The following is a 57,671-nucleotide window of genomic DNA, read 5'->3' on the forward strand; positions in this document are numbered from 1 at the left end:
CGAGGGCCGGTTGGATAGAAACTTTCTCCGAGGTGTGCGCGGTGACCAGTTGAATGCCCTAATTTCAGGGATTGGCTATAACCTCCGCCTCATTTTGAAGAAGCTGAGGCTTCTTTGGCTGCTTTTCTGGATACAGACCTTCATGTCATCCCAGGAATCAACCTTGGAACCCGCCAATCAAACAGGTTTCTGAACGATCGACTCTTTAATGTTATTTGCCCAGCTTAGGCAACGAATACCACAATGACAGAATGAACAGTCACTGCGTAAGAACAGGCTTTTAGGGCAAAGAATTAAAGTTACAGAATAGATATATCTCAATGTTGCAAAACCGGCCAATACAAAGGGCTGTACAAGGGCCTGGTGGAATTTCCTCATCTTCGTTAACTGCTCACATTTGCAGTCAAAATGACATGGGAGTGGACGAGCAGTGTTTGATTTGGCAGAATCATAGTGGGGGCTTGGGCCTGGGATATTCCGGTTAAACGGACGGATAGCTGACTCACATAGGGTGATCCTACCCCTGTTTAGACATAACTTTACAGTCACCGCACCAAGTTCATCATGGTGTGTGGTAGACATAACCGGGGTCACTTCATGAAGACATGGACACACACCACAATCCTTACTTTTTTAGCCCTTCTCACACTATGGGTTATGCCTGTTGAAGCTGGTGAGACACACACAGGTCGGCAGATCATGGACCTGAAAGCCCAACTCAACGACAAGGATGTAGAGTTCTCCGTCACCACCATGACCTTGATTGATCGTTCAGGTAAAGAGAAAGCCAGAACCATGCATCGGTTTGCCCGTAAATTTGAGGATGGGCTATCCAAATATCTGCTGGTTTTTAAGGCCCCCAAAGGGGTTAAGGGCGTTGCATCGCTTAGTTGGGAAAAACAGAGTGGGGAAGATGATCAATGGACCTTTCTACCAGCCCTAGGCAAGCTCAAAAGGGTAGTGGGGGGGGGCAAACGCAGTTACTTTATGGGTACCGATTTTGCCAATGAAGATCTGGTTTCAGAAAACCGTAACAACTTCCGCTATGAACGCCAACCCGATACACCATTCAATGGGCGAGATAGCTATGTGGTAGATGCCTATCCGGCAGCCAAAAATACCAAAAAGAGCACAGGCTATAGCTACCGCAGGCTGACCATTGATAAAGAGACCTTGCTGGAAATGCAGGTCCAGTTTTTTGCCCGGCGCAGTAAAAAATTGGTTAAAACCCTGACTGTGCAAGAAGCAATAAATGTTGAAGGGGTTTGGCGCCCTAAACTCTCCTTAATGGATAATCTCAAGGAGCAACATCAAACCCGCTCTTTGGTTGAAAGTTGGTCCTTTAGCGGTGATGCGGTGGATCCCAAGATATTCAACCACCGTTATCTCAAGCGTAAGAAGCACATGCGTTAAACGTTCTCCCCCTACCCAACCCTTTTAGGGCACTTTTATTAACCTGGGGAGCAGGCCCATGTTGCAGACGCTTTTTCTGTTCAGTCTTCGTCATCGTTTGGCAACGTTGATCATTATCTCCATCCTTACCGCAGTGGCGCTGTCTGGTATTGGCAAGTTACGGGTGGATGCCAGCCAATCCTCACTGTTTGACCCCAACGATCCAGCCAAGAGCTACTATGATCAGGTGGTGGATACCTTTGGCTCGGATCTGGCCACCCAGGTCTATATTAAGGATGCCAAACTCTTTACTCCTGAAAAGTTGATTCTGCTTGAAGAACTTCATGTCGCTTTAGAACAGTTGCCCTTTGTGGAAAAGGTCGAGAGCCTGCTCACAGTGGCCAATGTCCGCAATGTGGATGGAGATCTGGATACGACCCCTCTAATGGACTATGTGCCGGAGAACGCTGAAGAGATTGAACGTATTCAGCGTTATGCCCGTGACAATCCATTTGTAATGAAAAACTTGCTGGCTGAGGATATGCGCACCACTGTGATTTCGGTGCGTATTCGAAACAGTTTTGATGACGACACCCTGGTGGACCGGGCTTATGATCAAGTAGAAGCCATTGTAGAACCGGTTCGGGATAAATTTGATACGATTTTCCAAATTGGCACCCCCCGCATCAATGCAGGAACCAAACGGGGTATTCGCCATGACATGCATCTGCTGACCCCCATTTCTGGGCTGATTATCATTATTGGCATCTCACTGTTTTTAGGCTCTATCCGAGTAGCGGTGTTACCCCTGATCACAGCAGGGTTCAGCATTGTTTGGTGCATGGGGTTCCTCGGTTTGATGGATGTACCCTTGAACCTGATCAGTAGTGGTTTGCCCTTATTGCTTATCGCCGTAGGATCCACCGAAGATACCCATATGGTCGGGGCCTACTACCATGGTTTGCATCAGACGGACTTAACCGGCAAAAAGCCACATGAGATTCGTGCCTTTGGTGTTCAAAGCATGATGAAAAAAATCGGTATTGCCACCCTGGTAACGGCTGGCACTACAGCCATCGGTTTTGGTTCGAGCATTTTTAGCAACATCAAAATTTTGCAGGATTTTGGCATCGCTACCTCGTTGGGCATGATCTGTAACCTGTTTGCCACCATGCTGGTGGTCCCCCTCTACCTACGCCATTTTGGACCGTTGGAGAAAAAGGATAATAAAGAGGAGAAAAAACAGTCCAGGCTGTTTAGGCATGTTCTGGTTATGGCCACCCGTCTTTCGGAGCATCACGCCAAATCTGTGCTGTCGGTCGCGGCGCTGGTGGCCATTATTGGTATCGGTATGGGATCAACCTTGCAGGGTAATAATGATCCATTAAGCTATCTTAAGAGTGATGACCCGGTGGTGGTTGATGCCCAGCGCATGCATCAAGATATCGCAGGCATCCAGATGTTCTACCTAACCTTGGATGGCAAGCAGAGCGGTGCTTTTCTGAAACCAGAAAACATGCAGTTGATTCAGTCCATTCAAAACATGCTCAAAGCGAGTGGCTATTTTGATAATGTGTTGTCCATTGCCGACCATATATCCTATGTCAATCGTGAAATAACCAGTGGAAAAAGCATTGACTACTCCATCCCGAATGATGCGGCGCTCATTGAGCAGTACATGCTTTTTTTCCAGCGTGGGGATATGTCCCAGTTTATCGATAGTGAGATGCAGCAAGCGGCCCTGGTGGTACGCCATAACATCTCTAACTCCATTATCCTTGAGGAGGTTATTAGCGATATAAGTGCGAAAATCGAAACGCTCTCTCAGGGGCGGTTTGCTTTCCGTATCATCAGTGAAAACATCCTTGTTAACCGTACCAGTGATGCCTTGGTTACCGAGCAGATCAAATCATTTATGATCGTGGTGTTGGTCATCTTTGTGCTGATCTCTTTCATGTACTCCTCGGTGGCGTTAGGGGCGGTCTCACTGATTCCTAATGTACTGCCCGCTTTTGTGATTTTTGGGGTGATGGCTATTTTTGATATCTCCCTTAATCCCGGTACAGTACTGGTCACTGTAGTGGCCTTGGGTATCGCTGTGGATGACACCATCCACCTGTTAACGGGATACTCTTTGGCATCCAAAGGGGAACCCAGCCCCAGTCATGCGGTGCGAACCGCTCTGACCTCCCAGGTTGTGGCGGTTCTGACCACCTCCGTTTCCCTGTGCGTGAGCTTTCTCATCTTTGGGTTCTCCAATTTCCAGGTTGTCGCCGATTTTGGCATACTCTGTGCGGTTGGTTTGGCAACAGCAGCCCTGGCGGATCTTTTTGTAACACCGATCTTCCTACGCAAGGTCCGTCTGGTGACCATTTGGGATATCATCTCCCTGAAAATTGGTTCCACCGCCCTTAAGGAAAGCCCGCTGTTCCAAGGCATGACCCGGTACCAGATTCGTAAAACGATCCTGCTCTCCCATATGCATCGGGTGAAAAAAGGGGAATACATCATTCGCCAAGGGGAGCAGGGTGAGGATATGTTTGTACTGCTTTCAGGACAGACCGATGTGATGATCATCAAAGATGGTCACGAAACACCCGTAACCGAACTCCAGCCTGGTGCGATATTTGGTGAAATGGGGTATACCGGTTTGACATTGCGAACGGCCAATATTGTCGCGCGGGAAGATTCGGTCCTTATTCAGTTTAATGCTAAGCAGATTGATCATGCCCTTAAGCTCTACCCCCATATCGCCCGTAAATTCTATCGTAATTTGGCCAATATCATGGCCTTAAGGTTCGAGGAAATGTGTGTGCGCATGGAGGGGCGGGATTTGGATATCTGATTAAACAGCTTAAAAACAGACACGCACCCTTTTAAATAGGGCGGCTTGCATGTCCCAGAGCAAAGGCAGTAGGCCTACTCTGTATAAACGCTTCAGAAAGTTTGTATTTTACCATGAGTCACCAACCGTTGCTGTTTTTTCCCTCCATATGGCTTTGGGCTTTGGCACTGCTTTTTTGCACGCTGCCCCCCTCTGCTCATGGACTGGAAGTCTCCATGGAAAACAAGCTTGAGCTGGCTGGGGACTATTTTCTGCACCCAGCAAACAATCGTTCCGACAGCGTTAATGAAGAGGATGAGCGTCTTCACCCTATGGTTCAGCTCTCAACCACTTCCATCTGGAGCCTAAGCGATAATCTGGTTTTTAATCTGGATGGATACATGCGGCTGAGGACACCAGACCCTCAACAAGGGGTGTTTAATGAACTGCATGCAGCTGCGGCTCATACGCCTTACCTGGATGTAACCCAAGCGCTTTTGACCTATGAGCAGGACGATTATGATCTGTCCTTGGGTAAAACCCGGCTGAACTGGGGCGTAGCGGATCTCTATTCCCCTATGGATCAATTTGATCAAAGCGATGCTTCCATTCCCTCACACCCCATGCAACAAGGGCGCTGGATGGTGCGCTACCGCACCTATTTGGAAGATGACACCCTCTCTTTGGTGGTGATTCCAATGGATAGCAGCTATGCGGGACTGCAGGAAGAGTCTCGCTGGATGGGTAGCGCCTCAGCAGATGGTTTTTTCTCAGGAGCGCTTCTTGGTGCAGGCAACACCACCTTAAATAGCGATATCCGCCCCATCTCTTTTGAAAATGCCACCTACGCCGTACACTACCAAGGGGTCCGTGAAGGCTATGATTTTGCCGCCTCCGCCTATTATGGATTGAGCCCCTTCCCGGTCGTCTATGCGACCAACCCCACGGGCTTGGCCCTTGAGTACCATAAAATCTTTCCCCGAGCTTTGGGGGTTATGGGCGGATTAACCTATGTGGATGAGTCGCTTAAATATTATGGTGAGCTGCAGTATCAACATATACCGGACCACAGCGATGATGATTTTCTGAAAGTGACCTTGGGTTTTGCCTATACCGAGAGTGATTGGGCCTTACGCCTGGGGGGCAATGAACTGAGTTGGACCTTGGAGTGGGCTGGTGATCTACGCACCGACCATCAATCCCGTAGCAATTATGTGCTCTCCTCCATGGATGCCCGCCCATTTCAGGATTATCTGATCAGCCGTCTGAACTTTGATATCAATGACACATGGGGGCTGACCGTAGGTGGCGCATTCGGGTTGAACGATAGCGATAGCATGGACTACATGGATGTTAACTACACCATCCGTGATGATGTGACGTTGCGGCTACGCATGCAGAGTTTCCGAGGCGTCGCGGGATCCCAATTCGGTCATCATGCGGATAATGACTACGTAAGCCTGAAACTTAGCTATTCTTTTTAGACGGTTGCACAACCACATTACCCTTCCAAAAAAGATGGCCCTCAACGCCTAAGTCACACCTGTTCGTTATGAACTCAAAAAGGGGTTTCATGGTGTTTGATCGCCGTATCACGTTACTCAACAGGCTTTTTTTGGCCACATTACAAAGGTGAAGGCATGGCCATGCAAGCCCTCCGATCCATTTTCTTCTATATCATCTCTCAACCGGTTACTGTGGGTTTATCCCTCACCGTACTGGTTCTGGCCCTGGTTCCAGGCACTCTGGCTTTACGTCGGGGGGCTATCCGTTGGTGGGGAACCTTTGTTGGGCGAGATCTGTTGGGGTGGTGTTGTGGTATGGATGAACAGGTCCAAGGTTTGCAGAGCAGGCCAACTGATCAACCTTGCGTGATCATGGCCAAACATCAATCTTCCTGGGAGACCATTCGTTTTTTTGGCCTTTTCCCCAACGCCATTTTTGTACTCAAAAAAGAGCTGTTGCGCGTACCCATCTATGGCTGGGCGCTAGCCACCAGCCAGCAGATTGCCATTGACCGTGGCCATCCCCGCCATGCCATCACCACACTACTTAAAGATGGACAGAGCGCTTTAAAACAGGGGCACTCGGTATTGGTTTTTCCGGAAGGAACCCGCGTTCCAATAGGCGAAATGGGTCGATTCAATCCCGGTGGTATCCGCTTAGCCCTAACCATGGGGGTACCCATCTTGCCCGTGGTACACAATGCAGGTTGTGTATGGCCAAAGGGAACATTTATAAAAACGCCTGGTACGGTCCGTGTAAGAGTGGGAACCCCCATTAATACCCAAGGACGTTCCAGATCTGAATGGAAAGCTGTGATGCAGGAGTTGGAGGAAGCCATGCAGGAACTAATGGATGAATTGGAGTAAGAAAAGTGTGGGGTTCTAAAAATATAGGCGACCACGCCCCATCATACTGTGAAAGCAGAGATTCAACTTTTAAATAAGTGGTGGAAATAGAAATCACACGGCTTCACGGTCATCGGGCTTGATGATTCCGTTCAGGGGGTCGTGACATTGGGTTAGCTGATCTCAGGAAAATTGAGAATAGATCGCAAGAGCATAATCTCTTACTTTTGCAGATCAATAGGGAATCGAACGCTCTCCCCAAAATTCTCAGAAGTTTTGATCTCAATGGCTTTTGCTTCACCAAGATACCTGCGGAGACCACTCATCGTGGGATTTTCGACGAAAAACCGGCCTGTGAGCCGGTTTTTTTGTGCCCAAAATTTAGCAATGGATCCAAGGGTGATAGATATACCCCGCTGGATCGGTGTCTCTCTGTCCTGAGGTCGGATCCACTTGATTTCTGCCGAATCTCTCTCAAATTGCCATTTCTCTCTAAAACGTGAGGTCGGCGGCCACCCCGACCTCGCAACAGCGCTGTTTGGTTGAGTATGGTGTCCGCGTCAGTAGAAGGCGGATTGCCAGGATCAAACGCAAGCTAGGCTTTGAATGCAAAGCCCAATGATGTTTCAAGATTATCACGACAGATTCTAATCACGCTTACCAGTGGCAACAAACCACGTGAACCGTGAATTTACTGCTGAGCGACCAGATCAGGCATATGGGGGCGATATCACCTACATCGCGACCAAGTAGGGCTGGCTCTATTTGGCTGTTTGGATAGACCCTTTATTCGCATAGCATTGTGGGATGGCCTATGGCTGACCATATGAAAGCATCACTGGTAACAGACGCCTTGAAAATGGCCTATTTCAAGCGCAGGCCACCCGTTGGCTTGATGGTCCATAGCGATAGAGGCAGCCAATACGGATCCAACCTCTTCACTGGCTTGCTCCAGGAGAAGGGATACCTCTACAGCATGAGCCGTCTTGGAGAGTGCTGGTATAATGCGCCAGCAGAAAGCTTTTTCGGCACCTTGAAAACCGAGTTAATCGGAGGCTTGGTTTTCAATTCTCGCGAGGAGGCCAAACAGAACATTTTTGAATACATCGAGGTCTCTACAACCGCCCGAGGAAGCATTCAACCATCGGATATATGACCCCTGAACAGTGCGGTCTGGCATTCTCAGTCTCTGCGTAAAAAACCGTCCAGAAAAGTGTGCCCCATCAAGCTTTTGGATAGATCATCCGCCGGAATGATCAGCGTTTCGGTAACCAGCTGATCATCCATGCAGCAAGCACAACGTTTCAGTTTCCCTTTTACCCGATACGCATTCCTAACCGTTTTGCAACTGGTTAACTTCATCTTTCAGGGCTGAGATCTCTGCCAGCAGTTCTGCTTCACGCGCTTTCCAGCGATCGAGCTGCATCAGGTGTACTCGTACCCTGGCCTTCACCAGCGTTGCATCAATGGGCTTCATGATAAAATCTACCGCACCGAGCATCAGCCCTTTGGCTTCATCCATCAAGCTGTCCTTACCACTGAGGAAAATCACCGGAATTTGCTTGGTTTCCGGGTCGGATTTAAGCCGACGGCACACCTCATACCCATCCATCTCGGGCATCATGATATCCAACAGGATCAGATCCGGCTTGGTCTCTCCCCCGGCAATCTTCAACGCCTTTTCACCATTGGTAGCGATTTTTGTCTTGTAGGACTCTTTCAAAAAACTGTTGAGGGTCTGCACGTTGGCCGGTGCATCATCCACAATCAAAATGATTCTTTTCTCTTCATTTTCCATCTGATCAACTCTCTTTTAGATTTTTTCCAGGATCTCTTTTGCCACATCATATTCAAAATCCAGGAACGCGTTGCTCAGCGCCTCCAGATCCTCCTGGGACAGTCTCCTGTTTAGCACCGGTTTGATCTCCTCAAACAGATCAACCGAGTCCATATCATCGTCTGCGACCAGCTCAATAAGCTGTGCCAGCTTGGGGGTGATATCTTCCCCCTCATCCTCCTTAGGTATGGCGGATAACAGCTCTTCCAACAGAGCCAGAGCCTCTTCAAACTCAAAATCTTGAAGATGGTCAGCCAGTTGATCCAACTGATCTGCCTCAACCAAGCCAGCTAACTGCGCTTTGTGGGCCAGGAAGGTGTCTTCAATCTCCCCATCATCATCCGCCGCCAATTGACGTAGCTGCTCCAGTATGGGCTTCACATCCGCCCAACACACTTCCCCTACTGCTGAAGCGTCCTCTTTGGCTGTCTGGGCATCTAACTGTGCAAAATAGTCCGTGATCGCCCTTAAAAGCCCGGTGAGTTTCTGCTCAAACGGTGGTAAGGCATCATTAATGGCGTTGCGATCCCTGGCTTCACACGCCTGCTCCAGTCGTGCGGCCTGCTCCTGTACCTCTGTTGCCCCCAAGCTGCCCGCCACCCCTTTGGTGGTATGGGCCAGCCGTTCGGCAGTGGGCAGATCATTCTCCGATAGAGCCGCCTGGAACTCCTCCACCGTCCCAGACTGATTTTTGACAATCCGGCGCATCAGATCCAGGTAGAGTTTTTGGCTGCCCCCCACACGGGCCAGACCCGTTTGGGTATCCACCCCCTCTAACTGGGGTAATTCGGGCATATCCGATGGCGCTTCAGCCTGCTTTTTGGACTGAAGCTGTTCCGGTGCCACGCCCAACCCCGCCCTGGGTTTGATCCACTGGGCCAGCGCTGCATACATCTCCGATGGCTCGATAGGTTTGGAGACATGATCCTGCATACCTGCATCCAGACACTTCTCCCGATCACCGGCCATGGCGTTGGCGGTCATGGCGACGATAGGCAGTTCATCAAATGTGCTCTCCGCACGGATGGTTCGGGCGGCTGTATAGCCATCCATCACCGGCATCTGCATATCCATCAAGATGATATCGAAAGATTCCGCATGAACTTTATCCACCCCGATCTGACCATTGTCGGCAATAACCACCTCCATCTGGGCCATCTCCAGTAGCTCCTTGGCCACCTGCTGGTTGATTTCATTGTCTTCCACCAGCAGAATGCGCGCCCCAGCCACCCCACTGACCGCCTCGATACCCAGGTTGGTCCCTTGGCGTGTACCTTTACTCTCTTTAGCCGCATGCCCCATGGAGACCATGGCGGCATCCATCAGGGTGGACGCGGTCACCGGTTTGGATAGGTACCCTTCCAGTTCATCCTCACCAATGTGCTGCCGCATCTCATCCCGATCATAGGCGGTCACCATCACCACACGGGGTGGATGCTGCAACGTCTTATCATTTTTGATGCGATGGTTGACCTCAACCCCATCCATGCCGGGCATGCGCCAATCCAGCAGTACCAGTTTGAACGGATAGCCCCGCTCATCATGCTGTTTGATCATCTCCAGCGCTTCTTGCCCCGTAGCCGTCATGAAGGTCTCAAAGGTTAGGCTCTGAGCCATCTGCTCCATAATCTCCCGCGCAGCAGCGCTGTCATCAACGATAAGAACCGGTATGCCGCGTAGATCCGGTTCCGGTATAGGTTGGTCTATCTCCATCTCATCTGAGAGACCAAAACAGGCGGTGAACAGGAAGGTACTACCGGTTCCAGGTATGCTCTCCACCCAGATTCTGCCCTCCATCATCTCGGTGAGCTTTTTACTGATGGTCAGCCCCAAACCGGTGCCGCCATATTTACGGGTGGTGGAGGCATCCGCCTGACTGAAGGATTGAAACAGGCGTCCTACCTGCTCTTCAGTCATACCAATACCGGTATCGCTCACGGCAAACTTCAGGGTAACCTTGCCCTCCTCAGAAGCCTCCTGGCTGATACGCACCACGATCTCCCCGTGGTCGGTAAACTTCACTGCATTGTTGGCCAAGTTGATCAGGATCTGGCCCAAGCGCAGGGGATCACCAATCAAGCCCTTGGGAACCTCCTGGTCCAACGCCAGCAGGAACTCCAGCCCCTTCTCCCGCACCTTGACGTTGACCAAGTTGGTAAGATTATCCAACACCTCATCCAAGCGGAAAGGAACCTGTTCAATATTCAGCTTGCCCGCCTCAATCTTGGAAAAGTCCAGGATGTCGTTGATGATGCCCAGCAGGGCATTGGCAGCGGTATGGATTTTATGGACATAATCCTGCTGTTTGGGGGTCAGTTGAGTCTGCAGGGCCAGATGACTCATGCCGATGATGGCATTCATGGGGGTGCGGATCTCATGGCTCATGTTGGCTAAAAAGTCGCTTTTGGCCTGGGTGGCCTCTTCCGCCACCTCTTTGGCCCGTAGGATCTGCTGGGCCATCTCCTTCTCATCATCAATATCCAGATGCACCCCGACCAGACGCGTGCCCATGCCTTTATCATCCCGCTCCGAGGCCTGCCCAATATCGAGAATCCACTTCCAGCTCCCATCTGCGGTCAACATGCGGAATTCCGCTTTGTAGATCTCTGTCTCCCCAGCGATATGGCTCTGCATTCTTATCATGGCGTCGGGTAGATCTTCAGGGTGTACGAGGCTGGACCAACGCTCCATGGTGTTGCCATAACGGGCATCCAGCTCTTGGGGGGTGTAGCCCAGCATGGTGGCCCAAATCTCTCCGGTGATCAGCTCCCCTTTGGTATCGTGCCAATCCCAAAGGCCCGCGTTGGCCCCCTTGAGGGCCATATCCAGCCGTTCTTCCTGCTGTTTGAGCATGCGTTCCGACTCTTTACGCTCGGTGATGTCATGGAACACCACCACCGCTCCCATTGGCTTTCCCTCTTGTATCAAAGGCACGCTGTTATACTGAACTGGGAAACTGGAGCCATCCTTGCGCCACAGCACTTCATCTTCAATATTGTGGTAGCTCCCCTCGGAGAAGGAATGGAACATGGGACAGGTTTCTACCGGATAGTTGCTACCATCGGCACGGGTATGGTGGATGAGTCCATGAACCTTTTGACCGATGATCTCATGGGCGGTATAGCCCAACATACGCGTGGCGGCAGGGTTGATAAAGTTGACCTTGCCATCCGCACCCACCCCAAAGATACCCTGACCCACCGACTCCAACAGTAGACGGCTGCGCTCCTCGGCAATCCTGAGCGCTTCATCACTGGCTTTACGGTCGGTCACATCCTGAACCGTGCCCACCATACGGGCAACCGCTCCATCCTCAGACCGTGCCACAGCGGCCCCTTTGGAGATTACCCAGCGCAGCTCACCGGAGGGTTTGATAATGCGGAACTCCGCTTCATACTCCTGCATCTTGCCCTGGCGATAGTTACGGCCAATGGCAAGTGTCTCTTCGCGATCATCAGGATGGATGCGATCAATCCAGTCGTCACGCCGCTCTTCCAAGCTGTCCAGCGGATAACCAAAGATCTCAGCATAGCGTTTGTTGACGATGGTCTGTCCCGTGGTGAGGTCGACATCCCAGAAGCCCAAGGCACCCCCTTTAAGGGCCAGTTCCTGCCGTTCCCGGCTACCTTCCAGTTCGCGGGTGCGTTCCAACACCTTCTCTTCCAACTCATCCTGGTTGCGGCGTAAAAGCATGGTGGCGCGCTGGCCAAAGGTGAGGGTCAGAATAATCGCAATCACAGCCAGTAGCAGGGTGCTGGTGGCGATAACAATCAAATTAACCCGCAGGGTATCGTGCCCGGACAGTACCTCATCCACGTCAATTTCCGTGGCAATACCGACTCCTAGGTGACCATCCCACATCCAAGCACCATAAACGGGTACCCCCCGATAATCCCGATAGCCTGCCACATTGACCATAATGGCGGAGTGGTCCAAAGCATCTTGAGGAAGATCCCCTGTCTCATATACTTTTTTAAGCGTCAGCACCCCCTCCAACATTTTGGTAGCCGCCTGTTCTACTATGGGTTTTCTTGCGGTATGACCCAGCATCAGATTGACACCGGGGTCGCGCACCCACAACGCCTGTTCCGGTCCATCATCCTGAGAGGTCAAACCCAGTGTTTTCAACATGCTGACAAAACGGCTTTCGGTGAGCATGCGCCCCTGTTCATCAACCATGTAGGTCTCGCCAGAGGAGCCGATGCGACCACCATGCATGATACGGGAAAGCTCCCCTTTGGGATCCACCCGCATGGTCAAGACCGCAATGACGCTGCCTTCACTATCAAAAATGGGGGCGGCAAAAAACATATTTTGAGGTTTGAGGTCGGATGGACTCTTTTCATCCAATACCACATCAGAACGGATGGGCGGAATCAGGACAGTATGGCCGGCAAAGGCTTTTTTCAGCAGCTGTGGATGGTTCTGTTCAATAAGGTTGATGGTGCCAAGGTTGGTGTCCCGTTTGGACCCGATGCTGATACGCTGGGGATTAATAATAAAAAATCCCAATTGCCCTACCGTTTTTTCACGCTCACCCAGATAGTCACGGATTTGGTGCAACGTATCGGATTGGGCAAGGGTCTCTTTCTCGGCTTTGACCGTCAGCAACTGTTTGGTCAGAGCCATCAACTTCTGATCGTGGCCCAGCTTGGCCAGGTAGTTCAGCCGTTCCTGCACCCACAGATCACTGCGTTCCATGGTGCTGAGCAAGACTACCTCCAGTTCATCGGCGATCACCTTGAGCACCACCTCCTTGTTCTTGGAGAGGGTGTAGACCACCAGAACAGCGACGACGGCCATCATGAACACCGCCCCGGCCAGCATCATGATACGGAAATTGGGGGAGCCAAACTGCTGGCTAATCATCTCGTCGGAGATCCAGCGGGGCAGAATCAGCGTGCCAATGAGCAAAATGACCAACAGAATCGGAAACAGGATCAAGAGTGATTGGGTGGTGTCGGCCTCACTCTGCTTTTTGGATTCGACTACCTGTTGATGATGTTCAGGTTGCTTTTTCTGCGATTTTTTGGACTGAATGAAGGCTTGCAACACCTTAAGCATCTGCCCTTTTTCAAGCTGGTTGCAGTTGCTACACGCTTCAAGAACCGCTCTTAATTCTGGCCAGGGCGCGCGTTTTTCACCCCCCTTATAGGTGGTGATAATCTGACCAAATTTGACCTGTCGCCCCACATCATGGGAAAACTCCTGGATCTCGTTAATAATCGTGAAATGCTCGTCCGAAGCCTCTCTCCCTGCCGGGAGGTAGAGGTGTCGACCGCCCAACCGGTCAACGATCTCAATTCGCTCAATAAGGGGTTGAGTCTTGATCAGCTGGGTGATGAGCCCTTCCACTTTCTGCACATTGCTGGATAAGAGATAGGGTTTGAACAGCTTGCCCAGCAGCACCGCAAAATCTGTCATGCGCTGATAATTGGCATCCTTATATTTCCTGACCAGTTGCGCATAGCGGCCGGATGCTTTCAATTTGGCCAGTCCGGCTTCAAATTGATCTCTGAGCTTGGCCTTACGAAAGGCGATGGCAAAACCGGTGGTGGCATTGAACAGTCCATGGCGTACCAGGTCCGCAGAGGTATCCACATGTTTGGCCTGTTGGTTGATCTGCCAGCCCAGGATGTTTGAATCGATGATCAGGGTATCCGCCTTGCCTTCAAAGAAGCTGCGTACCTGCAACCCTTGATCGGCGATCTCGTAGAACTCCGAGGTATGTTTGGCTCGACTCTCTGGGTTGAACAGATCATAAAATTGAGGCCCCAGGTCCTTATGTCCGGTGCCCCAAATAGAAATCTTGCGTCCTTTTAAATCTTCCAGCTTTTCCAACGTCACGCCCTCACTGGCCAGGGTGTAAGCGGCATTGTTGAAGAAGACATAGTTGCTGGAGAAGTGATAGGGGGAGTCGGGGCTCTGTTGTACCCCCGCCGCTGCTGCGGTATCGGGATCCAGATCCAGAATTTTTTCCAAACCTTCGTTGGTCAGCTCCGTAGGAATGATCTCGACCCCACTGTGTGCCATCGCCTCGCGGACAATATCGAGCTCCAGGCCGAGATGGCTACCAGGGGCAAACACGAAGGGCGGTTTATTGGAGCCAAAAGCGATACGTACCGGCTCTCTTTTTTGCTCCGTTTTACCGATCCACTGTTGATTTAGCCCCTGCCACTCCTGCTCGCTAATGGAGGCCAACGCTTTATCCAGAATGGAGACCAACTCTGGCCAATCCTTACGCACGCCAAAGGCGTTATTGCTGGTGTTTTGTTCCCATCTGAGAACAGGATTAATACCTCTCAGCCCCATCTTTTTAATCTGGTAATTGACGGTTCCCAAGCTACCCAGATAGAAATCAGCCCTTCCTTCAGAGACCGCTTCAAGGGCTTCGGCAACAGTCTTGACCATGACCGGTTCACTATTCGGCGCTATTTTAAGTAACGTCTTATTGTAGGCATATCCATCCACTAATGCCGGTCGTAAGCCATGGATATCAGACCGTTTTTTAATGCGGAAGTCATTGGCTCGGGTATAGACATAGGAGGAGAGATAGATGTAGGGCTTGGTAAAGGCAAACCACTCCTTACGCGCCTCCCGCACAGCCATTTCTGCAACAACATCCACCGCACGGTTTTGTGCCGCAGCATAAAGTGTTTTCCACTCTCCATCGGGGTGAATCTTGAAACGGATGCCGGTTCGTTGCTCGATCAAGCGGACCACATCCACCGCATACCCTGAAAAACCACCCTTCTCAGCATAGACGCTGTAGGGGCCCCAATGGCCATCAAAAGCGATGCTGATTTCAGGGTGGGACGCCAGCCACGCTTTTTCAGAGGGGCTCAAGGCAAGAGTGGGCTGGTTAGAAAACGTCGTTGATGGACTGTTCTGAGCTGAATGCGACAACATCAGTGACCATCGATCCGCCAGTGCTGTTATCTCCTGCTTGGGTATCGCCTTGATGGCCTTACCCAGAATGGAGGCCAGTTCCGGCCAGTCCGAACGGCTACAGACGGACAGCTGTGTGGGCGCAAAGCCGGTTGGGGAGGCGATGTGCAGATTGTAAAGAGCCTGGGAATCGATGTGATAGTTAATGGAGCCCAAAAAACCGATGTAGGCATCTGCCATGCCTGTAGAGACCATGCGCAGCCCATCCAGCGGGGTTGCAACCGTGGAGAGGGTCAGGTTGGGGAATTGGCTATCCAAGGTTGAAACCACCGCATAACCTTCGGCAACAAGTACCTTTTTCCCCGTCAGCCCCTCGACACCGCCCATCGGGGTAAAATTCCGCCGTGTTGCAATCACCCAGGGCGCGCGGGCAACCGAATCACTGAATTTCAGATACTCAGCCCGCTCTGGGGTTGGGACACACAGGGAGATTATATCCAAATCCCGCTTTTTTGCCGCCTCCAACGCCTCTGTCCATGTCAACCCCTCTGCAAGGGTGATATGGATGCCAAGCATCTCTTGAAGGTGTGTATGCAGGTCCGCTGCAAACCCGGCATGTTTGCCATCCTCCCTCACAAAATCATAGGGGGGAAAGGCAGGGTCCACCCCAATACGTAACTCTGGGTGGGCGGCCAGCCACGCCCGCTCTTTATTGGACAAGATCAAGGCCTGATCCTGCTCTTTAGCTTCGGGTAGGGTCATCCATTGTTTATCCAGCGCCAACAGCTTCTCTGGAGGCAACGCATCCATGGCTTTTTCAAGAATGGCGATCAGCTGCGGCCAATCCTTGCGCACCGCAATGCGATACTGCTGATCCCGATCCCCCAGATCCTTCATCTCTGCGACAATGCTCAGGTTTGTTAATGACAGTTTGCGTACAAAATAGGCCGCAACGGGCAGTTCCAATACGGTGACCTGAGCCTTGCCAAGACTGACCGCTTTGAGCACCGAGGTGTAGTCTTCCAGGAACTGGAACTGGGCATCGGGCACCAGACTCGGCAACAATTGGGCAATGGAATCCCCTTTGACCAGTGCCACCTTTTTACCGCTTAAACCTTTAAGGTCGGTTACACCCTTCACATCATCCCGAGCAACGATGGCATTGATCACCTGTTTATAGGACTTGGTGAAGTTCAGATAGATGTGGCGCTCTTTAGGGGCATTGAAAATGGTGTGAACCAGATCCAACTCCTTGGCTTGGGCTTTGTTCAGCAAGTTGGTCCAGCTATCTTTCACGAACTCAAGACGCAAACCCAACTGCTCAGCCAACAGCTTTACATAGTCCGGGGAGTATCCCGCCGGTTTGCCATCCACTCTGAAATCAAACGGCGCGTAGTCCGGCTCACTGGAAACCCGGATCACGGGGTGTGACTTCAACCAAGTCAACTCCTCATCGGTTAGATGGGTCTCGAGCCAGCGTCTCTGCTCCATGTTCAGGGATGGCTTACTTCCCTGACTGTTCTGGGTCTGCCCATAGATGCGAAACCTCTCTTCTGGAACCCACGTTTTTTCCACCTCTGTTCGACTTGCCTCGTCCAGGCGGGCGATGCCGGAGTTAACCTTTTCCAGTAAAGGTTCCTGTCCCTTTTTCACCGCGCCATAGACCAGATTGGAAAAAAAGGGGTCTGGATGGCTGGTTAGTTCAGACTGCCAACCGGTCTGTTTGAGCAGTGAAGCCATGGTAAGGTCCTCCACCATGGCCACATCCACTTCACCGTGGTAGAGCGCTTTGACCACCTGCAACCAGTTGGCATAGGCAACCAGATTCAATGTGGCAAAACGTTCTTTAAGCTGCTCCTGCTGAAAACTGCCCGCCAATACACCCACCCTACGTTGGCCAAACTGTGCAGGGTCGTCGGGTATCTGTTTGCCCTGTCGATAAAAAAAGCGGGAATTGATCTGATAGATGGGCTGGGTAAAGCTCAGAAACTGCTTGCGGCTGTCATTGATAAACAGGCCGGAGTGGATATCCGCCTCACCACTTTTCATGGCCGCGATGGTACCCGCCCAATCGCTCATGCGAAAGCGCACCTCCTGCCCGGTACGTCTGGACCACGCCTTCCACATGTCGACCAGAAGTCCAGCCGGTTCACCAAAGGAGGTCATCTTGCTTAAGGGGGGGTAGTCTCGGTCGATGGCGATAATTAGGGCTTTGGAATTTCCCGCCGATATCCAGTTGCGGTGAATCGCCACCCGCTCTTGTCGGGAGATACGCTCAAACCCTTGGTTAATTTCATCAAGCAGTTGCGTTTTCCCTTGGGTAACCGCTGTCTTCCAATCGTTGGCGAAGAGTAGTTGGGTGTCGGAGATGGTAAAATCATTGAGCAGCCAATGTTTTTTCAGGTAATAGATGCCGGTTGGGGTATCTGCCGCAAAAGCCCGCAGTTCGCCGGACTGGAGGGCGGCCATCATGGCTTGATAACTCAAAAAGGGAACAATGGTCGCTTCCGGCAGTTTCTCCTTCAAGCTCTCTTCGACAAAATCCCCTTTCAAAACCCCAATTTGATAGGCCTGAAGCTCTGTAATATTGGTGATTTTTGGCAGCTGTTTATGCAGGAAGACATGGGTGTTGGTACGACTGAGGGCACTGCCATAATCGAGAAATTGATCCCGGGTCTCGTTAAAAAACAGGCCTGCGTGCACATCGACTTCACCGGAGCCCACTTTTTTGAGTGTCTCATCCCATGAATAGGGAATCAGCTCAATGGGTGTTGCCGTTTTTTCCGACCATAAGCGCCAAAGGTCAATGATTAAACCAGATGGCTTATCTTGGTCATCCTTGAATTGAAACGGCAGGCAATCTTCACAGAACGCGATTTTGAGGGTGCCAGGTGCAGAGGATATATCGTCAGTAACAGCCTGGGCCTTTGCGTGGAAAAGAAAGCTGTTCAACATAAAAAGAAGAACAATAATAGAGGCAATAAGCTTATGCTTTTTTAGCATTATATTGACACCTAACACGGGGGGGGGTAAGCATACGGTTCAGGCCATGCAAAGCTTCTAAATTGTAACCTACATCATGAGATGAAACAATAAGGACATAAACCTGAGTTTATGGACTTCCCATGTCTTTCTGGTGAGTGGTTTCGGTTCTGGAATCGTGGCGGAGGTGACTCCTGACCCGCAGATTGATGATACGATTGCAAAAAACACGTTGCCGATGGTGGTTGGTACAGACTCAGAGTACCAGTGTTGCTTCCATGTATCAGATCCGAGCCGATCTATGGGAAGATATTAAGGTGGTGAGAAAGGCGAATTTGGGTCTGTTTTTTTGAGAAGGATGCCGCTGTGGGCATAGATTCCAGGTCAGGGGACAGAAAGCAGGTTTCAACGCCAATGCACCAGATTAAGCATGAGTTGTCGAAGGATCTTCATGTAGGAACCTTTGCTCTTTGAAACGCCAAAAGGACGATTTAGCAAGGCTGATGTTCGTAACGGTGATGCAGGCAGCTCAAAAAAAGGCTGGCTGTGGTCTCACCGTCAGTCAGCAGTTGAATGGGTCTGTAGATTGGAGTGTCCAGGTTTAGCCCAAGGTCGTGCGTGATCCGTGATTATCGATCAGATACTCATCAAGCCGTTTTGTTAGCTGGATTTGACTGATGATAATCACATGATTGAACAGCTCACGGTTTAGGGTGTGGATCCTCCGTACACAGATAGTATTTTGCCATGGAGATCTTGGTGCGGTTTGCGCACTGTTAATACCCATGATAGCAAGCTGACTGATGAGGTCAGCTTTGAAGCGTGTATCGCCATCATGAATCAGATAACATGGCGCAGAGTTCCACGGACATACTTCACGGAGCTGTTTAGCAACCCAAGCAGTTGTTGGACTTCTATATTTAGGCCTAGATGAAAAACTGGCGGAGAGCAACAACCCGGGCGGGGATATTCACATGAGATCCACCGAAGCGACGGGCAACGTAGTAGAGATCCCGTTTTAAAAGTCTATATTTGGAGAAGTAGGATGGCTCGTGGTTGGCAGAAACAGATCGGTTTATTTCTTCTCGCAGGGTTAGGGTTGGTTCTCAGTGCAGGAGAGCCAGCCCATGCCGACGTCATACGATTTGTGACCTACCCGTCGGTTTCTTTCATCAACCCTGAAACAGGGCAGGTGGATGGACCGGTGGCAGCTCTGGTGCGGGCGATCAATGCCGAGTTGGGTCAGAAAATCGAGTTTGATTTTGTTCCCCTGCCGCGAATGTTAATGGTTTTGGAGAAGGGCGGTGCCGAAGCGGCTTTTAATATGAGCCACAATGAAGCCCGCAATAAAAAATGGTACTACAGCCACCCCATGCATGTTGTGGATTATGGGGTCTTTGTGGGTAAGGATAACCCCTTGAACTATACCCATAAGGGTCAAATGCAAGGCTATACCATCGCAACTTATGGCCCCACCAACCTGTCGAAAAAGGTTGAGCGGTTTGCAAAGGATATCCCCGGCAGCTCCGTGCTTGTGGAAAACTCTTTTAAGGATGTCTTTAGAATGTTAAATGCCGGTCGATTTGGCAAAAAGGGGCTGGTCTATGCCCCGGATGTCATTGGCCTGGGTGCCATGGAACAGTTGGGATTGAACCATATTCGCTATGCCGGGTCAGATCAAAAAAACCTCTACCATGTGGTCTTTGTTAAATCCCTCGTAAAACGTAGTTATGTGGATGCTTTTAACCGGCTTCTTCTAAAATATCATGCGGATGGGTCCATGGCAGAGATCTACGGGCGGTATACCAAGCCCCCCACAGCCCGCGTTCCTTCGGCAACCGATGTGCGTTTGGACTGGGATAAACGTGCCCCAGAGGAACGGCCATGAAAAGCCGCAATACCGGGCATTAGGCGGCTTGAAACTGGGCAGCAATTCATCCCCATCATCCAGAGCGACGCATTTCGTCTGCGATGGCCTGAATGGGCGTCAAACTTATCTCTATTGTGAGCCTTCATCCAGCGTAACTGCGCGTAGTTTTGGCTACGAATGTCTATGGATGACTTCGCCGTTTTTCTTGGCCAGTTATATATTATAAATATCTGATTCAATGGTAACTAAAGCAGAGATGAGCTTTTTCTAAGGTGGAAAGCCCCAGGTGTTCCCCGATCAACGGGGATCAAAGTTTCTTGCCATCATTCTCAGAATGTCTTGTTCTAGTAGCTTTAGTTCCACAAGATACCTGCGGAGTGGGTTCTCCGACGAAAAACCGGCCTGTGAGCCGGTTTTTTTGTGCCCGGAATTTGGCAATGATACCAAGGGCTACGGGTAGACCCCGCTGGGTGGTGTTATATGTGACTTGAGGTCGTGCTCTCTCAAAACGCCGTTTTTCTTAAAAAGGGTGAGGTCGGCGACCGTCCGACCTCACCCTATGGGCCTCACGTGCTTTGAATATCATAAATCTGCTGACAGGTCGGGAAGTTGAACCTGGCTGATGTTGTATCAGCACGGGCTCAACTGGTTTAAAACTTATCATTTACCTTGGTGCAGTTTCCACTATTGTTTGTATAACCACTGGGGCAGCCAAAGTTGTTTTTAATACCATTGAATGAACTGCTTACCCCATCAAACACCATGTTGATCGGATCATCCTGACGATGGCGTTGAATCAGTGGCTTGTCGCCACCACCAAAGTAGGCACGCAGGCCAAATAGGGCATGTTGGTAACTGTTGTTGCCTGTTGCCGCATCGGCAAATAGCGTCAAACCAGGCATAGCCTGAAGGGGCATACGGTATTCCATGCCCAGGTGTGCTGTGGTCTGGCTATCTGCGGCACGTCCGCCCAGCTCCAGCATCCAATCATCCATGGCATACCAGCGCAGGTCCAAACCTGTATAACTGGCATCATCCACATCCCCACCTTGGGTGCCTAGGGTGGCGGCCAAGGTTAGATTGGGCAGATAATACTCACCTTCCACACCAAAACGTTGAAAATCGGTGCGGGTGTAAGAATCAATAGAGGCGGTCATGGCCGTTACGCCAAACAAGCCTTTGTCTGAATCCCGCCAAAAGAGATGTGCTCCACCTCCCAGCAGGCTGTTGGCACTGACTTCCCCAGCAACAACATCAAGCTGCACACCAAACTTTTGGTTCAGCGGCATAGCAACAGCACCACCAACAAGGGCGGTACCCTCCTGGTCAACACCGCCTCCCAGGACCTCCACTTTGCCGTTAAACCCAGATACAGCTGATCCTGCGGTTCCATCTACCGGAACCAAGGTGCTGATTGCCAGAGCCGCACACAGGGCTGTTTTTAAACCGACACGAAATGTATTCATTGATAATGGTCCTTGTTGGGCATGAAGCTGGTAGAGCTATCTAACGCGTTTACCGAAATAGTGATATGGGTAATCTATTGCAGGTAGTTAATTATCATATGAACACTGCATGAGCAATCAATTTTTTATGTGTGTTCGTGCCTAACCCATAACCTGGCGGTTTGTTAATGAAATATATGTTTGTATTAGAATGTTTAACGCTATGAATATAAGGTTAAATGACATCATGTTATGCATGTTGAATGTTCGATGTATGACAGGCAGAACACTCTCATATTTAAGAGATTATTTGTGATAATTCTAAAAAAAGCGGATTGCTGAAATCTTTATCTGGGGTGTGTAAAAATAAGGGCGACTAATCGACATCTTATTGTAAAAGCGTATGGTTTATGGCTATGTGAAACGTAGGGGCGGAAATGATGTGGTTCACAGTCATATGACTTGAGAGACTCTGTGTTTTGGATTGGGCCGTTATGGGTGGGTTTGAATAAAAACATTGCTCTTAATGGTTTGTCTTCATTAGGAGGTGCACAGGCCATCCTTGAGGGGATCTAGGTTTCTATACGCATCAGGGGGAGCATTCAATGATTAACTCTATGGCCCTGGACAAATTTGATTTGGCATTCTTTAGTCGTTGCTGAAACAACGGCACAATCGTATGGGTTCTTCAGCTTACTGGAGGAGGGCGTTCAATGGCTTTGTCATGGTCGGTGTGATTGACCTGAAACGATTTAAAACTTCAACAGTATGTCTGGTCAGTGAGCATCGGCACCTCTGTATTCTTAAACATGGTTTAGCCAGCTACTTCTTTTCTTGCCTATTAATATGGTTCTTTGCATGGACCAAAGCGCCTTCCAGGGTTTCTGTCAGCTCATGAACCAGAGTTAAGCACGGTTCAGATGATCCACGGCTTGCTTCAAATTCCCAACGGCGGGCTGACTGGGATACATAGTCGATTTTTATGTAGCATTTAACTGCACGTAAACAATGCCACCCTAGAAATGAGCCTTGGAACCCGCCAATCAAACAGACTTCTGAACGATCGACTCAGTCTCCATTGTTGGCTGGTGCTGTTTTTTCACTGTGACTGGTGTTTTATGTTGAACCGTCACACTGTGACTTGGCCATTCTTCATAGAGCTGTGGGACAAAGGTGGCGGGGAAGGGGGGGTGTTCAGGTCACTGAGCCATTGACCTTAAGATGTGGAGGGGTTCTCAGTGGTTGGTGAGAGGATCGCTCTGACGTTTGGTGACGCATAACGCTCAGATGGGCTGGTTGTTTTGATGCATTCTCACCCAAGCTATTGACGGAGGGCTTCCCCAACCAATACCGACTCGTCCTATTCGACCATATGACTTTGCAGCGTAAGCTCAAAACTGTTCCCTGCTTTATTACAAAGTTGAGAAATTTGGGCGCTTTTCCCCGTTGGTCATTGCTCCATGACTTTTAGATGAGATCCATAGTATGGTAGCCCTTCATCATGAATGGATTAGGGCTTTGATAGGTTATTGAAATCGGATGCAACTTTCTAACTTTCTTAAAAAAAGATTTACCGAGCGTCCCACCTTAACGGTGGCGTTGATTTTTTCATCGCTTCTCGTCAGTGTCTTGGCTTTGACATCCCCACTTTTTGTGATGTTGGTGTTGAACCGATATGTCGTCTATGGGGTGGATGGTACGCTCTGGACGCTCTCGTCCGGTGCAGCCATTGCTATTTTACTGGAGTGGGGCTTCCGCAAAAATCGACTGTTCATGGCTGAGCAAATTATTGATGATGGCGGCTTGTTGGCGGGGCGGGCGATTTCTCTCTTTACCAAGGCTCGTAGTGATGCCTTATCCCAAGTGCCAGAAGGGCGACGCCAAGAGCTGTTACAGGGGCTTGATTCTCTGGAAGTGGCATTGAATCCAAACAACCTGGTTGCCTTGCTGGACTTACCATTTGCTGTTTTATCTCTCTTTGTTCTCTATCTGATGTCCCCTCAGTTTGCGATAGCTGCTGGGGCCGTGTTGGTATTGGCCATACTGATCTCCTGGGTTGGTTATATGCGGCTTAAACAACCAACGGCTGAAAATGAGGAGGCCTCGGCCAGTTCCCGTGCCATCGTACAAGGGGCCGCTGGCAGTGCTGATACCATCCGGGTCTTTAATGGGGCTGACACGGTTGCAACCAACTGGAGTGGTCATCGAAACCGCTCGGTGTTGGCCAGGCGGTTTATCCAGCAGGTTCGTGGTGGTGAGAGCAATATCGCCATGGCGTTGGGTAACATTATGGGGTTGGCCTTGACCATTGTTGGTGCCATTGGGGTTGTCAGTGGGGATATTTCTGTTGGGGCTATGATCGGTGCGGGTATTCTTGGGCGTCGTGCCATGCAACCTGTTACTCAGGTCGCCCGTATGGCGGAACCGTGGCAGCGTGCCAAGCAGGGGTTGGCCCATCTGGACTCTTTTGGCCAAATGCCCATGGAGTCATCAGAGGGGATGGCTTTAGAGAAGTACCATGGTACTTTGACCTTTAAAGATACAGCGTTTATGTGGGCCGGTGAGACAACACCTCTTTTTGAATCCCTGGATTTCACCCTGCAAGGGGGGGAGATTCTGGTTGTTTTAGGCAGTAATGGTGCCGGTAAAACAACATTAGCGCGAATGATGGCAGGGCTCATTCCTCCTGTTCGTGGGCAGATCTTGGCGGATGAAACAGAGGTTCGTCAATTTTCCCCCCACTGGTGGCGTAAGCAGCTCTTCTACTTTCCCCAAGATCCCGCTTTAATCAATGGCACCGTTCGCAGTAACATCCTGATGGGGGCTGATGATCTAGAACCAGAGGTGATGAAGCATATTTTGCACCTTTCAGGTTTGGATACTTTTATTCGGGGCAACAAAGAAGGGCTTGAATTAGAGGTCCAGGGGTTTGGGCATAACCTATCTTTAGGCATGCGCCGTCGTATCGCATTGGCCAGAGCTTTGGTCGTTAACGGACCGTTAGTGATCATGGATGAACCGGTGGAAGGGTTGGATGCTCAAGGCAAAGAGCGTGTGTTTGATTTAATTCAGCAGATGGTCAATATGGGTAAGAGTCTCGTTATATTGACCAGTGAACGTGGCCTTATAGGTAATGCCCATTGGGTGTTGGATTTGGATGAAAAGCCCAAACCGCGTTTATCTAAAAATCATTCAGAACCAGCATAGTTCTGTAGCACGTGATGAACATGCATGCTGCTGTGAACCCTATTAACCGATACCCGTTTATGATAACCACCTGGTATTCATCGTAGAGAACCCGCTTTATGACACCTTTAAATAAGCCTCCCCAGCCCTTACGCGGTTTTATGATTTGGCTTGCCATACTGTTCTCACTTGTTGGGTATTGGGCGTGGCATGGTGCCTTAGATGTTGTGACGATGGCCGAAGGTGAAGTGGTGCCTGCTGGTCGAGTTAAGCCTGTACAGCATTTAGAGGGTGGTATTGTCTCTGAAATTTTGGTGGAGGAAGGACAGACGGTTCAAGCCAATCAGGTTTTGGTGCGCTTTGCGACCGTCGCAGATGGGGCTGACCTATCTGAGTTGGAAAATCGATTACGCTCTATTCAGATTGATCTATTGCGCTTACAGAGTGAACTGCAGGCCAAAAAACATTTGGTTTTTGAAGCGGATCTGGTTGCTCAAGCACCGCTAGCCATTGAACAGGCCAAAGCTTTGTTTGTGGCCCGGCGTAATGTGTTGGCCAGTCAGTTGGGTAAACAACAAGAGGTTATTACGCAAAAAGAGCTGGCAATTGAAGAGATTAAGGCTGCCCTTTCTTCTGTAAAGGTTATTCAGAAGTATTTGGAGGAACAGACTAAAATTAGTAAAGGCTTGCTTAAGCGAGATATCACCAATCGCTATAAACATGTCGATCTGCTCAAGGCACTGGCTGAAATTCGCGGTAAAGTTACCTCAAATAGTATTGCACTTAAACGTAGTCGAGCAGCTTTGCGTGAGGCACGTAAAGAGTATCAAAGAATCCAGCGTGGCTATGTGGGTGAAATTCGTGAAACCATGCGTACTTTGCAGCGGGAGTCGGCTGAGCTGGCTGAACGCCAACGTAAATATGCAGACCGGGTCAATCGGGCTGAGTTAATCAGTCCTGTCTCTGGTATTGTAAAATCCCTTTCGGTTAATGCCATTGGGGCGGTGGTTGCGCCGGGTGGTACCGTTGCCGTTATTGTGCCTGCGGGGGAGAGACTGGTCATTGAAGCGCAGTTACCCACCCATGCCATTGGCTATGTTGAAAAAGGGCAGATGGCTCGGTTGCAGTTAACCTCATCGGACGCCATGCGTTTTGGCTTTTTAGATGGATCTGTCACGACCATCTCCCCGGATACATTGGTCTCAGAACGTGGGGCGCCCTATTACAAAGTTATTGTTGAGACCGAGCAGCCCTATTTTGGTCAAGGTGACACCGTTTATAAACTGCACCCTGGTATGCAGGTCATGGCACATATTCTCACGGGTAACCGAACGGTTCTGGAGTATCTTCTTGCCCCGGTTTTGCAAAATATGGATGCTGCCCTACAGGAGCAGTAACGTTCCTTCCTAAGCAAACATACCGTTCTTTTTGATGAGTCTTTCATAACCCTACCTGCTTCTTGCCAGGGGATAGAGTCTATGCTTCTACCCCTGTATTACCCATCATGTTCTTCCTTCTACGCGTGACACGATGATTTAACCTCGCATCGTTAGGTGTCGTAGCGTTTTATCTATTGCTTATAACGCCTAAATGATATGTGTGCGTCTTATGGTCACGATCAAATATGCCGTTGGCTGTTCTCCGAAAAGGGGGCGGTGATATTGAGTTATGGTCAGTGGTTATGGTTTAAAAATTGCGAAAAATAGAGAATATTCACAAAAAGTAACTCGGTTGTATCTGTCATAAACTGACATAAAAGTGTGCTTCTTTCTGTTTTTTATAAGTAAAGTTAAAAAGCGCCTAAAAAAGACAAATGGAAGTGTTGTTATTTTACGAAGTTTCATCTATTTTCCAACGCTGGAATGAATCGAAATGTTTTTTCCATCAGCGCTTGCGTTGGTGGCGTACTCTCTTAGAAGCCGGAGATCTAGATGTCTGTGCTGCGCGCGAATAAAAATAAAAAAAATACCCTGCTCGTTCTGTCCCTTCTGTTTGCTGGTACGGTAGCCCCCGTTCAAGCTTCGGAAAGCCTATCCCAGGGTCTGGGTATGGTGTTGACAGACCATGGGCTTATTAAAGAAGCTCGCGCCAATTCAAAGAGTGCACAGCTTAAGCATCAGGCATCACGTGGTGCTTGGTTACCGGATGTTTCTGTTTCACTTTCTCAGGGTGCCGAAGATCGCTTGCAAACATCCACTGGGAATAACAGTTTTTCCCCGGGTGAGTTATCGTTTGAAGCAGAGCAGTTGATTTGGGATTTTGGTAACACCAATAGTCAAATCAAAGGTGCCCTGGCCGAGTCTGACCAAGCTAAAGCCAAAACCCGTGCGGTTGAGCTACGGTTGATTCATGACGGTATTGCAGCTTATTTGAATGTGACTAAGGCTAGTAAGGTGCTGACCTTTGCTAAAAAGTCTGAGGGCAACATTATGGCCCAGACTAAATTAGAAAGTGTGTTGGTTGCCGAGGGACGTGGTTATTCAACGGATGTTCTGCAAGCCAAGAGTAAGCTGGCCGAAGCTCGTGCCCGCCGGGTTCGCGCCCAACAGGATCTGGATAACGCCCATGCTACCTTTGTGGGTATCTTTAATCTGGACCCCAGTGTGGCACAAAACTGGACCATGCCTACGCTACCGAGCTTGCCCGCTTCACTTGAAGAGGCTTTGCAGCTTGCCCTTACTGGAAATGCCGACCTGAAAATGTCCAAGCAGCGGGTCATGATGGCCAAGGCTAAAGCGCGTGCAACCCGTGCCAACAGTTTTTTCCCTGAGTTCAAGGCGACGGCCAGTCATGCCTTTAAAGATGATGTCGACGGTACGGCTGACTATGAAGAAAAATCAACCATTGAAGTCGCGATGGATTGGGACTTTAACCTGGGTCTGTCCGATGTTCGAAATTATGGTGCCGATCAAGCCAGCCATTCCGCCGCCATCGCTCGTAACGACGCGGATCTGATGCGTGTTAAAGAAGAGATCTCTAAGGCCTGGAGTTCCCACCAAAGTGCGATGGAGCGTGTGATGCATCGTACCGAAGAGGTGAGCTTGCAAAGCCGCTTCTTAGAACTGGCCCGTGAGGAGCGTAAGATGGAGCGACGCACCCTGCTGGATGTTCTGACCGGTGAAAGCCGATTGATGAATGCCCAGAGTGACTTGATTGCAGCTCAGACGGAAGCTGAAATTTCCGGTTATACGCTGTTGCGTCTGATCGGTCAGTTGGAACTGCCTACGGTTACAGCTCAGGCAGCTGCTGAATAAGCATGTGGTCGTTGCGTAAGATGGTGCTGTTATCAGCACCCTGTTGCACGTTTTTGTAAAGACCCTCTGCTGCATCGTGCGTTTATGGCAGCATTGCGGTTTTTACTTTTTTATGGTTACCCCTGGGAGCAGCATTCATGGCCCTTGATCAAGATATTCAAGAAGAGTTGGCGCAACAAGCAAAAGAGGCTTATGAGGAAGCGCTAGATAATGGTGCCTCCCCAGAAGAAGCTCGCCAGCAGGCTCTAGAGTTTATTGAGCAACAGGTCATCTCTCAAGGGGGGGATGCGCTTGATATTGCTGCCATCCGCCAAAACAGTGGTGAAGAGGCTTTTATGCTCTCCACCGACAATGCGCGGGATAAGGTTCTGCTTCAGGAACTCTCCTCTGCAACAGCTTCTAAAGCTTATCAAGAAGCTATTGAGAATGGTAAAAATTCGCGTGAAGCCAAAGAGTTCGCGGCAGAGAAAACCAACGAGCAACTGAACGAAATGTTGGACGATGGTGGCACCAGAGAGGCCATTAATCGGGCCATTTTTGAAGCCGATGTTTTTGATACAGATGTGCACTTTGATTTTGATCAGGCGATCAACAAGGCTTTGACCCAGCATCTTGGTGACTTTGATATTGAAGGCCTTGGGGTGATGTTCCAAGGCAGTGCGAATGGTGAAGCCTTTGATGGTGCCGAACTCTTTTCAGAGCCTGATGATGACCAAGAGCAGGTGCTTGACCAGTTTGAGCAAACGGGTGAAAATTTTGGTCAAGAGAGAGGTTTTGAAAGACAAATTGTTGAGTTAATCGATCTAGAAAGGGTAGAACCCCCCGATCCTGAGATTGATCTCGATACCGGCTGCCGTGTCAGTACGGATATTTGCTGTAATGTACACAGTAGCCTTGATTTTTCGACCGCTACCGTGGCTAATGTCGCGACGCTAACACAGAACTTTGTGACCCCCATCTCCTGCTCGGGTAGCATCTGTATGACCGGTGGTAGTGCGGACGATACGCTCACCGCATGTCATGCTGGGGACCCTGCAGTGACTGCTTGTCAGCAGCTCTGTTGCTACTGTGTCGTTATTGATGGTGGCGCAGGAGACGATACCCTCTCTTATCAAAATGAGGTCGCCAACCTCACTTCAAACCTGTGCTGCCTGAAACACACGAATAACAGTACCTGCATCTCTGGTGGTGAGGGTAATGATACCCTAAATCACCGTGTTGGGTTGGACCTTGCTGGCTCAGTATGCTGTTCAAACTTAATCTACTGTTGCAACAGCCTGACGATGGATGGCGGTAATGGTGATGACACCATTTGCACACTGTTTAAAAACAGTGCCATCAATATCGCATGCAAAAGTACTAAGATGGAGCTGTGCAAAAACGACTATACCTACTGCGGTGGCGCTGGCGAAGACTGTATCCATTTTTGTGTAGATTTCGATTCCGCTAAGAGCGATTGTGCGGGATGTTTTTACTATCATGCTTGTAGCACTATTACGATGGATGGCGCTGCGGGTTGCGATATACTCTGCTATGACATCAGCCAAAATAGTTGTGGCCCCACAGCGGTTTGTAATGTGTGCGGTAACACGCTTTGTTTCAATGGTGGCGATAATTGTGACACGCTCTCCATTAGCGAGGTATTTGTGCAGAACGCCTGCACCACTGGCTGCGTCGGTGGCTGTAATAACGGTGGTCCCAGCAAATCAACATACCATTTGCAAGGTGGGGATGGTGAGGACACACTTTTACACACCTTTACCCACTGTGTACAACACGTGTGTGGGTGTAATCACTACTGTAGTAAGCTCTGTTATGATGGGGGGGATTGTAACGATACCATCACCATGAACTTCTACAGTCAAGACGATGCCGATCGCCACTTTACCGATTGTGCAAGATTATGTGGTTGTACAGCCCAGTTTGGATGCATTGATATTGACCAGATTGGGGGGGGTGGTAATGACACCATGACCCTCAGCACGACCGCCATGTCTTGCTATGGCACCGTACGTAATTTTACGTTCAATAATATTGATTTTACGGGTGGTGATGGCACCGATATCATCTGCACTTCTATTATTTCCAATGCCTGTAAATCTATTTGTAGTGCGTGCTGCAATACCATCGGTTTGTGTGGAGATGCTGGGGATGATTGCATCTGGTTTAACCATACGTTAGATACCCGAGGCGGCTGTGCCAGTTGTGTTTCAGACAGCCAGATATGTGGCTGGTCTAAAAACAGTGTGACCCTTGATGGTGGGGCTGGTGCTGACTGCCTCTACTACTGCACCCAAATCAACTCTGCAACGGGCTCCTGTTCCTACACCGTTGAAGAGTTTTGTTGCAATACCCATAGCCTCTGCGGTGGTGCTGGTAATGATTGCCTCGTGGCCAACACCTCCATCCAAAATGCTAATTTGTGTGCCAGTTGTGGCATTGACGGTCTTAATTCATTCTCCACATCCCACTATGTGGGGGGGGATGGTAATGACACCATTTGCGTGGAAGAGTGTACGTCTAACATCTGTATGATCTGCTGTATGCAAGGCAGTGTCATGTGTGCCGATGGTGGGCTTGGGGATGATACCGTTATTGTCTGCACCGACTATGATGGTGCCCAGTTCGTATCCTCCACCAAAAATGCCATAAGCCTTATTGGCTGTTGTGGGGTCGATACTCTCTGCCTGACATTGGATTATAATTGCAGCGGCTTGCAGGATATGAATCAATCCCTCTTCCATCAAACAGGGGGGGCGGATAACGATACCCTTACGCTCTGCTATTGTTGGCAGAACAGTGATGTTGGGGGGGCTTGTTGTGTGTATGACAATCTCTTCTGTCTGGATGGTGGGGATGGTGTTGATACACTCACAGCGTGCTTAAAGCTCTACGGTACCAATGCACAAAATGAACGCAATAGTGTGCATCTGGTCGGTGGTGCGGGTAATGATATTCTGACCGTAGCTTATGATGCCACCTGCTGTGCGACGGACTATGTCGTTGCTTGTGGTGGTGCAGGGAGCGATACCATTAATGTCGGAACCGTCTGTGGCGTTATTGCAGCCTATGGTAGTGCTGCTGAAGGTGGCGATACCATTTGCGGCACAGTGGATCTAGCTGGTTTTGATTTACGATTTGCCAGCAGTTTTAGTGGTGATGCTAATGGTGATGGTGCCTTGGACGGCGCAGGTAATTTTGTGTGTGGTGCCGGCTGCGCCACAGCGACCGATGCCGATGACTATTTTATCTATGATTCCACGGCTAATAAACTCTATTACGATGCCGATGGCAGTGGCGTTGGCTCCAGTGCGTGCTTAATGGCAACCTTTGATAGCGCGACAGCCCTGACCAATGCAGATATCACCTTTGTTTATGATGCGACATCGACCACCTGCTGTGCTACATCTGGCTCTGCCGTTACGGCGCAAGGCTGTTATGGCAGTGATACCTTAACAACCACGTTTGACAGTACCAGTAACGCTTACTGTTCTGCCACCATGACCAACCGGGGTGGGGAAGGTAACGATACGCTGACTCTGCTCAGTTGCGGCAGCGGCGATTGCTATGAGGCAAGTACCCTTTGCTTTATTGGTGATGGTGGTTTAGGTAACGATACGGTTGCCTTTTGTGCCCAAGCCTCGCTTACCACGGCACCTACGGATACTGAGGTAGCCTGCTTCAATTGCAGCAGTATCACGTTAACCGGTGGCTTTGGTAACGATGTACTTAAAAGCTGCTTTGATATGAGCAGCACTTCCGCATCTGGCGCTGTGGGCGTAGAACCTGAGGTTATATTGAATACCATTAACATGGATGGTGGCTTTGGGGATGATACATACTGTCTGGGATCTACATTAACATATACACATGACACTGCCGGTGCAGCAGGGCCATGCTACACCTGCAATGTGGTTGCGATTAATGATATCCTCGGTGCGACTTCTATTTGCGAAGTGCATACCCTTGCTGCGTGTTGTACGTGTGGCACTGAGGTTATGTTTAATAACAATACATCGTGTTATAATACAGTGAATAGTGCTGATACGATTGTAAGCAATGTAGCCGTCTCTTCAGCGAGTGGAACCGTTCGCTGTGTCACTGGTAATAAGCACTATTTATATACCTGTGCTGGTGACGATACTATTTGTATGTTCGATACCATTAGTGCGGCCAATGGTAGTGTCTGTAGTTATTCGGGCAACTGTGGGGTTGTATGGACGGGGGATGGTAATGATACGGTATGCGATACCACAACCATAACGTCAGCTTGTATCAATGATATTAGCAACAATAAGCATTGTTACTATTTAGGGGATGGTGACGATACTTTCTGTTTCGGTAAAAGCTATTGTATCAGTGATGATGTCGGTACCTTCAGCCTAGAGCAAGTTTGTGTGCAAAGTGGTATTGGTAACGATACTGTGAGCATCTCTTCTGATTTCCATGCAGGGGATCAATTGGCAAGTACCATCTGTCAGCTGTGTAACGCCATCAATACCTGTGATGGTAATGACAGTGTGACCTTTACACGGTGTGTGGATGCGCTGACCTGTATAAATGGCCTATCAAGAAATTTTACCAATATCGAAACTGGCTTGGGTAACGATACGGTTGTGGTTAATGAGGTCTGGGCAGGCTGTAATGATGCGACCAGTATGGGCGCGTTCTTCTGTAACTACAATAACTTATCTGTGGGTTGTGGTGATGACACATTAACCTTCCATCGCAAGTTAAACAGCGTTGCTAGTGAGGGAACGAATGAAATCAACACCTATCTTTGTCAACAAACATACCTCTGTGGTGGGGAAGGGTCCGACACCGTTACCTACTGTAGCGAGCTGAATGATGTAACAAAGATTTGTTATTTTCAATCGAGCATGGCCTATCTTACTGACTGTTGTGGTTCATCGACATTAACACTTTGTGAAGATTTGAATGATATCGATTCAATCGTCAGTTTTTACTGTAACTGCTATCTAGCATGCAACTCAGATGGTATGGGTTGTACCTCTACCATAACCAATAGCTTTGATGCTGATGTCGATAGCATTTGTGTGTTCAACTACAACAAGTTTACCGTTGGAAGTAATGCTGGAAATGCCTCAACCACATCCACATTAACGGCCAATATTACGGATGATCCAGGGCAGGTCACCAACTGTTTTACGGACAACTGTTTCATTATATGTGAGATGAGTCATTGGGGCACCCAGTCTAATGTAGATACCATGACTATGAACTGGGCCGGTGGGGCGGATACCAAATTTTGTACGAACTCGTTCTGCATGGATGGTGGGGTTTGTAATGATACGCTGAGCATGTGTCTAAACTATGTACAGGCGAGCACGACCACCTTCGCGAATAACTGCATCTGCTTAAAGGGTGGTGCAGGCGATGATACGATGCTGCTCTGCCTACAAGGAGTATGGGACACCTCTACGTGTGTTGAACTGTTTGGTGGGGATGGGGCGGATACCATGTGTGTCAGTGGGCAGGCCGCAGCCTATGCCGGTGGCGAGGCGATTGTTTGTTACTGCTGCACCTCTGAGCTAGGTGATACCATTTGCGGCTTTAGTAATGCCACAGAGTTTGAGCTCTACTTCTGTAACAGCAACTTTAATGGTGATAATGGAGCAGGGGGCACTGGTGCCTTGGATGCCGGTTACTTTGTGGCTGGTACAGCGGCAGCAGATGCCAACGACTACTTTATTTATGACGCTGCCAGCTTTAAGCTCTACTACGATGCCGATGGCAGTGGCACAACAGAGACCCAGCAGGTTGTGGCAACCTTTGATTCGGATGTATCCTTGGCTGCGGATGATATCAACACGGTTTAAGCCCGTCGTACATCCATGATCTATTTTATTAAGCAGGGTCCACAGTGTAGACTGTGGACCCTGTTTCTTTATACGCACCGGGAAGGCTTAAAGCGTTTTCCCTATACCCAAGCAGCGATCGCTCGCCACACACACTGTGTCGGTTATGCCCGAATGGTAACGCCATGTCTGATCAAGCTACTGTAATGCGCAACGAACTTATTGAACACCTGCAACAAGCCAATACCTTAATGCAGTCAGGGCAGGTGGATCAGGCTGAGCATCTGTTACGGCAGATAATAGATAAAGCCCCTCATATGGCGGATGCTTGGCACCTTTTGGCCATGGCTCGGCAACAAGGTGGGCATATGCAGGAGGCGGTGCATTGCTTGAAAAAAGCCATAGAACATGGTCACCGTCATCCCGATACCTTTAGTAACCTAGGGGTTATGCTCAAACGGGTGGGGGATTTAAAAGGTGCCGAGCAGGCCTACTTACAGGCGTTGCATATGGATGAAAACCATAGCATGGCCTGCAACAATTTGGGGAATCTGCTACGGCAACAGGAGCGTTATCAAGAGGCGATTAATCTCTACCGTAAAGCGCTGGCCATTAATAGTGATTATCCTGAGGCATGGCGTAATTTGTCGGATGCCCTTCGCTTGACTGGGCAATTTCAACCGGCAGAGGAGGCGGCACGGAAGGCTATCATTATTCATCCTGACTTTGTGGGTGCCCATGAAAGTCTCTTGCTTATTTTACAAGCGCAAGGTCGCCTAGAAGAGGCCTGGGATATTGGCCTGAAAGGGTTGCATATTCAGAAAGACTTTTTGCCCCTGCATAATGTCATGGCCCAGCTGGCACAACGGCTCGGTGATAGCCAAAAGAGTGTGACACACAGCCGTAAACTGGTCGCGGCTGATCCACGCTATGCGGCGGGCCACCTGCTGCTGGGTGAAGGGTTGTTAAAGCAGGGAGATATGAGCAAGGGGGCTCAGGAGCTTGAATGGCGTTTGGCCATTGGGGAACGCAGCAAAGCATTGAGCCTGGATAAGCTGTGGCGTAACGAAGATCTGCAGGGTAAACGTCTACTGGTCACCCCAGAACAGGGGTTAGGTAGTATGATTCAGATGGTGCGTTACCTACCTGCCATTAAGGCTAAAGGTGCGCATGTTATGCTTATGGTGCCTAAACCCCTTCTGGCTCTTTTTGAGCATGTACAAGGGGTGGATGAGTGTTTGCCTTCCAGCCAGGCACTACCTGACTTTGATTATCATCTGCCTATCCTCTCTCTTTTTATGCGTTTAGATCTCAGTAAAGATAAGCTGACGGGCATGGTTCCCTACCTCATGCCTAACCCCTTGCGTGTCGCCCAGTGGCAACAACAGCATCTACCAACGATTAAAAAGCCTAGGGTTGGTCTTGTCTGGCAGGGCTCAAGCAACTACGACAAAGATAGAGATCGCTCTATCCCCCTCAACGCATTTGAGTCGTTGTTGACACGAAATAATATGCAGTGGGTCGTGCTGCAGAAGAAGGATGGGCGTGACCAGATTAACAAACTGGCTAAAAAACCGGATTGGTTGGATATTGGCGAAAAACTCGAAGATTTTGCGGATACAGCCGCAGTCATTAGCCAGTTAGATCGGGTTGTAACGGTCGATACTGCTGTGGCTCATCTGGCCGGAGCCCTGGGTAAGCAGACCTTAACTCTATTGGGACAGGGTAGTGATTGGCGCTGGTTTGAAGGACAGGGAGACTCCCCCTTTTATCCCCACATGACACTGCTTCAGCAAGAGAAGTTTGGGGATTGGTCTGGGGTGATCCACGCTGTTGGGGCGTGGCTGGATGGAAAACCGACACCGATACCCAAAAAGGCGGTTATTCAGGTTGCGGCCTCTAACAAAAAAAGTACCCGTAAACATCAGCTGAAAAAACCAGCGGGTAAAATTCTCAAAGTGATGGAGCGGGTGGAACAGGCTTTTTCTGGTGGCCGGGTAGAGGAGGCTTTTAAGCTCCTGACCCGTGCGTTAGAGAAAGATCCTAAAGATCCATTGTTGTTGCATCGTTTAGGGTTGATACACTATCAGCAAAACCGTTTTAAAGAGGCGGTGGAGCTGATGTCGGCTGCGGTTGCAGGGGATCCTGATAATGCCGATCTGCATACCAACTTAGGGGCATCCAAGCGGCGTAATGGTGACCTGTTGGGGGCCATATCATCCTACAAGCAAGCTTTGGAACTACGTCCAGATCAGGCCACAGCCTATAATAATTTGGGCAATGTCCATATGAACCAGGGGCAGTGGGATAATGCCGAAGTGGCTTTCCGTAAGGCTATTCATCTGCTAAAGGATTATCCGGAACCCCATCGTAACTTGGCTGAAGTGCTGCGGCAGAAAAAGCAGTTCAAACCCGCCTTAAAATATGCCAAAGAGGCCACCAAGCTCAAAAAAGATTATGTAGATGCCCAGCTGGTGCAGGTGAATATTCTACGTGACTCTGGCAATGGTAAACAGGCCATGGAGGCGTGCCGTCCTTTATTGGGTGCACACCCTCATCTGGCGGAAGCTCACTTAACCATGGGCCAGCTGTTACAGAGCCAGCGTGATTTTGAAAAAGCCCGTGCCAGTCTAGAGCGGGCTATCAAGCTTAACCCCTATTTGGTGATGGCTTATGTACACCTTTCTGGTTTACTGAGTGAGGTTGACGAACATGATGCCGCGATAGCCTTGGCTGAAGAGGGGGCCAAACGAAACGACCGGATCGCTTTGATCTTCCGTCATTTGGGCTCACTCTACAAAAATAGTAACCGTCTTGAGGATGCTAAAACAGCCCTACGTAAGGCGATCGCGCTGGCCCCCCAAGATAGCTCTGCCCATATGGAACTCGCCTTTGTATTGATCCACAATGGTGAACTGGCGGAAGGGACAAAAGAGTATGAGTGGCGTATGGCTGAAGGGCAGCGCTTAGAGCGTAAATTTGAGAAGCCCCAATGGGATGGTGCAGACCCTAAAGGAAAAACCATACTTGTGTACTGTGAACAAGGGCAGGGCGCAAACATTCACTACGCACGCTACATACCCTTGCTGGCTGAGCGTGGAGCTAAAGTTATTGTAGAGGCTTATCCATCGCTAAAAGAGATGTTTTCTACTCTTAAAGGGGTGAAAAAAGTGATTGCGCGTGGAGAGCGCATTCCCAGCTATGACTATTATGCTTCCATGCTCTCCATGCCCTATCTGTTTAAAACCACCATGGGGACCATTCCGGTCAATATTCCCTACCTCTTCCCAGAGAAGAAGAAGATTAATCGCTGGAAAAAGCACTTTAATCAAGAGACACGCCCGGTGGTGGGTTTGGCTTGGCAGGGTAATCCGGGCTTTGGTGGCGATGCGACCCGATCGATGCCCCTCAAACACTATTTTCCAATGATTGAGGCCCTTAAAGATCAGATCCGTTTTGTCTCTATTCAGGTAAGCTATGGTCGTGAACAGTTGGTGGATCTTCCTGAAGGCATGCCGTTGGAGGATATGGCTGGTGAGCTAAACAACTTCTCAGATACGTTGGCCTTAATGAACCGTTTGGATCTGGTTATCTCTACCGATACCGCCGTTCCCCACTTAATGGGTACCCAGGGCCGAAATGTCTGGATGGTACTCTCTTACCACTCGGATTGGCGTTTTATGTTGGAGCGTTCTGATTTTCCCTGGTATCCCACTATGCGCCTGTTCCGTCAAACAGAGCGCAAGAATTGGGGCCGTGTAATTGCACAAGTGACGGATGCCCTGAAGAAGTGGTCCTTCTGAGCAGGTTAACTTGTTGAGAAGAGGCATTATTTTACTGATAGGGTAATGAACTTGCACGTGGCTGATGCACAATAAACCATGCCTGTAAGGGTTTGAATTCACGTGATGTGAGGGCTGTAAGTTCTCTTTTTCTGAGCATGGGTAGGTGTCATGATCTGTTTAAGTGGCCGTGATGCCATTAAAGGCAGCTCCTGTTGAATGTTACATACATCATCAGAGGCTCTATGGAGTGATTGTTGGATAAAGGGTTGAGAAAGCGCATGGGCCTGTGGGGCCTGGAAGTGTTCGGGGCTCGTTTTAATTGTTCTCTATGTTGATTAATCTGGTTGATGGATGGTTCTGAAGGTATTGGTTGTATCGTTTGATGTATGCAATGAGGGTAGGGCCGCTTGGTGTTGCATGATCTATATGACCAGGGGTCGGTTGGTCTCTGTGACGGATACCTGTATAGAGAAGTCGATTTATTCCTGCTGGTAATGATACCTACCTGTTTATCTGTGGGTCCATCCCCCAACGGGCTTGCTGGCCCCGTTAAATCTCCTCTTTAGGGCTTAGTGATGGGGGTTATAAATACTGTTTTCAGTATTAGGCGTTCGGGTCGCGCTTTTTCACCAGACTACCTGCAACCATATCGAGACACCCTTTTTTGGAAAAAAAGCCCAATGTGTGGCTTGTTCATGGGCATCAGCCTCCGTTGATAAGCATCATCCGTGGGTATCCGCTATCATGAACAGGGCGTGGGTGTCATCATCGTTCATCTTATCGACAAGGCCTATTATCCTGCAAAACACGAGCTTTTGTCTTTTGGTTGGTTTGAGCAATGTTCTTGAATCCATTTTTTACGCAGAACAATGTGAAGATAGCTCAAATAAACACGATAAGATTTTGATATTCGTGGGGTGTGATGGGTGAAAGGTGTGTCGGGTCGTTTGGTCGAGGTTATGGGGGGGGGATGCTTTTATAGGGTTGGTTTTTTTGGTTGCTAAAGTACTCATTATTAAAAGGAAAAATGTGTTTTCAGGCTTGATATAATTTATTGTTAAAATTGACAGAAAATTAACTTTGGTGTATTATTTGGCCTGTTTGTGCAGTCGAATATCTTCATCAGAAATCAGCTCTACACAGCAAATGCTGGTTTTATAACACAAAGTGGTATGCCGCTTTAGTTGATCAATATTAATCTATATGCTGTAGCATTTTCTGCGTCTTTCTGCGTCTTTCTGCGTCTTTTGGCTTGAAATGTTAATGGCAAGTGGTTAGGTCAATCATGGGTGTACCACGCGACTTCGGGAGTTTATTGTGCAAGACTCAACGTTGGAACTGCCCTCTCATACACAATGGGATGGTATGGATTGGAAACGTGAGCTAAAGAATAATATTCGTGATATTGATCAATTGGCCGCTGCTCTGGCTTTGCCGGCTGATGAAGAGGAGGCGCTAAGAAAAATTATTGACCTCCATCCTATGAATATCCCCCGCTACTATCTGAACCTGATTGATCCCAAAGACCCGAATGATCCTATCCGTAATCTAGCCGTGCCCCAGGTTGATGAACTGGTGGTTGCAGGTGCTATGGGTGAGACCACCACAGACCCATATGGTGACGAGAAGCATAGTAAGGGTAACGGGATTTTACATAAGTATGCCTATACGGCATTGGTTGTGGCCACAGAAGCCTGCACCATGTATTGCCGTCACTGTTTTCGTAAGGTTATGGTTGGTCTGCCGAACGATAAAACAGTGGAAAATTTTCAACAGGCTGCTAAATACATAGCTGATCATCCAGAAATTACCAATGTGGTGATGTCTGGGGGCGATCCTCTCCTTTTGCCAACAGGTCATCTGCGGCGGATGCTGGATGCTCTTAAAGAGATTCCTCATCTCAATTATGTACGTATTGGATCACGTACCCCGGTTGTGTTCCCCATGCGCTTTTTTGAGGATGAACTTCTCGATCTGTTTAGGGACTTTAACCGTCATAAAGCACTGTATCTGCCTACCCATTTCAACCACCCAGCAGAGATCACCCCTGAGAGTACGGAAGCCGTACGGCGCATACGTGAAACGGGTGTGACCGTGAACAATCAAGCGGTGCTTCTGAAGGGGGTTAATGATGATGTGGATACCATCACAGAGCTCATGGATGGTTTGGTTCGCATTGGTGTTAATCCCTATTACCTCTATCAGTGCATGCCGGTTGCACGGGTACGTCACCACTTCCAGACAAGTCTGAAAGAGTCTGTAGATATGGTAGATGCCGCTCGCCGACGTATGGATGGCTACGCCAAACGTTTCAAGTTCATTATTGGCCACGATATCGGCAAGCTGGAGATCTGTGGACGTATTGATGACAAGCTGATTCTAAAGCAGATTCATGCCCGCCAGGAAGAGCCTGAAGATGCCTCACGTATGTTGGTCTACCAGTTGAATGATGAAGCAGGTTGGTTGGATGAGTTGGAACAGGTTACGCTTTAATTGCCGTCTGCTTATCCCCCAACTCCAGGCCTTTGCTTAACAGGTAAGTGCTTGGCGCTCTTTTATCAGATGTGTGTCTGATAAGGTGGGAGCTAATCTGGACATTTGTTGGGTGACGTGACCATAAAAAAACCGCAAGGGAGCTTCCTTGCGGTTTTTTTTAATCCTCCTCATCGTAGCGAAGAGGGTTGGATCTTTACTTATTGGGCAACAGGCGCTTCAGGTGCTGCTGGTGCTGTGTAGGGCGCATAGGCATAAGGGGGAATAAAGGGCGCGCCATAGCCGTTGTAGCCGGTCATAGCATTCGCAATATTTGCGGCTGTTTGGGCACTTCCGCTGACGTTAAAGTTCATCCCGAAGTTACCAGTAGCGTTACCGTTGCCGGTACCATTACCCATGCCATTGCCGTAACCATTGTTATTCCAAGGTCCACCCCAAAAAGCATCAGCGGTACTTAAGGAAGCAGCAGAGATAGCGGTGAAAGCGGCCAGGGCAAGAAAAAGAGCTTTTTTGTTTTTCATGATCATTCTCCAAAAACGGTATTTCATGTTATTTAAAAGCCAAGGTTCGTGATGGTCTTTAACACTACCCTCACTGGCCAGTTGGCGTTGATTGCTGTGTTGAGAAACATCATGGCAGAAGATGTCTTTGAATATAAGAAAAATCTTATAAACAAGTGTAAGCAAATAGTTATGCAATGTAATGGCTCTGTAACAGTTGATGTGCGAACCGATGAAAAATGTAAAGTGTAAAGGGCCGCGTAAAATGATAATTGTACCCGCGTAAAATGATAGTGGGGGATTGTACGGGCCAGCCTTTTTGGGGCTGGCCCGGTTGTTGTCTAGAGAGTGCGTAAACGGTTGTTGGCTATGCGGTGGTAGGCGGGGGATAGCTCTACACCGTAATAGGTCAAATTCCGAGACATTAAAACCGCCGCCTCTCCGGCGCTGCCGGAACCCATAAATGGATCCAATATCACACCACCATTTGGGACCATTAATGTAAACGCGCATGTAAAATGTCAGTGGGGAAATATGCGGCCAGCCTGGTAAGGGCTGGCCGTTGTTGGTTGTTAGAGGGAACGTAAACGCTCGGTGGCTATGTGGTGGTAGGCGGGACTTAGCTCAATGCCGTAATAGGTCAGGTTGCGAGACATTAAAAGAGCAGCCTCTCCTGCGCTGCCAGATCCCATGAAAGGATCTAAGACAACGCCACCATCCGGTATCAGCCTGAATAGATCCTGAATTAAGGCCACCGGTTTTTGAGTCTGATGTTGCCGGGCTTTGCCTTGTACGTTGGTATGGGTGAAAACACCAGGCACCACCGGACCTGCTTTGGTGGAACGTGTGCCCTTGGTCCCCCACACAATGAATTCTGCCTGCTGTCGATAGCGGCCACGCTGGGGGCGGGAGTTGCCCTTGTCCCATACCGCCACCCCCTTGAAAGACCAGCCCGCCGCCTGCATCGCATCCGCCATCAGTCGTAACTGACGCCAATCTGTAAAGACCGCACAAATGGCCCCTTCCTTGGCTACGCGATAACAGTCCGACAACCACCAACTGCTCCATCGATAAAGACTAAACTGGTCCTGAGCATCCCCAGCAAAGTTAAGAACTGGAGCCCCAGCACCCTTGGCATACTTGGACCTCGTACTGGCTTGAACCCCGGCTAAGGTTCCCGCACCACTACTATAAGGAGGATCGGCTATGACATAATCCGCCAACCCCTCCGGTAGCTGTGGTAATGATCGGGTACAGTCACCTTGGGCCAAAAAGACTCCATCACACAATTGATCCCACATTTCCATGATCGCGCCCTCCTAAGGGCAGACGCTCATGGCGTTCGGGTTGGGGGCTCTGAATGGCCCTGGTTAGAGTGCCACAACGCGGACACTTGATCTCAACGGTTCCACTATACTCTGCTTTGCATAACAACTTTCCGCAGCTACACCTAATCTTCTGCATGTTTTGATCCGATACATACCCCACTGCGTGCACGTAGTGCGGGGGGCCAGTCTTAGCTGGCCTGGTCCTGTGGTGTTTATGCACCACGCCGGGGGTGTTATGGCACCCCTGGCCCGTCTGCTAGACATCCTCTGCCGTTTCAAACCTGGATTGAGACTTAAGTTCTGTATAAAGACGGGTTAGTAAATTCTCCCCACTGGATAACGGAAAGGGAGCGTGAAAAGGAAACTCTTCAAGAGGCTCCTGCTGGTTATCCCGAGCTTCCCGACTGGCATAGACAGAAAGAATAAAATGCACAATGTCGGCATTCCCATAAAAAGAAGAAATGCGTGCATATGCCTGCTCAGATGTAATGCCATATGTCCGTGAGGTGTGGGTCATTTGTAAAGCCATTACGCTATCCTTAGTTATGATGGTGTTAACCTGCAGAGCGTTTAAGCGTACCCCCATCCGACCAGATTCGACCCGCAACGGCTGGGTCGGATGTTGGTATTTGAGGTAACTCAAGTTCGCCATTGATGCAGGCATAAGGGGCATCTGGTTTGGCACTGCCACTATAGAGAGAAGGGGTATACGCTGAGCCAGGGTCCTCAACGGCCCCAACATCAACACGGTAATCCTCTGTATTGTTTTTGCCCGCAAAAGCTCCCTGGGCAGTGCTGCGATCACCGCTACACTGTTCCCCTGCTCTATACCCCTGATAGGTGCCGTATAAACCGCTGGATGATGCCCCGGCCCATCCCCCTTGGGCGCTCACATAGGCAGCCCCGTTGTTGTTCGCTTTAAAGCCCATGGCGGTGGCATATAGTCCAGTAACACTACCGTTTGCATGGTCACCAAAGCTGCTTGAATAAGCGATGCCATCGCTGCCAGCGTTGCGTCCAAACGTGGTGTTACGGTCACCACATTTTGCACCGTGTCCAACAATGGTGCCGTGGTTTATGCCATGGCTGGCAATGTCGCCAATGGCGAGCGTGCTGTTGGCTGTTGCGGATTGTGTAAACAGCGTACCGTCAGGTCGAACGGCAAACAGTACCAGACCGTCATGGGTGGTGATTGTAAATCCATCCACTGACTGAGTGGCATACAGCTGGATGGCGACCCCTGCATCTTCATCTTGCCCCGTGACCGTAACCATACCGGTATGGTCTTGACTGTGCGCATGATCACCAGAGGCAACCTGATTGGCCGCCAAACCAATCTCTTTGGTGGCGGCGGAACCCAGATCGGTAACCTCTGCGGCGGTATGGTTGTGTGGGCCAGATGAACCGCCAGCCGGTTGTAAAGCTCGAAGCTTGGCAAGCATATAAACAGACATGATTACCCCCACTCGGTGTAGGCAGCGCGGTCATCCCAGACACTCTTGAAAGGTGCAACCGGCTCACCCTCAACCATGGGGTGGGTGATCGAGAGGGGGCGGCCTTCGCTATCATAGGTGATTTTACTAAGCTGCCATCCCGCGACATGGGTCCCCAATCCACTTGGAGCCGAACCCGTGATGGTTTGAGTCGTCGATAGATAGTCATACTGATGGCTTAAGGTATCCTCCAAACTGGCCACCTGATGAAGACCACCGTTTTGCAGCCCCTTGAGTGTTCTTAACGCCTGCTTAGACATGACACCCCCCTTGTGGCAGGCGGTCGGCAATCTCCGTGGGGCGAACGGCCAACACCGTTGCTACTGTGGTGGCTGCGCCGATCTGACTCTGTACACGATTGGGAATGGCCGATAAAGTGGCTTGCTCTATGGCATCATCGGTATCATCCAATGCCTGGGTCACCGCTTCATCGATAAGCGCTAGATGTCTTGATTGGCAGTGCGCCAGATCCACCGTGACACGATCTTTGCCAGCTGGTCGCCAAGCTGCCTGATAGGCCATGTCTGTGGGTAAGGTCTCAACTGCTGTCACCCCAACCCCCGGTGGGATAAAGGCGGTAGGGTCAACGTTCTTGGCCACTTGTACCATTTTGGTTTCGCCATTGTATCGGTAGATATAGAACATGCTTTAAGCTCCCGATGGGATGATTTCGACTGTGTTGATCCGCTGATCGGCAACAATTCCACCATTATTCGGCGCACGATGGGTGCGTACCCGAACCGATGTGGTGGCCAGGGTAGCCACCCCGCCGACTTCATAGACTGCAATCATGCCGCCCCGTGTGGTGTCATCACTACAGGTGCCCAATACGCCATAGTTGGCGTCTGGCTGAGTGATGGCAAAGTGCAGCTCATAATCCCCAACCCCATGGCGGGTAATGGCGCTGACCCCTGATCCGGCAACGATGGTGCCCCCGGCAATGCCATCAAATCGCACCCAGATACGATCGGTCTGGATATCTGCAAGTGCGTTGCTGACAAGGGTTTGAATGGCCTCCAGCAGCTGAGTTTGGCTCTCACCATCAAGCTCGGTATTGCCACCGCTGACATCAGTAATAACGTTAACCAGCTCCTCCTGAACATCGTTGTGCCACTCTGCAATCAAGGGGGTTCCTGGGGTGCCGTTGGCTAAATCTTTATCCACAAACACATCACCTGGAATACGCTTCATGAGAGATCTCCATGGTAGAAAAATAGAGGGGTAAGGTGGGCTGGGGTGATCCACTGGATCACACACTCCAGCACCTCATTTCCCCAATCCTCAATGCGATCATCACAACAGGCCTCACCTGCGATGGCCTGCCGATAGGTATATTCAGAGGCGTGCACGGAAAACTCAGCCACCCCTGCATCTGCAATCAATGCATCCCCACACACCGCCTGATCACAGCGGCTCAGAACAGACTCTTCAACTTGGACCGTATAGCCCGCTACTGCCGCGATATGTACGATAAAAGCGGCATCAATTACGCCCTGCCATACCTCCGCCACCACCCTGGCCAGCAGCATGGAGCGGCGCATGGATACGGAGGTGGCCACCACACAATCGGGCAGACCATAGGCCTGCTCCCAATCCGGCAGCATCTCAATGGTGGTGCGGGGGTCCATCTCCCGTTTCAGGTCCTCCACCCGAGCCCCAATGCGGGTCAGTTCCGGGGCCAGCGCCGAAAGCAATTGATTAAGATTGCTGTTCGGATCATCGGTGGCCCAGGCCTGCCCCTGGGGCAGCAGCGCCACCAGCAGCTGCTGATAGGCGTTCAGGGCGTGGGAGGTCAGAGCCATGTGATCTCTCCCATAATTGGCAACACCCCATCGCCGTGGGCGACATCCGATGCGGGCAGGGTCATGGTGTGGCTTGCTACTCCGGAAACCGCAAAGATCGCCCGGTCAATGGACTGCATGGTCAACATCACGCCAGGGGCACCCAGACGGCGTAGCAGGGCGCGGATCTCCGCCTGCACCTGACTGCGTAGGGCGTCACTATCTGGCGTAATGGACAGGGTCAAATCCAATGCCTGGCCGGTGGGTTTGATCACATAGGGATCGGCCCCCACAGGGCGGGTGGCGTCGATGAGCGTCTGAATGGTCTCCACCATCTCATCGCTGGGAATACCGTCTTCGGTGAGGTCATCGGTCATGAAACGAATGCCAACGGTGCCGCCACCGAACTCCCGCCGCACCACCCAGCAGCGGGTGACATCACCATGGCCGGTTACCCACTGCCAATAATCATCCTCATGACCACCCCGGATAGGATGCCGCATGCGGTATTGCACACGGGCCAGCAGGTCGGCATTGGATTCGGCATCCACCCCACCGGCTAAACCCGATTCATCCACCACCCCACCGGGATCAATGCCCACCGGCCCGTTGGCCAGAGTCAGGACGGTACCGGCATCGCTGTCGCCAGCTACACCGAACGCTGCATCCAGCACCGCCACGGTGGCCATGCCATCGGCCAGGGTGGCATCGGCCTGAGTCACATAGCTGCGACCATCGGCACGGGTGAGCGTGCTGCCCGCAGGTAGCACAGCACCGGTGACGCCGGTCAGCTGAACAGTACCGCCAGCTCGAACCCCAGATTTACGAAAAATCCCGCGTGGGTTGGCATGGATGCGCTCCAGCTCCTCACTGCTGGCGGAGGCAGGAATGATCTGTTTGGCCGTATGGTCGATATGGCCATGCAGCTCATGACTGGCACCAGAAAGAGCCCGCAGAATCACACCGGTGGCACTGGCTCGATCCAGATGCACACCGGTTAGCTTTCCCTTGGCATCGGCCAGATTGCGACCAATGATCTGTTGCAGTGGTGGACGATCAAACGGCATGGACCGTGCCCTCCCAACTCAGTTCAAAATGATGACTCAGCGCTGGCCGATTCGGACGATGAAAGACCCCGCTTAGGGCCAACCAGTGACGGGCCGGGAAAGTGGCGGTAACCTCAATCTGGGTGGCGATCTTATCCTCAATCATCCACTGCACCGCCTCACGGGCCATCTCCTCGGCCTCTACCCTTACCGGTTCGATCTGCTTTTGGCGCATCAACTGCCACAGGCCAGAGCCTATCTTGTCTCCAGGGATGGGGGCGTAGGCGTCACACCACCAGCCGCGACGGTCCATGCCCTGGGCCAACCAGGGGCTGGCCTCATCGGCCAGACGGTCGCTAAACCAGGAGATGATGATGGCCGTGGTCAGCCCTTCGTCCGTGAGCAGCTGGGGGCCAGCAAAGGCCAGATCCAGCTGTCCCACCGCATTGGGGCGGATGGCAAGATCACCTGACATTACGCACCCCAACCGCCAGCTGGTCGGTAGATATCCCAAAACTGCCAACCCTGGCGCTGGGTCTTACCCACAACCAGCCCCTTCTTAACCAAGCGGGACAGTGCCCCTTTCACCCGTTTATCAGCACCACCAGATGGCCCTATATCCAGACCCATCTCAACCGTAAGATCTGCGGCTGAACAGCCACCGGTCCGGGCTTGTAAAGTCTCTAAAACCTGCTGTTGAAAGCTCATATTATGAACACTCCGCGATGGTAGAGCCGGTGGCGATGGTGCCAGTGCCGCAGGGGCAGTCGACGCTATCCCCAACCCTGGCAACAGGTTGCAAGTTACTGCCGCTGCCTAGCTGTATAGTGCTGCTGAATACCTGTATGGATCCGGCATAGACTTTGATGCCATCCTTGGCCAGATGGACCCGGTCGGTGTAGGGGCCGTGGACCATCACCTCTCCTGGTTTAATGGCTGAAACCCGGCGGCGCTCCTGGTCGGCAATGGCCACTTGATGGCCCCCATCGCCAGCGATGGCCACCACCAGCACTTCAGAACCTGCCGTAGGATGGCTCTGCACATGGGTCTGCTGCATCATTTCAACCTCCACCACCTCACCATGGCGCAGCTGCACTATGGCCAGCAGGAGGCCATGTTGATAGCGGGTGGATTGCACCACCCCGCGCACGGCGCTATGGGTGTCACGCTCCGCCACTGCCGCCCCCAACGGGGCGGTGGCGGCGGGATCAATCAGCCGCAAGATTGTTCGGTGACCCTCACGGTCCCAGTGCTGGGTAATCCCAAGCACCCGCCAGTTGGTGGTAGCTTTACCACCGCCGGAGAGATCCAGTTGCAGCAGGTGCCCAGGGTTCCACAGCCCTGTTGGCCAACCCCAATCCATAAGCGTAATCTCAGCCTGCTGGGCCTCGCCTGCCAGTGCGGTGCCCAGCAGATGGGCACGGCTAAGGGCGTTGGGGCCTGCCTGATTGACCGTGATCAGATCCCGTGAGTGGCCATCCCCCAGAGTGACCTGTCCACGACCATGTAGGTGGTGGTCTGCCTGGGGCCAACCCCGCCCTACATCCTGACTGTGGGCGGTGATGCGGCCCACCCCGTGGTGGCGCTGAATCTCTGAATAGGTGATGAGGTTTTCGCCCCACACCGCATCGACCCCCGCCCGACTGCTGGGCAGCAGATCCACCATCTGTAGATGGCCAGAGGGGGCAGGAATCAGATGCAGGCCAAACAGACGCGCCAGGCGCAGCAGCGCCGTGGCCGCCGTCTCACCCAGCAGCGCCCGGAAGTGACGCACCTTGACCCCTTCCGGCACCGAACAGACCACCCCAAAGGGTTGGGCAATCCAGCGGGCCACGCTGTCCAGATCAGCATCCTGCCACTGTTCGGGCGCAACCGTGTGGTCCATAAGATCCCCGGAGCGATCCCGGCAGGTGATCACCAACTGAGGGCCTGTTTCAGGATCTTGATAGCGGCGCTGCACGGATAGGATGCGGCCATCTATCATGGGCACCCCATCCACAAAAACCTGCGCCTCTCCACCAACGGTGACCGGTGGCTGGAGATCATCCAGGGTCCAGCGGTCGGGGCAGATCAGTACAGCGCCGCCTGCCAGAAGATCATGGCCGCGCTGGATGTTGACCGCATCCCAATCACCCTCAATGCGTAAGGAACCTGTGTCCAACATCACCTTATGCATCGCTGAGCACCTCAATCTGTTGGCCACCCACGATCTGGGCCGGGTTGCCGATGCCGTTAGCCGTCACAATCTCATTCGCCCGACGGGCATCCCCATAGATCTTGTGGGCCACCACCAGGGAGGGCAGTGTGCCCGCCAGTGTGTGGGTTACCACCCTGGGCAACTGCTCGGCCCGTTGGGTCAGATCCAGCGCCACCGCCGCAGCAACCCCGCGCAGGGCCTGATAGGTCTCATCAGCGATAGCCGTCCCCAGAGGGCTGACGGCGGTGAGCAGGGCATCCTCCTGGGCACCCAGAGCGGTACGCAGCAGGGTAGCCGCGCCACGGGTAACAAAATCGGTGGCCATGGCCAATCCGGCACGGGCCATGTAGGTGGCCTGACGTACCATTTGTTGCAGTGCCCAGCCCAGCTGGATGGCATCACGCACCGAGGCGGCCACGCTGTCCAGATGCCCCAGGGCCACCTGCCACGCCGACAGATCCACAGCAGGTTTGTCCATGATTTCATCCACCAACCAGGTCACCCGCAGCTCCGGCACCTCCGGGGGTGGGGAGGGGCTATTCAGGAGCTTTCCGAGAGCCTCAAAATACTGGGTTTCCTCACTCAAAACCCAAGGGACCGGGTTGGTGGGGCGCTGAGAGAGGTAGCCCTCTTTGATCACACGCTTGGCGATCTCCAGCGCCGCCGCTACCCCGGATTGTGTGACAGCACTCACCAAGGGGTAGCTGGGCTCGCCGGATTCCGCAAAAGCCACCTCAATCCAGGTGACCCGCTGCTTGGTGGACTGCTGGCGAATGCGGTAGTGTTTGCATTCGCACTTATACCTTGACCCGTCCGGCAGGATCAGCAGACCGGCGATCTCCACGTCCAAAGCATCTTGCAGCGCGTTGGATCTGGCCTGATGATCATCCCCAATAATCACCCCATTAATGGTGATCTCTCTGACCTTGGTAACGGTAGCCTGCGCCCAGGGGCTGGCAGGGCCGCTACCGTGTTCGGCCAAGTCAAACTCCCGTGCAATCTCCTGAGTAAGCAAGGTGATCTCTTGGCCACGATAGTGAGCAATCAGGGCGGTCATGGAGCCATCTCCATGGCCAGATCCAGCCCGATATCTACTGGGCCGCTGGACTCAACCTGACGCACACGGGCACGGCCCTGCTGGGTGATCTCAACTTGAATTCTACCGTCCACACGCTGCTGACCAGCGGCACCCAGGGCGGCGGCGCTGCCCCCAGCACGATCCATAATGGGTTTGGGTGGGGTGGTGTTGATGGGTTGAGAGGCGACCTGAAGGGTGGCATCAAAGCCCATCTTTTTTTGCAGCCAATCAGGCATCCAGCCAACCACAGTCTTGGTCATGTTGGCGACATGTTGGCGCAGAGGTGCGAGCATCTCACCAAAGATATTGTTAAAGATATTGGCGATCTGGCGGGGGATGAACATCACCATGTTGTGGGATAACTCCCCAACGTAGGCGAAGAGCGCCTCGGCCCCACCCATTTCAGACTTCCAGTCAGGGAAGAGCTTGATGGATTTAAATCCATCCCAGATGCCCAGCAGCTTACCCTTGACGGCCTCCCAGTTGTTGTAGACATACCAAGCCGCTGCCCCCAGTGCTGCCACCGCTGCGACCACTAAGCCGATGGGATTGGCCAGCGCCACCATGGAGACCGCCCGAAAAGCTGTGGCCAGCCAGCCCAATCCCGCCACCGCCTTAACCAATAGCGAGCCTGCCAGCATGCGTAAAGGGATAGAGAGCAGAAGCAGCGGCTTGGCCAGCCACACCGCAGGACCGGCCAGAGCCAACATGGCCAGCTTGGCGGTACCGGCCACTAAGGCCAAACCGCCTATTGCGGTGACCACTACCGCAGTCATGGCAGCAAACTTCATCATCGGTTTAATGGTGTCATGATTCGCCTTGGCCCAGGCTCCGAACTCTCGAATAAGGCCTGTTAGCGTCTTGGTCAGGTCGCGCAGCTCTGGCTTAATGCTATCGCCCAGGGTGATGGAGATTGCCTCCCAGGCAGAGCCAAAGGTGCGCATATCGCCCATGAGGGTGTCTTCCCGGATCTGGGCAATCTTGGCCGCCTCATTACCACTGATAGCGGCGCGGATCTCTGCATCAAATGCGCGTATTTTTTCTGGGCCAAGACTCAGTAAGCGAAGGGCGGCGCTGCTGGCCTCATCACCAAACAGCAGCTTTGATAAATTCATCTGCTGGGCGGTGCCAAACTTAGACATGGTAGCCTGCAAGTCACCGATGATGGAGACCATGGGGCGCATATTGCCATGGGCATCGGCCACCTTGATGCCTAGACTTTTTAGTGCTCCAGAGGCTTCCTTGGTCGGGGCAGCCAGACGACCCATAATGCCACGAAGGGCGGTGCCAGCCTGTTCCCCCTTAACACCTGCACTGCCAAGCATACCGGTCATGGCGACCAGCTCTTCAAAGGGTATGTTCAGCGTTCCGGCCTGGGAAGAGATATATTTGAATGTCTGCCCCAAGCCTTCCAGAGTGGTGTTGGACCGGGTAAATCCAGCGGTAAGACCATTGGCCACCCGCTGCATGCTGGCGCTATCCTTACCCATACCAAAGCCGTCGGCAATATCAGAAAGAATATCGGCGGTCCGCCCCAACCCAACACCAGATGCAGAGGCCAGATTAAGCGCATGGGGCATTGCCTCAATGGTCTCATTGGCCTTAAAACCAGCCATGGCGAAGTATTGCATGCCCTGTGCAGCTTCAATGGCGCTGAAGCGTGTGCTCTCCCCTAAAGACTCGGCGGCTGATCGAAGCAGCAGCGTCTCCTCTTTAGTGCCACGCATAACAGATCTGACCGTGGCAAGCGCATCATCAAACCGGGCTGAGGCCATAACAGGCGCTGAGATAGCCTGACGCATGGAACGCCCCAGATCCGCAGCAGCCTGACCCGCCAGGGCCAGATTGCCCACATCACCCAGCACGGCACGCCTGGATTCGCCCGCCATAGAGACGAAGCCTTTACGGATCTTGGCAATGGGACCCGACGCCATATCCCGCACAAAGATTTTAATGCCCGCCGCCATGCTGCGCATCTTTAAGCTCCTCCCCGATCTCTTCCAGCCGTTCGATCCAGCGCCGCAACTGCCGGAGGGTTAGTCCCTCAACCACATGAGGGTCCCAATGAAAATGGTACGCCAGCCACCCCATGGCCTGATCCAGGTCGTCCGGAGGCTGTATGGGGGCCTCTAGCCCCCACCAGTAAAAGGGGCCAGCTTTCGGCTGATGGCCACCACATCCTTAGCAGATAGCTTTCGGAACAGGGATACCGGAAGCTTGGACATGGCCGCCATCATGGCAAAAGTGCCACCGATCTGCTTGCCCGGTGCCTTGTCCAGGGCCAGCATGTGGGCACCGGTTGGTTCTACAAAGGTGATCTTGCTAACCTTGCGTTTACCCTTGCCGGTATCAATCACCACCGGCTTGCTCAGCGGATAGGTCCAGGGCCAGACCATGTTCTCGGGACGATCCTGATCCATACCTTGCAGCGCGGCCAGCAGATCTGCTGGGGAGATCTCCTGCTTCAGCTCCTCCCACAGATCGTCAACCTGGGCGGCCAGCTCCTGCCGCTGTTCCTCTTTGGAATCGGTGTCGGCAAGGTCGTCATCACTCAGCTCCAGCACCTCGGTGCCGTCGTCGGAGAGATCTTCCTCTTCCAGCTCTACCACCGACTCTTCATCAACCAGCTCGGCCTTCTCTTCCAGGGCGGCAAGCTCATCCTCGGGCTGTGCATCTTTCTTCGACATGCGTCATATCCTTCAGGGTGTTTAATGGGGTGCTGTTTGAGAGGGGCTGTTAAACGGTTAAGCGGCCTTTTCCCAGGCTGCGCCCTCAAAGGTGAGGGTCATCTTCTCCGACAACTCCAGATCTGAGGTGCGCACCAGGGAGGCATTGGTGTACTTGTGACCATTGTCGCTGTGGGCAACCGCGCTGATCTCACGGACATCGCGCAGATCTTCCACGTCCAGATTGCCGTCCACCGGCACTGAAAACTCCAACTTGCCGGGGCTCTTGCTAACATTATAGTTGCCGTTGGTGCCCTCCATGATGTTGGCCTTGGGACCACCCAGGGTGACTTTGACGTCGTCGAACTCGCCAAAGTAGGTGCCGTCCAGATAGACCTCCACCATCTTCCACACTTGTTTCTTGTTGGCCATCTCACCGCCCCCTTAGATAAAGAACTCAATAGACATATGCATCTGGTACAGCGGCGAGACCATCTTGGGTGGCAACACGACATGCACCGCCGTGGGATCGCTGACCGACCGCGCCACCAACACCTCATCCCGCCAACCCTCCAGATCTGTGACCAGACCGGCGGCCTCCATACGACTACAAAGCGCCAGCAGATCGGCCCGAATGGCCAGCGGCGTGGTGATGTTGGGACCGCTCATGGATTGGCCGTCATCGGCAATCTTGTAACCCTGGAACTTGGTCCACCAGTTACGTACCTCCGCCAGGATCACCATCAGCTGATAGGGGCGATTGATGTCCAACCAGGAATCATCGGGCACCCCCTGGCTGGTCTCGCTGTAGGTGGTGATCACCCGCTCCAGCACCACCGTGCCATCCCGCGCTACCCGATAGGTGCTGATGCCGTTGTGCAGCAGGATATTGGCCTCCTCAAACTGCCAGCGGTCGGTTAGCTTGGGGGCTACCACACCGGGTAGATCCAGCCCCTCTACGGGGCGGCCTGGGTCGTTGGCGCTCCACCCCTCCAGGGTAGCGCCGGTCACAGCGGCCCAGATCCAGGGCGGGGTTGGGGAGCCTTTGGCCCCAATCAGGCTGGTATAGGGGTTGTTACGCCCCGACCCAGCGGTAACCAGACCGGCGTGGGTGTCGGCGAGGCCCGCAAAGCCCACCCCCTCATTACGTTTAACGGCACCCCAACGGTCGGCTAGCTCTGCCTCTACCTGCGCCCAGTTGGCGCTGTCTGACCAGCCACTAATCCAGGTGCTGTAGAGCTGATTGCCCATGGATGCCACAACATCCCCCGTATCGGGATCGGTGGCACCGCCGCTCATATCAGTAATGGCCACTGTCACACCCGCCGGGGCGGTTTCGTCTTGACCCATGTGGTGGTTGTGCATGATGGGGATATCATTACCGGTGCTGCCCGCCCATTTGGCTTCCAGGGTTACCACTCCCAGGGCACTGGTGGCGGTGATGCCCAAATCGGGCTGAGCTGCGCAAGCCGCCACAATGGCGCTGGCCATGGTGGTGGTATCATCCCCCGTGCGCACCCCAACCCGCAGGGGCAAACCATCAACATAGAGATGCAGGGTGCCGTTGCTGGTGGCGCTGCCGGTCAGGGTGATGGTGCCCGTAGCAGCGGCGCTGCCCACGGCATCATCCAGGGCAATGGCCCAGACCTCACACCCCGGTTGTGCCGCCAGAGTTGCCGCCACCATGTTGGCCAGCTGAGAGCCAATGCCAAAATAGGCTTTGGCCTGCTCAGCACGGGTTACCATGACCGGGGTTTCAGCGGCCTGGGTGCCGGTGGTCAGGCGGTGGCCACAGAGCAATACCCGTCGCTCCAGCTGGGCACTGCCCTGATAACCACGGGATGTAACCTCAACATAGAGACCGGGCACACGGGTGCTGCCGGGCAGACTATTAAGGGTGACAAGATCTAAACCGCTCATGAATTAAGACTCCTTGGGTTTGGGTTTAGTCGCAGCTCGACGGCGAGGAGGAGCCGGAGCTGCTGGAGCTTCCACCGCTGTAGCCGCTTCCGCTGCCTGAACTGGTGATGCTGGATCCTCCGCCGCTGTCGGAGCTGGCAGGGCTGCTGGAGACGTTGTGATCACATCCCCATCCTTGATGCGCTTGCGCCAGTAGGTCGTCAGAGGACTCTTCACGGTTAACCCGTCGGCGGGCAGGTGGCCCGGCCCGTCGGGTAGCGCCACCAACAGATTGGGGCGGGCTGGTTTGATGTGCGCGGTGGCGCAAGGGGTGGCGGATCTGTTCACGGTTTCGCTCCTGTTGACGGCGCAGCAGATTGCGCTGGCGGAAGTATGTCGGCATGCTTGCAACCAGCACCACCAACCAGATGACAACGACAGCAATGCCGTGGTAAATAAGTAGATCAAGACGTGGCATTATTACGCCTCGTTAAAGGATGTTTTATCCACCACATCGGCAGACTCACTGCCGGGCTCGCCCTGAGACCAGGCCTGATGATCTTCAGCACTGGCGTGGGTGGGGCCATCAATGTGGGTGGTAATGCTGCTGATTAATCCCAGCTCCTGGGCGTCGGGATCGACAATCTCCAGTCGCTGACGCCAGTGCAGCAGCCATAACATCGTGCCCTGGGGTAGCAGATCCTTATCCGGTACTTCTGAAAGCGTCAGCGCATCCGGCGTCTGAATGGCCGGATCTGGCACCACCCCGGCCACCATGCGATGGGCAGCCTGGGCAATGGCCAGGGTGGCGGAGCCCGCCAAGTCTTGCTGTGTCCAGCGACCCACCACAAAGGCCATCATCTCGGCGCTATACTCATGACGGGTACCCGTCACCTGCACCGCCCGCACAAAGATGCCGGGGGTCTGTACCAACATGGATTGGATCAGCTCCGGGGTGAGTAATCCGCTGATGGCCTTGCAGGCTACCTGATCATCAACCTTGGCCAGCCCATCGATGGTGGCCAACTGAGTGATCCATGCGTTACGTAGCGCCAGTAGACTCATGGTGCCAACCTCTCAAGGTGTTCCATAACCAGATCCTCCAGCAGGGAACGCTCGCTGCTGGCTATATAGAGATAAGGTCTGGCGGGCAGGCCCGGCTTGCCCACTTCCGCGCCACCAAACTGGTGGATGGCCGCGTAAGCCAGATTACTGCCCACCTGCACCGACTCATCCCCATCCACCCGGTGGGTGATGGAGTCCTGCAGGCTGCCCTCTTTCTCCAGCAGCTTCTTACCCCGTTTCTTGGGCGGCAAGGCTGCATAGATCTCTGACCACTTGGGCCAGGGGTTACCGTGGCTATCGGCCTTGGTCTGGGTGATGTGCTCTACGGTGAGGGCGGTGATCTCCATGCCGATGTTGTCCAGCAATTCATTGACCTGTAGACCACCCATGCGCCCAACCGCACGGGCGGCGGTCTCAATTTCACGCAGATCAAATTGCAGGCCGACACTCATGTTCTACCACCGGGGGCTTGGGTTGGTGGTGGCCATGGTGGGGGCAACGGTATCGCCCACCGCATCAACCTCACCATCCCCATCCAGATCCACCGGCGTGGCCATGATCTTTAATGCCTCCTGGGCCAGATCATGACGCTCCTTCAGCCAGTCTGGGATCACCGCACCGTTACTACCCAGCCGGTAGAGGGTCAGATCCACGGCGATGGCCACCAGATCGTCGTCGGGATCGGTGATGGGGGTGATCATGACCGCCGACAGACGACGGTCCATCATGGCGGTAACCTGACGGGCCACCGACATGATGCGGGCTTCGTTCAACTCGCCCAGGTCATCGACGCCCACCAACTGCTTAACCAGGGTTACGTCGTAGGTCGCTGTTAGATCATCCATCGTGCAGTAGGTGTGGGTGGCCATTATTCAGCGTCCCCGGTGGTGCCCTGCTGGCGCTGTTGGTAGAGATCCCAGGCGGCATCCCGCTGTTCGGCGGTGATATCCTTGCCAATGGCCCGCTCCAACGCCTTGATGCTGGGGGTGCCATCCTTGTTGTATTCGGCCTCCTCCAGTTCGCTGATGGCGGCCACCATGGCCTCCAGCTCTGCCGTCACCTGCTCCACAACGGCGGCGGCCTGGGTGACCTGAGTAAGATCCTGGACCGCTTCGCCTAGGAGGTCGGGTTCTTTGTCCTCCAGGATCTGCACCATCAGGCGGGGTTCCGCCTGGATGGCCGCCAGCTGCCCCTTGGTAAAGCGCGTTGCAGGATAGGTTTGGGTGCCGTTGGGGTGGTGGTGGCCACCCCGCCAAAAGCCCTTGGCCACGGTACAGCTAATGCGGATCTGCTGATGAGACATAACCACCCCCTTAGCCCATCTCATCGACGATGAGCATCTCAACGTCATTAAAGTTGGGATTGCTGGCACCGCCCGTAAGCTTGTCGGTTTTAAAGAGTGCCTTGGCAGCGGCCTCATTGGAGGGGCCGGTGACCAGCAGGGTCGGTTTGATCTTGAGCGTCTTGCCACCATCACGGGGGGTTAACTTCATGCGGCGCTTGGCATCCTCATAGTTGGCCGCATTCAGCGTCTGTTTGGAGCCGTAGATCATCTGCCAAACCCCAACCCCTACATTGCCGCGCCCTTCGGAGCCATAGAGATACTCGCCGCGCATAAAGGTGTTTTCGTTGGTTTTGCCGCCCTCATCGGTCATGCGCACCATGTTGTACGCTTTGCGGGGCTGACGAATCAGCGGCTTGATGGCGCGGCTGGTATCCAGCAGCAGCCAGGGCTTACCACTACCGCCCTGATTGTTGCTCCAGGTCTGCACTTTATCGCCGGTGTCAGGATCCATGGCATCCACCACCGGATGGTCGGTATCAATCATGGGCTGACCGTCATAACAGAGGGTGGACCAGAGCATGCTGACCAATTCAGCCATCAGCTCATCCGGGTGGGCCTCGGCGGCACGGCCCAGCTCCTCAAAGATGATCTTGTATTTGCCAAGCTTGTCATCCTCAATATCGGTGCGCTGGACACCAACGGTCATTTCAAACGCTTTGTTGATGATGTCAAAGTCGTGGGCGGAGAGGGCGTGGATAACCTTATCGCCAATCCACTCCCGAAAACCTGGGATCAGCTTCAGCCAGCCGTAGGTCTCCTTGGCTCCGGTGGATGGCACCTCCATGGCGACCTTTTGCCACCACGATTTATGGGTTTTACCACCGTTGATGTAGTGGGTTTTAAACCCGACCTCTAGCGCCTCAATCGTCTGTCCATTCACAAGCATTGCACGGCTCCAGTCCTAATGCGTTAGCGGGTCTCTACAAAGACGCCGTTGTCGGTAATATCCATAATGGTGCCCGCCACGGATCGGGTACCGGTGCCATCGGTGGCCGCCACGGTGTGGTCATCCACGATGTAGGCGCTGCCCCCCACATGGGCGCGGGTAATGGTGTCGGTGCCGTGGTTGTCCCAGCTGTAGACGCCACGTTTAAAGGTGATCAGCAGATCACCATCGGCCCCGGTACTGTTGTCCACCCGTGCCAAG

Annotated in this window: 41 protein-coding genes and 2 pseudogenes (1 of these 43 running past the window's edge); 13 read left to right on the plus strand and 30 right to left on the minus strand. The window is 52.0% G+C overall.

Going from position 1 to position 57,671, the window contains the following annotated elements; translation table 11 throughout:
- The 6 genes and pseudogenes from V5T57_RS14265 to V5T57_RS14290 all read left to right on the plus strand — a co-directional run.
- Positions 1 to 193 (plus strand): annotated as a pseudogene (locus V5T57_RS14265) (IS5/IS1182 family transposase); the annotation flags it as partial.
- A 404-nt stretch (positions 194 to 597) separates the two neighbouring features.
- Positions 598 to 1,413: an outer membrane lipoprotein-sorting protein gene (locus V5T57_RS14270; protein ID WP_332891910.1), complete on the plus strand. Its 816-nt coding sequence runs from the start codon at positions 598 to 600 to the stop codon at positions 1,411 to 1,413.
- A gap of 58 nt (positions 1,414 to 1,471) precedes the next feature.
- Complete coding sequence (locus tag V5T57_RS14275) at positions 1,472 to 4,237, plus strand: MMPL family transporter (RefSeq protein WP_332891911.1); 2,766 nt, start codon at positions 1,472 to 1,474, stop codon at positions 4,235 to 4,237.
- A gap of 215 nt (positions 4,238 to 4,452) precedes the next feature.
- Entirely contained in the window at positions 4,453 to 5,700 is a 1,248-nt protein-coding gene (locus tag V5T57_RS14280; protein WP_332891912.1) for a hypothetical protein, read from the plus strand.
- 156 nt (positions 5,701 to 5,856) lie between these two features.
- A complete protein-coding gene (locus V5T57_RS14285) occupies positions 5,857 to 6,588 on the plus strand; it encodes a lysophospholipid acyltransferase family protein (RefSeq protein ID WP_332891913.1) in 732 nt (243 codons plus the stop codon).
- Positions 6,589 to 7,096: 508 nt separating this feature from the next.
- A pseudogene (locus V5T57_RS14290) lies at positions 7,097 to 7,764 on the plus strand (IS3 family transposase); the annotation flags it as partial.
- 136 nt (positions 7,765 to 7,900) lie between these two features.
- Here the strand turns inward: V5T57_RS14290 and V5T57_RS14295 are convergent.
- Together V5T57_RS14295 and V5T57_RS14300 are read right to left on the minus strand one after the other, a co-directional pair.
- On the minus strand, positions 7,901 to 8,365 hold the full coding sequence (locus V5T57_RS14295) for a response regulator (protein WP_332891914.1): 465 nt from the start codon (positions 8,363 to 8,365) through the stop codon (positions 7,901 to 7,903).
- A 15-nt stretch (positions 8,366 to 8,380) separates the two neighbouring features.
- Positions 8,381 to 18,295, minus strand: a complete 9,915-nt coding sequence (locus tag V5T57_RS14300; protein WP_332891915.1) for a transporter substrate-binding domain-containing protein — start codon at positions 18,293 to 18,295, stop codon at positions 8,381 to 8,383.
- 1,024 nt (positions 18,296 to 19,319) lie between these two features.
- Between V5T57_RS14300 and V5T57_RS14305 the strand changes: the two genes are divergently transcribed.
- Complete coding sequence (locus tag V5T57_RS14305) at positions 19,320 to 20,162, plus strand: substrate-binding periplasmic protein (protein WP_332891916.1); 843 nt, start codon at positions 19,320 to 19,322, stop codon at positions 20,160 to 20,162.
- Positions 20,163 to 20,794: 632 nt separating this feature from the next.
- Here V5T57_RS14305 and V5T57_RS14310 read toward each other — a convergent pair.
- Positions 20,795 to 21,610 (minus strand): hypothetical protein, encoded by an 816-nt coding sequence (locus tag V5T57_RS14310; protein WP_332891917.1) that lies wholly within the window; start codon positions 21,608 to 21,610, stop codon positions 20,795 to 20,797.
- A 1,518-nt stretch (positions 21,611 to 23,128) separates the two neighbouring features.
- Here V5T57_RS14310 and V5T57_RS14315 point away from each other — a divergent pair.
- The 6 genes from V5T57_RS14315 to V5T57_RS14340 all read left to right on the plus strand — a co-directional run bounded on the left by V5T57_RS14315 (position 23,129) and on the right by V5T57_RS14340 (position 40,126).
- Entirely contained in the window at positions 23,129 to 24,796 is a 1,668-nt protein-coding gene (locus tag V5T57_RS14315; protein ID WP_332891918.1) for an ATP-binding cassette domain-containing protein, read from the plus strand.
- Positions 24,797 to 24,894: 98 nt separating this feature from the next.
- Entirely contained in the window at positions 24,895 to 26,172 is a 1,278-nt protein-coding gene (locus V5T57_RS14320) for an HlyD family type I secretion periplasmic adaptor subunit (protein WP_332891919.1), read from the plus strand.
- A gap of 534 nt (positions 26,173 to 26,706) precedes the next feature.
- Entirely contained in the window at positions 26,707 to 28,029 is a 1,323-nt protein-coding gene (locus V5T57_RS14325; protein WP_332891920.1) for a TolC family protein, read from the plus strand.
- A 137-nt stretch (positions 28,030 to 28,166) separates the two neighbouring features.
- Entirely contained in the window at positions 28,167 to 33,869 is a 5,703-nt protein-coding gene (locus V5T57_RS14330; protein ID WP_332891921.1) for a hypothetical protein, read from the plus strand.
- A 164-nt stretch (positions 33,870 to 34,033) separates the two neighbouring features.
- Entirely contained in the window at positions 34,034 to 37,651 is a 3,618-nt protein-coding gene (locus V5T57_RS14335) for a tetratricopeptide repeat protein (RefSeq protein ID WP_332891922.1), read from the plus strand.
- Between the two features lie 1,299 nt (positions 37,652 to 38,950).
- The gene (locus tag V5T57_RS14340; RefSeq protein WP_332891923.1) at positions 38,951 to 40,126 is read left to right on the plus strand and encodes a KamA family radical SAM protein; all 1,176 of its coding nucleotides are present in this window, start codon (positions 38,951 to 38,953) and stop codon (positions 40,124 to 40,126) included.
- 200 nt (positions 40,127 to 40,326) lie between these two features.
- Here V5T57_RS14340 and V5T57_RS14345 read toward each other — a convergent pair whose 3' ends face one another.
- The 27 genes from V5T57_RS14345 to V5T57_RS14465 form a co-directional block, all read right to left on the minus strand.
- On the minus strand, positions 40,327 to 40,647 hold the full coding sequence (locus V5T57_RS14345) for a sulfur globule family protein (protein WP_332891924.1): 321 nt from the start codon (positions 40,645 to 40,647) through the stop codon (positions 40,327 to 40,329).
- A gap of 320 nt (positions 40,648 to 40,967) precedes the next feature.
- Positions 40,968 to 41,123 (minus strand): DNA methyltransferase, encoded by a 156-nt coding sequence (locus V5T57_RS20975; protein WP_442918219.1) that lies wholly within the window; start codon positions 41,121 to 41,123, stop codon positions 40,968 to 40,970.
- 75 nt (positions 41,124 to 41,198) lie between these two features.
- Positions 41,199 to 41,933: a DNA-methyltransferase gene (locus V5T57_RS14350; protein ID WP_332891925.1), complete on the minus strand. Its 735-nt coding sequence runs from the start codon at positions 41,931 to 41,933 to the stop codon at positions 41,199 to 41,201.
- Entirely contained in the window at positions 41,908 to 42,090 is a 183-nt protein-coding gene (locus V5T57_RS20980; protein ID WP_442918220.1) for a Com family DNA-binding transcriptional regulator, read from the minus strand. Before V5T57_RS20980 ends, V5T57_RS14350 begins: the two co-directional genes overlap by 26 nt.
- Positions 42,091 to 42,210: 120 nt before the next feature.
- A complete protein-coding gene (locus V5T57_RS14355; protein WP_332891926.1) occupies positions 42,211 to 42,483 on the minus strand; it encodes a hypothetical protein in 273 nt (90 codons plus the stop codon).
- A 25-nt stretch (positions 42,484 to 42,508) separates the two neighbouring features.
- Positions 42,509 to 43,408 (minus strand): hypothetical protein, encoded by a 900-nt coding sequence (locus V5T57_RS14360; protein ID WP_332891927.1) that lies wholly within the window; start codon positions 43,406 to 43,408, stop codon positions 42,509 to 42,511.
- 2 nt (positions 43,409 to 43,410) lie between these two features.
- Positions 43,411 to 43,707, minus strand: a complete 297-nt coding sequence (locus V5T57_RS14365) for a hypothetical protein (protein ID WP_332891928.1) — start codon at positions 43,705 to 43,707, stop codon at positions 43,411 to 43,413.
- Complete coding sequence (locus tag V5T57_RS14370) at positions 43,700 to 44,092, minus strand: hypothetical protein (protein ID WP_332891929.1); 393 nt, start codon at positions 44,090 to 44,092, stop codon at positions 43,700 to 43,702. The genes V5T57_RS14365 and V5T57_RS14370 overlap by 8 nt, the downstream gene beginning before the upstream one ends.
- A 3-nt stretch (positions 44,093 to 44,095) precedes the next feature.
- Complete coding sequence (locus V5T57_RS14375) at positions 44,096 to 44,638, minus strand: hypothetical protein (RefSeq protein ID WP_332891930.1); 543 nt, start codon at positions 44,636 to 44,638, stop codon at positions 44,096 to 44,098.
- Positions 44,635 to 45,249, minus strand: coding sequence for a YmfQ family protein (locus tag V5T57_RS14380; RefSeq protein ID WP_332891931.1), 615 nt, complete (start codon positions 45,247 to 45,249; stop codon positions 44,635 to 44,637). Before V5T57_RS14380 ends, V5T57_RS14375 begins: the two co-directional genes overlap by 4 nt.
- Positions 45,240 to 46,295, minus strand: coding sequence for a baseplate J/gp47 family protein (locus V5T57_RS14385; RefSeq protein ID WP_332891932.1), 1,056 nt, complete (start codon positions 46,293 to 46,295; stop codon positions 45,240 to 45,242). Before V5T57_RS14385 ends, V5T57_RS14380 begins: the two co-directional genes overlap by 10 nt.
- Entirely contained in the window at positions 46,285 to 46,749 is a 465-nt protein-coding gene (locus tag V5T57_RS14390) for a phage GP46 family protein (protein ID WP_332891933.1), read from the minus strand. The genes V5T57_RS14385 and V5T57_RS14390 overlap by 11 nt, the downstream gene beginning before the upstream one ends.
- The gene (locus tag V5T57_RS14395) at positions 46,749 to 46,982 is read right to left on the minus strand and encodes a hypothetical protein (protein ID WP_332891934.1); all 234 of its coding nucleotides are present in this window, start codon (positions 46,980 to 46,982) and stop codon (positions 46,749 to 46,751) included. Before V5T57_RS14395 ends, V5T57_RS14390 begins: the two co-directional genes overlap by 1 nt.
- Position 46,983: 1 nt before the next feature.
- Positions 46,984 to 48,450: a phage baseplate assembly protein domain-containing protein gene (locus V5T57_RS14400; RefSeq protein ID WP_332891935.1), complete on the minus strand. Its 1,467-nt coding sequence runs from the start codon at positions 48,448 to 48,450 to the stop codon at positions 46,984 to 46,986.
- Positions 48,443 to 49,528: a DNA circularization N-terminal domain-containing protein gene (locus V5T57_RS14405; protein WP_332891936.1), complete on the minus strand. Its 1,086-nt coding sequence runs from the start codon at positions 49,526 to 49,528 to the stop codon at positions 48,443 to 48,445. The genes V5T57_RS14400 and V5T57_RS14405 overlap by 8 nt, the downstream gene beginning before the upstream one ends.
- The gene (locus tag V5T57_RS14410; protein ID WP_332891937.1) at positions 49,525 to 51,525 is read right to left on the minus strand and encodes a phage tail tape measure protein; all 2,001 of its coding nucleotides are present in this window, start codon (positions 51,523 to 51,525) and stop codon (positions 49,525 to 49,527) included. Before V5T57_RS14410 ends, V5T57_RS14405 begins: the two co-directional genes overlap by 4 nt.
- Positions 51,500 to 51,640, minus strand: coding sequence for a hypothetical protein (locus tag V5T57_RS14415; protein ID WP_332891938.1), 141 nt, complete (start codon positions 51,638 to 51,640; stop codon positions 51,500 to 51,502). The genes V5T57_RS14410 and V5T57_RS14415 overlap by 26 nt, the downstream gene beginning before the upstream one ends.
- Before the next feature lie 38 nt (positions 51,641 to 51,678).
- Complete coding sequence (locus V5T57_RS14420; protein ID WP_332891939.1) at positions 51,679 to 52,236, minus strand: hypothetical protein; 558 nt, start codon at positions 52,234 to 52,236, stop codon at positions 51,679 to 51,681.
- A 57-nt stretch (positions 52,237 to 52,293) separates the two neighbouring features.
- Positions 52,294 to 52,647, minus strand: coding sequence for a phage tail tube protein (locus V5T57_RS14425; RefSeq protein WP_332891940.1), 354 nt, complete (start codon positions 52,645 to 52,647; stop codon positions 52,294 to 52,296).
- A gap of 12 nt (positions 52,648 to 52,659) precedes the next feature.
- Positions 52,660 to 54,135, minus strand: coding sequence for a phage tail sheath subtilisin-like domain-containing protein (locus V5T57_RS14430; protein WP_332891941.1), 1,476 nt, complete (start codon positions 54,133 to 54,135; stop codon positions 52,660 to 52,662).
- 3 nt (positions 54,136 to 54,138) lie between these two features.
- Positions 54,139 to 54,462 (minus strand): DUF2635 domain-containing protein, encoded by a 324-nt coding sequence (locus V5T57_RS14435; RefSeq protein ID WP_442918221.1) that lies wholly within the window; start codon positions 54,460 to 54,462, stop codon positions 54,139 to 54,141.
- Positions 54,463 to 54,594: 132 nt separating this feature from the next.
- Positions 54,595 to 55,179, minus strand: coding sequence for a hypothetical protein (locus V5T57_RS14440; RefSeq protein ID WP_332891943.1), 585 nt, complete (start codon positions 55,177 to 55,179; stop codon positions 54,595 to 54,597).
- A complete protein-coding gene (locus tag V5T57_RS14445; protein WP_332891944.1) occupies positions 55,176 to 55,631 on the minus strand; it encodes a phage virion morphogenesis protein in 456 nt (151 codons plus the stop codon). Before V5T57_RS14445 ends, V5T57_RS14440 begins: the two co-directional genes overlap by 4 nt.
- Before the next feature lie 3 nt (positions 55,632 to 55,634).
- Positions 55,635 to 56,048 (minus strand): phage protein Gp36 family protein, encoded by a 414-nt coding sequence (locus tag V5T57_RS14450; RefSeq protein WP_332891945.1) that lies wholly within the window; start codon positions 56,046 to 56,048, stop codon positions 55,635 to 55,637.
- On the minus strand, positions 56,048 to 56,482 hold the full coding sequence (locus V5T57_RS14455; protein ID WP_332891946.1) for an HI1506-related protein: 435 nt from the start codon (positions 56,480 to 56,482) through the stop codon (positions 56,048 to 56,050). The genes V5T57_RS14450 and V5T57_RS14455 overlap by 1 nt, the downstream gene beginning before the upstream one ends.
- A gap of 10 nt (positions 56,483 to 56,492) precedes the next feature.
- The gene (locus tag V5T57_RS14460; RefSeq protein ID WP_332891947.1) at positions 56,493 to 57,410 is read right to left on the minus strand and encodes a Mu-like prophage major head subunit gpT family protein; all 918 of its coding nucleotides are present in this window, start codon (positions 57,408 to 57,410) and stop codon (positions 56,493 to 56,495) included.
- Between the two features lie 23 nt (positions 57,411 to 57,433).
- Positions 57,434 to 57,671 carry the 3' portion of a hypothetical protein gene (locus V5T57_RS14465; RefSeq protein ID WP_332891948.1) on the minus strand. The gene runs 167 nt beyond the window's last position, so only the last 238 of its 405 coding nucleotides appear in the window; the start codon falls outside the window, past its right edge — the gene reads right to left on this strand; the stop codon is at positions 57,434 to 57,436.

The organism is Magnetococcus sp. PR-3 (assembly GCF_036689865.1).
GTDB lineage: Bacteria > Pseudomonadota > Magnetococcia > Magnetococcales > Magnetococcaceae > Magnetococcus.

What these genes read in the sequence shown, in the direction of transcription:
- V5T57_RS14320 (WP_332891919.1), top strand. Translation starts at nt 24,895, where the DNA reads ATGACACCTTTAAATAAGCCTCCCCAGCCCTTACGCGGTTTTATGATT.
- V5T57_RS14365 (WP_332891928.1), bottom strand. Translation starts at nt 43,707, where the DNA reads ATGTCTAAGCAGGCGTTAAGAACACTCAAGGGGCTGCAAAACGGTGGT.
- V5T57_RS14315 (WP_332891918.1), top strand. Translation starts at nt 23,129, where the DNA reads ATGCAACTTTCTAACTTTCTTAAAAAAAGATTTACCGAGCGTCCCACC.
- V5T57_RS14410 (WP_332891937.1), bottom strand. Translation starts at nt 51,525, where the DNA reads ATGCGCAGCATGGCGGCGGGCATTAAAATCTTTGTGCGGGATATGGCG.
- V5T57_RS14335 (WP_332891922.1), top strand. Translation starts at nt 34,034, where the DNA reads ATGTCTGATCAAGCTACTGTAATGCGCAACGAACTTATTGAACACCTG.
- V5T57_RS14295 (WP_332891914.1), bottom strand. Translation starts at nt 8,365, where the DNA reads ATGGAAAATGAAGAGAAAAGAATCATTTTGATTGTGGATGATGCACCG.
- V5T57_RS14405 (WP_332891936.1), bottom strand. Translation starts at nt 49,528, where the DNA reads ATGACCGCCCTGATTGCTCACTATCGTGGCCAAGAGATCACCTTGCTT.
- V5T57_RS14375 (WP_332891930.1), bottom strand. Translation starts at nt 44,638, where the DNA reads ATGAAGCGTATTCCAGGTGATGTGTTTGTGGATAAAGATTTAGCCAAC.
- V5T57_RS14285 (WP_332891913.1), top strand. Translation starts at nt 5,857, where the DNA reads ATGGCCATGCAAGCCCTCCGATCCATTTTCTTCTATATCATCTCTCAA.
- V5T57_RS14420 (WP_332891939.1), bottom strand. Translation starts at nt 52,236, where the DNA reads ATGTCGAAGAAAGATGCACAGCCCGAGGATGAGCTTGCCGCCCTGGAA.
- V5T57_RS14455 (WP_332891946.1), bottom strand. Translation starts at nt 56,482, where the DNA reads ATGTCTCATCAGCAGATCCGCATTAGCTGTACCGTGGCCAAGGGCTTT.
- V5T57_RS14430 (WP_332891941.1), bottom strand. Translation starts at nt 54,135, where the DNA reads ATGAGCGGTTTAGATCTTGTCACCCTTAATAGTCTGCCCGGCAGCACC.
- V5T57_RS14370 (WP_332891929.1), bottom strand. Translation starts at nt 44,092, where the DNA reads ATGTTCTATATCTACCGATACAATGGCGAAACCAAAATGGTACAAGTG.
- V5T57_RS14360 (WP_332891927.1), bottom strand. Translation starts at nt 43,408, where the DNA reads ATGTCTGTTTATATGCTTGCCAAGCTTCGAGCTTTACAACCGGCTGGC.
- V5T57_RS14415 (WP_332891938.1), bottom strand. Translation starts at nt 51,640, where the DNA reads ATGGGGTGGCTGGCGTACCATTTTCATTGGGACCCTCATGTGGTTGAG.
- V5T57_RS20975 (WP_442918219.1), bottom strand. Translation starts at nt 41,123, where the DNA reads ATGGTCCCAAATGGTGGTGTGATATTGGATCCATTTATGGGTTCCGGC.
- V5T57_RS14330 (WP_332891921.1), top strand. Translation starts at nt 28,167, where the DNA reads ATGGCCCTTGATCAAGATATTCAAGAAGAGTTGGCGCAACAAGCAAAA.
- V5T57_RS14390 (WP_332891933.1), bottom strand. Translation starts at nt 46,749, where the DNA reads ATGTCAGGTGATCTTGCCATCCGCCCCAATGCGGTGGGACAGCTGGAT.
- V5T57_RS14355 (WP_332891926.1), bottom strand. Translation starts at nt 42,483, where the DNA reads ATGGCTTTACAAATGACCCACACCTCACGGACATATGGCATTACATCT.
- V5T57_RS14325 (WP_332891920.1), top strand. Translation starts at nt 26,707, where the DNA reads ATGTCTGTGCTGCGCGCGAATAAAAATAAAAAAAATACCCTGCTCGTT.
- V5T57_RS14280 (WP_332891912.1), top strand. Translation starts at nt 4,453, where the DNA reads ATGGAAAACAAGCTTGAGCTGGCTGGGGACTATTTTCTGCACCCAGCA.
- V5T57_RS14310 (WP_332891917.1), bottom strand. Translation starts at nt 21,610, where the DNA reads ATGAATACATTTCGTGTCGGTTTAAAAACAGCCCTGTGTGCGGCTCTG.
- V5T57_RS14275 (WP_332891911.1), top strand. Translation starts at nt 1,472, where the DNA reads ATGTTGCAGACGCTTTTTCTGTTCAGTCTTCGTCATCGTTTGGCAACG.
- V5T57_RS14395 (WP_332891934.1), bottom strand. Translation starts at nt 46,982, where the DNA reads ATGAGCTTTCAACAGCAGGTTTTAGAGACTTTACAAGCCCGGACCGGT.
- V5T57_RS14380 (WP_332891931.1), bottom strand. Translation starts at nt 45,249, where the DNA reads ATGGCTCTGACCTCCCACGCCCTGAACGCCTATCAGCAGCTGCTGGTG.
- V5T57_RS14350 (WP_332891925.1), bottom strand. Translation starts at nt 41,933, where the DNA reads ATGGAAATGTGGGATCAATTGTGTGATGGAGTCTTTTTGGCCCAAGGT.
- V5T57_RS14385 (WP_332891932.1), bottom strand. Translation starts at nt 46,295, where the DNA reads ATGCCGTTTGATCGTCCACCACTGCAACAGATCATTGGTCGCAATCTG.
- V5T57_RS14450 (WP_332891945.1), bottom strand. Translation starts at nt 56,048, where the DNA reads ATGGCCACCCACACCTACTGCACGATGGATGATCTAACAGCGACCTAC.
- V5T57_RS20980 (WP_442918220.1), bottom strand. Translation starts at nt 42,090, where the DNA reads ATGCAGAAGATTAGGTGTAGCTGCGGAAAGTTGTTATGCAAAGCAGAG.
- V5T57_RS14440 (WP_332891943.1), bottom strand. Translation starts at nt 55,179, where the DNA reads ATGAGTCTACTGGCGCTACGTAACGCATGGATCACTCAGTTGGCCACC.
- V5T57_RS14460 (WP_332891947.1), bottom strand. Translation starts at nt 57,410, where the DNA reads ATGCTTGTGAATGGACAGACGATTGAGGCGCTAGAGGTCGGGTTTAAA.
- V5T57_RS14300 (WP_332891915.1), bottom strand. Translation starts at nt 18,295, where the DNA reads ATGCTAAAAAAGCATAAGCTTATTGCCTCTATTATTGTTCTTCTTTTT.
- V5T57_RS14445 (WP_332891944.1), bottom strand. Translation starts at nt 55,631, where the DNA reads ATGAGTGTCGGCCTGCAATTTGATCTGCGTGAAATTGAGACCGCCGCC.
- V5T57_RS14305 (WP_332891916.1), top strand. Translation starts at nt 19,320, where the DNA reads ATGGCTCGTGGTTGGCAGAAACAGATCGGTTTATTTCTTCTCGCAGGG.
- V5T57_RS14270 (WP_332891910.1), top strand. Translation starts at nt 598, where the DNA reads ATGAAGACATGGACACACACCACAATCCTTACTTTTTTAGCCCTTCTC.
- V5T57_RS14345 (WP_332891924.1), bottom strand. Translation starts at nt 40,647, where the DNA reads ATGAAAAACAAAAAAGCTCTTTTTCTTGCCCTGGCCGCTTTCACCGCT.
- V5T57_RS14400 (WP_332891935.1), bottom strand. Translation starts at nt 48,450, where the DNA reads ATGCATAAGGTGATGTTGGACACAGGTTCCTTACGCATTGAGGGTGAT.
- V5T57_RS14425 (WP_332891940.1), bottom strand. Translation starts at nt 52,647, where the DNA reads ATGGCCAACAAGAAACAAGTGTGGAAGATGGTGGAGGTCTATCTGGAC.